Raw genomic sequence first — 43,015 nt, 5'->3', positions numbered from 1 at the left:
CGACGATCATGCGCTGCTCCTCGCCGTCCCAGGCGAGGGCCATGGTGCCGACCCTGAACTCCTCCTCGACGGGCACGTCGAGGGGGGCCGTGTCCGCGATCTCCGCGGGGGCGACGGCGGGCACGGGCGCGTTGCCCCCGGTGCGGCGGACGACCTCGTCGAGGAGTTCGTCGATGCGCTCGGCGAGGGCCGCGACCTGGGTCTTCTCCAGGGCGACGCTGGTGACCCGGCCGCCGGCGGAGGCCTGGAGGAAGAAGGTCCGGCGGCCAGGCAGCCCGACCGTGCCGGCCACGAAACGCTCCGGTGGGTCGTAGAGGAACACCTGACGGGACACGTTCCCGGCTCCCTTGAGTCTCGACAGTCGTACTACAACGGCGCGTCCACCCTACTGCGCGAGGGGATCACGGTGCGCCCGCACCGCCACCGACCTCCGCCGCCCCGTTGCCGCCGGGGTGCTCCCGGGGGGCGAACCCGGCGAAGTCCCCGGTGTCGCCGAGGCGGAGGAGGAAGGGACGCAGGCGCGTGTAGCGGATCGCGGTGACCGAGCAGGGGTCGACGTGGATGCGCTGGAAGAGGTCGAGGTGGAGCCCGAGGGCATCGGCGACGATCGCCTTCACGATGTCCCCGTGGGAGCACATGAGGTACGTGGCGTCCTCGCCGTGCTCGGCCTCGACGCGGGCGTTCCAGTCCCGTACGGCCTCGACGGCGCGGTCCTGCATGGCGCGCATGGACTCGCCGCCGGGGAAGGCGGCGGCGGAGGCGTGCCCCTGGACGACCTCCATCAGCGGCTCGTCGTTGAGCTCCGCCAGCTTGCGGCCGGACCAGTCGCCGTAGTCGCACTCGCTGATCCGGTCCTCGACGTGGAGCGGGAGGCCGGGGCGGGCGTCGAGGAGCGGCCTCAGGGTCTCCCGGCAGCGCTGGAGGGGGCTGGTGACGGCCGCGGCGAGCGGGACGTCCGCGAGGCGCCCGGGGAGGGCGGCGGCCTGGGCGGCCCCGCGCTCGTCGAGCGCGATCCCGGGCGTGCGCCCGGCGAGGACCCCGGAGGTGTTGGCGGTGGAGCGTCCGTGCCGGACGAGGATCAGCGTGGCCATGCGGGCCAGCCTAGGCGGTACGGGGGCGGCGGCGCGGGCGAGCGGGACGCCGCACGCGCGTGCGTGGCGGTCTCCGCCGGGACCGGTCGGCACACGCGGAAGCGGGCGGGAGCAGCACGACCGGTCGGCGGACACGGGCGCCGGGCGGCCTCCGCCGGGACCGGCTGCCGTCCGCGCATGCGTGACGGCGGCGTTCCGGGGCAGAATGCGCCGCGTGATCGTGGACTCTGCCATCTACCGGGACGGGCGCCGTACGGACGGACCCGCCGACCTCTCCGACGCCCTGGAGGAGGCGCGGGCGACGGGCGACGCGTTCCTGTGGGTGGGGCTGCACGAGCCGTCGGGGGCGGAGTTCGACCACGTCGCCTCGGAGTTCGCGCTGCACCCGCTGGCCGTCGAGGACGCCTTGAAGGCCCATCAGCGGCCCAAGCTGGAGGTCTACGACGACTCGCTCTTCGTGGTGCTCAAGCCGATCGTGTACGAGCCGGAGAGCGACCGGGTGTCCTCGGGCGAACTGATGGTGTTCATGGGCGACTCGTTCGTCGTGACCGTCCGGCACGGCGAGGGTGCGCCGCTCGCGGAGGTGCGCCGGCGCCTCGAGGCCGACCCGGAGGTCCTGAAGCACGGGCCGACGGCGGTGCTGTACGCGGTGAGCGACGCGATCGTGGACCACTACCTCGACGTGGCGGGCGAGCTCCAGGTCGACCTGGAGGAGCTGGAGGCGGACGTCTTCGCGCCCACCGGGGGCCATCCGGCCAACACGGCGGAGCGGATCTACACGGCGAAGCGGCAGGTCCTGGAGTTCCGGCGGGCGAGCGGTCCGCTGGCCGGGCCGATGGCCCGGCTGACGGCCGGCGTGGTGCCGTTCGTGAACGAGCGCTCGCAGCCCTTCTTCCGTGACGTCAACGACCATCTGCTGCGCTCCAACGAGCAGGTGGAGGGCCTCGACCGGCTCCTGTCGGACGTGCTGTCGGCCCATCTCGCGCAGATGGGGGTCCGGCAGAACGACGACATGCGGAAGATCTCGGCGTGGGCGGCCATGGCCGCGGTCCCCACGATGGTCGCGGGGATCTACGGGATGAACTTCGAGCACATGCCGGAGCTGCACTGGGTGGGCTCGTACCCGGCGGTGATCGTCCTGATGACGGGCATCGTCGTCGCGCTGTACCGGGTGTTCAAGCGACGCGGCTGGATGTGAGGCCCGCCCGCCCCGGGCGCGTTCAGAAGGCGGGGGCGGGCGTCGCGGGGCCGCCGAGGGCGTTCAGCCGCTCGGGCATCCGCAGGTCGACCATCTTGTGCCAGCCGGCGACGCGCTCGTACGCGTACATGGCGTGGATCCCGGCGGCGAGGACGGCCGCCTTGGGCTTCGGCCAGTTCAGGATGCGGCCCATGTGGCGCATCACGGCGAGGCTGACGTCGCGGTAGACCCGGATCTCGGCGAGGGCGGACTCGCGCAGGGTCCGCTGGATGAGCCGGCCGTGGCCCTGGCGGGCGAGCCGGAGCAGTTCCTCGTGGCAGTAGGCGAGGTGGTTCGCCTCGTCGTTGTCGATCATGTGGATGGCCTTGCCCAGTTCGGGGTGGTCCCCGAAGTGGGTGACGAGCATGTCCATCTGGTCGGCGGCGCGCTGCTCGGTGACCCGGCTGTGGGCGAGGTAGACGATGACGTCCTCCTCGGTCAGCGGCCGGTCGGCGCGGAGCTTGTCGTGCGCGAGGCCGATGCCGCGGCGTTCGAGCAGCATCGTGTAGTCGGTGTCGGGAGGCACGGGGACGGGTTCGAGGCCGCGCTTCTTCAGCAACGCGTTGAAGATCCGGCCGTGCTTGTCCTCGTCGGCGCCGTGCCGGGTGATCTTGGGCGCGAGGGAGCGCATGCCGGGCGCGACGAGGGCCGCGATCCGGGCGTTCTCCCAGCCTCCCTGGGACTCGCCGCTCGCGGCGATGGAACAGAAGAGCCGGAAGGACTCGTCGTTGTCGATGATTTCCTGGAACAGGCCCTTGGCCGTGAGCATCGCCGCCACCTCCGTGCGGACGCCCGCACTCCGGTACGTCCGGGAAGTACGAGTCAAGTCGGGTCCCGGTCGACGGGCAACAGGAGGGTGCGGCGACTCGGCCGAAAGAGTGAGACCCGAGGGCGTAACCGGGGGCCCGGTGGAGCGTTGTGCTGCATGACGGCCGTGGCGGGGAAGACCCCCGAGCCCCCACCACGGCCGCAGTGCTTCCCGGACAGGCCCCTAGGCCAGGCCCGCGCGCTCCATCGCCTCGACGCCCGCCCGCAGGGCCGCGAGGCGTTCGTCCAGGGTGAAGCCGGCCGGCGCGAGGGTGAGGGTGGTGACCCCGGCCTCCGCGTAGGCCGTCATCCGCTCGGCGATCCGCTCGACGGAGCCGAGCAGCGCGGTCTGGTCGATCAGGGAGTGGGGCACGGCGGCCGCGGCCCCGGTCTTGTCGCCGGCCAGGTACTTGTCCTGGATCTCGGCGGCCTCCTTCTCGTACCCCATGCGCTGGGCGAGCTGGTTGTAGAAGTTCTGCTTGCGGCTGCCCATGCCGCCGACGTACAGCGCGGTGTACGGGCGGAAGACGTCGGCGAGCGCGGTCACGTCGTCGCCGAGGGCGAGCGGCAGGGTGGGACAGACGTCGAAGCCGTCCATGGTCAGGCCGGCCTTCTCGCGGCCCGCGCGCAGGTGCCGCAGCGCGGTCTCCTCCAGGTGCTCGGCGGAGGGGAAGATCAGCAGGGCCCCGTCGGCGATCTCGCCGGTCTGCTCCAGGTTCTTCGGCCCGATGGCGGCGATGTAGAGCGGGATGTGCTCGCGCTGGGGGTGGACGGTGAGCTTGATCGGCTTGCCGGGGCCGCCGGGGAGCGGCAGGGTCCAGTGCTCGCCGTCGTAGCTGAGCCGCTCCCGGGTCATGGCCTTGCGGACGATCTCGACGTACTCGCGGGTCCGGGCGAGCGGCTTGTCGAACTTCACGCCGTACCAGCCCTCGGAGACCTGCGGGCCGGAGACGCCGAGGCCGAGGCGGAAGCGGCCGCCGGTGAGCGAGTCGAGGGTGGCCGCCGTCATCGCCGTCATGGCGGGCTGGCGGGCCGGGATCTGCATGATCGCGGAGCCGACGTCGATCCGCTCGGTCTTCGCCGCGACCCAGGCGAGGACGGTGGGGGCGTCGGAGCCGTAGGCCTCCGCGGCCCAGCAGACGTCGTAGCCGAGGCGGTCCGCCTCCTGGGCGACGGCGAGGTTGTCGCCGTCCATGCCGGCGCCCCAGTAGCCGAGGTTGATGCCGAGCCGCATTCCACGCACCCCTTACCCATCGGTAACGTCTCTTCGGCCGGACTCTAGCGCGGGGACGGGCCATCCGTCAGGACACGGTTGTCCACAGGCTCTCTCCGCGTGGTGCCCTGGCCAGTACTCTCGCGCCCATGGAGCAGAGGCATCTCGGACGTACCGGCCTGCGTGTGTCGCGCATCGGACTCGGCACCCTCACCTGGGGCCGGGACACCGACGAGCACGACGCCGCCGAGCAGTTGAAGGCGTTCTGGGAGGCGGGCGGCACGCTCGTGGACACCGCCGACGTGTACGGCGGGGGCGAGGCGGAGTATCTGCTCGGGCGCCTGATGGAACGCCTGGTGCCCCGGCAGGACCTCGTCCTGTCGACCAAGGCCGGCAGCGTCCCCGACCCCGACCGGCGCACGGACGGCTCTCGCGGGCACCTGCTCGCCGCGCTCGACGCCTCCCTGGCCCGCCTGGGCACGGACCACGTGGACCTGTGGCAGCTGCACGCCTTCGACCCGTACACGCCCCTGGAGGAGTCGCTCCAGGCCCTCGACATCGCCGTGCGCAGCGGGCGGGCGCGGTACGCGGGCGTGTCGAACTTCTGCGGCTGGCAGCTCGCCAAGGCGGGCACCTGGCAGCTGGGCGGCGACCGCACCCGGCTCGCCGGCGCGCAGCTGGAGTACTCGCTGCTCCAGCGGGGCGTCGAGCGGGAGGTGCTGCCCGCCGCGATGGACCTCGGCATAGGCCTGCTGCCCTCGTCCCCGCTGGGACGCGGGGTCCTGACGGGGAAGTACCGCAGCGGCACGCCGACGGACTCGCGCGGCGCCTCGGAGACGATGGCGCCCTTCGTGGAGCCGTACCTGGACGAGGCGGCGAGCCGGATCGTGGACGCGGTGGCGACGGCGGCCGACGGGCTCGCGACGACCCCGCTCCACGTGGCGCTCGCGTGGGTCCGCGATCGGCCCGGCGTGACCGCTCCGATCGTCGGGGCGCGCACGGCGCGGCAGCTCACGGCCGCTCTGTCAGTGGAGGCGCTTAGTCTTCCTGACGAGATCTGTCGGGCGCTGGACGATGTGTCGGCGCCCGTGCACCGCTATCCGGATCACGACTGGAGCACCTTGTGACCGAGCCTTCCGGGGAGACCGCGCCCGAGGCCGCGGAGCCCACCGAGGACCTGCGGGAGGAAGCCGCCGGGACCCCGGCCCCCGACACGTCCGGGGGACCGGATTCCGCCGAGGAGCCCGACGCCGGGCCGGCCGACGACGGGAAGGCGGAGGCCGCCGGGGACGCCGACGTGCCCGAGGTGAGCGAGGCGCAGGCCGAGCTCGCCGCGCAGCGCGAGCTGCGGGCCAGGATCGAGGCCCGGAAGGCCGGGAAGAGCGGCTCGGTGGCGAGCGGCGCCAAGCTGAGCGGCACCGCGGCCGACCTCCTCGCCGCCGTCCGGGCCGTCGAGGGCGGCACCGCCTCGGGCAGCGCGTTCTACGAGGCACCCGAGCCCGCGCCCCGCCGCCCCGCCGCCGGGCCGGCCCCGGCGACGGCCGTGCGGCCCCCCGCACCGGAGCGGCCGACGGCCCCGGCCCCCGGCACCACGGCCGCCGTCCGCGAGGTCCTCGCCGCGGGCGGCGCCCCGGAGGCGCTGGCCGGCCGGGTCGCCGCCGTCCTCGGCGAGGGCGCGGCCCCGGCGCTGCGCGAGGACCCGTGGCAGCTGCTCGCCGTGCCGGGGGTCCGGCCGGAGCAGGCCGACGGTTTCGCGCGGGCACTGCTCGGCCCCGCGTGCGGCCCCGGCGACCCGCGCCGCGCGGTCGCCCTGACCGTGTGGCTCCTGGAGCGGGCCGCCGTCCAGGGGCACACGGCGCTGGAGGTCGAGGCCGTGCGCGCCGGGCTCGCCGGTCACGCGGTGCCCGATCCGGAGCAGGCGGTCGAGACGGCGGTCTCCGAGGGTGCGGTCCTCCTCTTCCAGGAGGAGGAGACGGCGGAGGAGCCCGACGACGAGGACGTCGAGGAGGCGTCCGCGCCCGCCGCGGAGCGGGAGCCCGCCGCGCCCGTGCTGCTCGGACTCGACCGGTACGCGTTGGCGGAGGAGAGCCTCGCGGACGGTCTCGCCCGGCTGGTCAGGACGGCGACGGCCGAGGCCTGGGAGGGCGGCGAGCTGGAGCGCGCCGCCGGGGCGCACGGGCTCGTCCTGCACACGGGCGGGGAGGCCGCCCGCGCCGAGCCGGTGGCGCTCGCCGCGGCGGCCCGCGAGCGGGGGCTGCGCGCCCTGGTGGCCGTCCACACGGACGGCGGGCGCAGCGCGCTCGGCGCCGCCGGGGCCGAGGCGGTGACGGTCGCCGAGCTGCTGTCCGGCACGGCCGGTCCCGGCCGGGACGAGGACGGCGCCTTCGCCCTGGACCTGCTCGTGGTCCTCGACGCCCCGCAGCTGGACGTGGAGACGGGCGCGATGCTCGTGGAGTCGCTGCCGGACAGCTGCCGTCTGGTGCTGAGCGGCGATCCGGAGGTGCTCGGCGCGCCGGGCGCGGGCCGGGTCTTCGCGGACGTGCTCGCGTCCCGGGTGTGTCCGCGGATCGCCTCCCGCGTCCCCGACCCGGGACCGCTCGGCGAGCTGGTGTCGGGCATCGGCGTCGGCGAGCTGAACCGGGTCGAGGCCCCCGGCAAGGAGGTCGTGATCGTCCCGGTGCGGGACGCGGGCGAGGCCGTGCACCGCACGGTCCAGCTGGTGGCGGACTCGGTGCCCCGGGCGATCGGGGTGCCGTCCGAGCAGACGCAGGTCGTCACGGTCGGCCACGGCGGCTCCGCCGGCACGCGCGCGCTGAACGCCGCCCTGAAGCAGCGGCTCAACCCCGGGCCCGGCCGGTTCGGCGGCTACGACCCCGGGGACCGGGTGGCGTACGCGCCCGCGCCGGGACGCACGGTGACGGGGACGGTGCTCTCGGCCGACGCCGAGGGGCTGCGGCTGCGCTGCGGGCGCGACGAGCTCCTCGTACCGAAGGAGCGGGTGGAGCCGGAGCTGCGGCACGGCTGGGCGCTCACCGCACACCAGGCGGCCGGGACGCGCTGGCCCGCGGTGGTCGTGGTGCTGCCGGGGGACGCGGCGGCCGGCCTGAGCCGGCCGTGGGTGTACACGGCCTTCGGCCGGGCGGAGCGCCATCTGTCGGTCGTGCACGGCGCGGACCAGGCGCTGCCCCGCGCGGTGGCCGAGGGGGTGGCCCCGGAGCGTACGACGCGGCTGAGGCCGCTCCTGGAGGCGCTGCTGGCCGCCGACGGGGAGTAGACCCGGAACGACGGGAGGGCCGGGACACCATCCGCGGTGTCCCGGCCCTCCCGCGTTCCGTCAGGCGTCCGCGCCGCGGGCTCCCGCGTCCACGGGCTCGTCCTCGTCCTCCTCGTCGAAGACGGAGCTGACGTCGAAGCGGCAGACGATCCGCTCGGGGTCGGCGTGGTCGAAGGGGGCGGCCAGCCATTCCCCCGGTTCCGGGAGCTCCTCGGCGGCGGTGACCCAGAGCGTGGAGTCCCCCTCCTCCAGACCGAACTCCTTGTGCCGGGAGGCGATCTCGTCCGGCTCGTACTCGCCGAAGAGCACGCCGAGGGCGGCGAGCGGCGAGACGCCGGCCTTGGCGGCCGCGCGGGTGTCCGCGTCGTCGTCGAGCTCGGCGACGCGGCGGGCCTGGGCGAGCAGCCGCTGCGGTTCGGCGACGGCGTAGTCGCGGCGGATCAGAAGGCTGAGGGCGTGAGGTTCGTCAGGTCCGGCGTACGGCGGCAGGTTGCCGTCGGCGCCGGGGATCTCGAAGGGGGTGACCTCGTCGTAGCGGTCGTAGAGGAGTTCGTCGTACGTCTCGGCGGCCGCGGCGAGGGCGTTGAAGGCCTCGTAGACGGCCGTGTCGTCGTCTCCCGTGCGGCGTTCGACCGCCGCGAGGTGACGGTCCAGTGCGGTCTTGACCGCCTCGGCGGCGGCACGTACCTCGGCAGCGGTGGGCTGCGCAGCATCAGACATGGGACAGACGCTATCCGTACCGGGCCCGTGCCCGCACAATAGATGCGATGCCGGAATACGAATTTGTCGACGTGTACGTGCCGCGCGGCGTCTCCCGCAAGGAGGCCACGCGGCTGCTGACCGACCATGCCGAGTACGGACACTGGGAGTTGGACCGTCTGAGCCTGCACCGGGACGGGAGCCGCAGAGTGCGGCTGAAGCGGCGGATCATCCGCCAGGTCCGGGCGACCTGGTAGCCGGAACCGGACAACGAGAAGACAACGGGAAGGGGCCCCGCGGTGTGCGGGGCCCCTGTGCGTGGTGCGTGAGCGCGGCGGCTCAGGCGGCGCTGCGGGCGCGGCGGTAGATCAACGAGCCGGCGAGCAGCAGTCCGGCACCGGCGGGGACGATCACGCCGAGCGGACCGGAGCCGGTCTCGGCGAGCTCCTCGACGGCACGCGGCGGAGTGACCACGTGGGTACCGGGAGTGTTCGGCCCGCCCTCGTTGCCGGGGGTGCCGGGGGTGCCCGGGTGGCCGGGGGTGCCGGGGTTCCCAGGATTGCCCGGGTTGCCAGGGTTGCCCGGGTTCCCGGGGTTGCCAGGGTTGCCCGGGTTCCCGGGGTTGCCAGGGTTGCCCGGGTTCCCAGGGTTGCCAGGGTTGCCCGGGTTCCCAGGGTTGCCAGGGTTGCCCGGGTTCCCAGGGTTGCCCGGGTTCCCAGGATTGCCCGGCTCTTCCTCCCCGTAGCCCGTGTCCCCGCCGTTCGCGCAGTCGTTGCCCGTGACGGCGTTGCCCAGGCCGACGCCCGTGACGTTGTTGCCGCAGACGTTCACCGGGACGTCGACCGGCACCTCGACGGTGTTGCCGGAGCCCACACCGGGAGAGTTGGACGTGTGCCCACCGACGGAGGAGCCGCCGCCGGACGGGGAGGTGTTGGCGCACGTGTTGCCGAAGGCCGGATTGAGCAGCCCGATGACGTTGACGGTGTTCCCGCAGGCGTTCACCGGCGCGTGCACCGGGACCTGGACGGAGTTTCCGGACGCGACGCCCGGGGAATTCATGGCCGTACCGTTCGCACCGGAATCGGCGTGCGCATATCCGCCGCCGACGGCGGCGAAAACGCCTCCGGCGGCCGCGACGGTGATAAGGCCCTTGCGCGTGACCTGTCGCATAGCTTGTTCCCTGCCTGCTCGGCTTCGAAAGAGTGCCACCGGGCGGACGGCCCGGGGCGGAAATGGCCACCGGCCCCGGAGTGCATGGCACGCACTCCGGGGCCGGACCGGCTCACACCCTCACGGGGCGAGGCACGACGTCAGGCGTTGATGCAGGTGTTGCCGAAGGCGGGGTTCAGCAGGCCGATCACGGAGACCGTGTTGCCGCACACGTTCACGGGGATGTGAACCGGCACCTGGACGACGTTGCCCGAGAGCACGCCGGGGGAACCGATGGCGGCACCCTGGGCACCCGCGTCGGCAACGGCCATGCCCGCACCCGCGAGAACGAGACCGCCGGTGGCAGCCGCAGCAGCGACGACCTTCTTGATCATTATTCCTCCTAGTTGGCAATGCGGCCCCAGCCGCGGACCGCACCACCTGTAACGAGGGGGAATCATGAGGGCTACGAGCCCTTGAGTTCATTCACTCTTTCCGGTCACACGCAAACGCGTGGGCGAATTCAGCAGGCGTCGAGGAAACGGTCCAGGACGCGGACGCCGAACTTGAGGCCGTCCACCGGGACCCGCTCGTCCACGCCGTGGAACATGCCGGCGAAGTCGAGCTCCGGCGGCAGCTGGAGCGGGGCGAAGCCGAAGCAGCGGATGCCGAGGTCGTCGAAGGACTTGGCGTCGGTGCCGCCGGACAGCATGTACGGCACGGCGCGGGCGATCGGGTCCTCGGCGCGCAGCGCCAACTGCATGGCGTCCACCAGGGCGCCGTCGAAGCTGGTCTCCAGGGCCTTGTCGCCGTGCACGTCCTCGCGCTTCACACGGGGGCCGAGGATCCGGTCGAGGTCGGCCAGGAACTCCTGCTCGTAGCCGGGCAGGAAGCGGCCGTCGACGTGCGCCGTGGCCTGGCCGGGGATCACGTTCACCTTGTAGCCGGCGCCGAGCATCGTCGGGGCGGCCGAGTTGCGGAGGGTGGCGCCGACCATCTTGGCGATGCCGCCGAGCTTGGCGAGGGTGGCGTCCATGTCCTCCGGGTCGAGCGGGGTGCCGAGGGCGTCCGACAGCTCGTCGAGGAAGCTCCGTACGGTCTTGGTGACCCTCACCGGCCACTGGTGGCGGCCGAGGCGGCCCACGGCCTCGCAGAGCTCCGTGATGGCGTTGTCGTCGTTGGTCATGGAGCCGTGGCCGGCCGTGCCCTCGACGGTCAGCCGCATCCAGTGCATGCCCTTCTGGGCCGTCTCGACCAGGTAGAGCCGCAGGTTCTCGTTGACCGTGAAGGAGAAGCCGCCGACCTCGCCGATCGCCTCGGTGACGCCCTCGAAGAGGTCGCGGTGCTTGTCGACCAGGTGCCGGGCGCCGTAGGTGCCGCCGGCCTCCTCGTCGGCGAGGAAGGCGAGGACGACGTCGCGCGGGGGCCTGCGGCCGCTGCGCAGCCGGTCGCGGACGACCGCGAGGGTCATCGCGTCCATGTCCTTCATGTCGACGGCCCCGCGGCCCCAGACGCAGCCGTCGGCGACCTCGCCGGAGAAGGGGTGGTGGGTCCAGTCCTCGGCGTTGGCCGGGACGACGTCGGTGTGGCCGTGGATGAGCAGGGCCGGACGCGACGGGTCCTCGCCCTCGATCCGGGCGACGGTGGAGGCGCGCCCCTTGTGCGATTCGATGATCTTCGGCTCGAGTCCGACCTCCGCGAGCTTCTCGGCGACGTACTCGGCCGCCGCCCGCTCTCCCGGGCCGGAGTGGTCGCCGTAGTTGCTGGTGTCGATGCGGATGAGGTCGCGACAGAGGTCCACCACCTCGTCCTCGCCGCTGACGCTCCGGGCCGTGTTCGACTCGCTCACGCTGCTTCCTCCCACTACGTGCCCCACGTGATTGCTTGGTGGTCGCCTCCATCCTCCCGCGTGGCCCCCTCGGCGCCCAAGGGCGCCGGTCCCCCGACATGCGGCTGTCACATGACGGGGGCCGACCGGGGGTGGTGATCGACCACCCCGAATGTTTGCTATGGTTTTCCTCGTCGGAAGGGCCCAGCGGCCGGGAAGACAGACACCTTGTCCGGGTGGCGGAATGGCAGACGCGCTAGCTTGAGGTGCTAGTGCCCTTTATCGGGCGTGGGGGTTCAAGTCCCCCCTCGGACACCATGCGGAACGCGGGTCACGACACAGTCGTGACCCGCGTTCTGCGTTGCCCGGAAACGGTCCCGACCGACCCGGCACCCCGGCGTTGCCCCGCGGCAACGTCCCCTCTATGGTCACTCCCGCTTATTCGATCTTCACCGAATTCTCAGATTGTGAGCGAGGAAGAGTGACACCACGTAGGCATCGCCGCGGGGCGATGCGGGGGGCGACGGCGAGCGCCGTCGCGTTGCTGGCCGCCGGGAGCGTGCTGGGCGGGGCTCTCCTGGACGCCCAGGCGGCCACCGTGCCGGGGTCCTCCGCCGAGGCCCCCGAGAAGACGTCGAGCGTCCGCGCCGACGACGCCGCCCGGGGCAGGGCGTTCTGGCAGGACGACGAACTCCCGGAGCGGACCGCCGAACAGAAGGCCTCCGCCGAGGCCGTCGCCAAGGGGCGGCGGGTCGAGGTGGCGTCGCTGACGAGCGAGACCGACCGCGTCTTCGCCAACACCGACGGCACCTTCACGGTCGAGTCCTCGGCCGTGCCCGAGCGGGTCCGCAGGGGCGGGAGCTGGGTACCCGTCGACACCGCGCTGGTGGCGCGGGCCGACGGCCGGCTGGCGCCGCGCGCCGCGCAGGACGTGGTGCTCTCCGGCGGCGGCTCCGGCCCGCTGGCGACGATCAGCCGTGGCGGCAGGACGTACGAGCTCGGGTCGCCGTGGAAGCTGCCGACGCCGAGGGTGACCGGCTCCACCGCCGTGTACGGGTCGGTGCGCCCGGACGTCGACCTGGTGGTGCAGGTCCGTCCCGACGGCTTCACCCAGAACCTGGTCGTCCACTCGCGCAGGGCGGCGGCCGACCCGGCCCTGGCGGAGATACGTTTCCCCGTCCGCACGACCGGCCTCTCCGTCCGGACCTCGCAGGGCGACAGCGTGTCGCTGCTCGACGCCGGCGGGCGCCCGGTGTTCTCCAGCAGCGGCTCGCTCATGTGGGACTCGGCCGGCGCCGCGGCCTCCGGCACGGCGTCCGCCTCCACCGCGCGTTCCGCTCCGGCCGCCGCCGGGGCGGACCGTCCCGCCGGGCGCGGCGCCGAGCGGGCCGTGCTCCCCGAGCCGGGCTCCCGCACCTCCGTCGCGGACGTCTCCATGACCTCCGCGGCCCTGTCGCTGAGGCCGGACCGCGCCTTCCTGACCGCCGCCGACACCTCCTACCCCGTGGTCATCGACCCGCCGACGGTGAGCGCCTCGCTGACCGGCTGGACCACGATCTGGTCGAGCTCCGCGGGGACCTCGTTCTGGAAGACCTCGCACGCGCTGGGCGTCGGCTACGACGCCTACGTGGACATGAAGAAGGCGAAGTCGCTCTTCCAGTTCGACACCCGCAAGGTCGCGGGCAAGACCATCCTGAACGCGACGTTCACCGCGTTCGAGATCTGGTCGGCCAACTGCGAGAAGAGAGACGTCAACCTCTACCGCACCAACCCGATCTCCAGCTCCACGACGTGGAGCAACCCGCCGACCGGCTGGTCCTACGTCACCAAGGTGTCGGCGGCGAAGGGCTTCTCGTCCAGCTGCCCCGACGGTGACGTCGAGTTCAACGCCACCTCGGCGGTCGCCTACACGGCGAAGGCGAAGTCGACCACGACGACGCTCGGGCTGACGGCCAGCGACACCGATCCCATCGCGTGGAAGCAGTTCATGTCGCCCGCCGACGACCGGGCGACGAGCGACCGCAAGCCGCGGCTCTCCATCACCTACGTATCGCCGCCGACGGACGCCCCGTCGTCGGTGAAGCTGTCCGAGCCGAACGTGGCCTGCTCCGCGTCCACCGCCCCGGCGCTGATCCGCGACACCACGCCGCGCCTGACGGCCACCCCCACCTCGGTGGACGGTTCGAACGCCAGCCTGCGGCCGAACTTCGAGCTGTACGCGGGCTCCAGCACCACGCCGACGGCACTGAGCCCGAGCACCTGGACGGCGAGCGGGGTGGCCGGCTCGGTGCCGACCGCGACGCTGACGAGCGGCACCACGTACAAGTTCCGCGCGCGGACCCAGTACCGGTACACCTGGAACGGCGCCACCAGCTATCTGTACGGCCCGTGGTCGGGCTACTGCTACTTCAAGGTGGACGTCACCGCCCCGCCGCAGCCGACGGTCACCTCCGCCGAGTACCCGGAGTGCGCCGGGACGACGTGCGACGCGTCCCCGGAGACCGGGAGCGTCGGCCAGACCGGCACGTTCACGATCAACGCGGGCGCGACCGACGTCCGGCGCTACGACATCTGGCTCAACGGCGTCCTGCTGGAGAGCAAGACGTTCACCGCCGGCACCGCCTCCTACACGCGCAAGATCACGCCCACCAAGCGGCTGAGCAACACCCTGCGCGTGCAGACCTTCGACGCGGCGGGCAACCCCAGCGCGACCAAGGACTACCTGTTCAAGGTGGCCGCCGCCGCCAACCCGGTCGGCGAGTGGAAGCTCGACGCCACCGGTTACAACGCGGCCGGCACCGCGCACGCGCTGACCCTCGGCGGCGGAGCCTCCTGGACCACGCCGGCCCGCCTCGGCGGCGGCCTGCACCTCAACGGCACCGGCGCCTACGCGGCGACCCCGGGGCCGGTCGTCGACACCTCGAACAGCTTCTCCGTCTCCGGATGGGCGAAGCTGGACACCCGGGGCAAGATCAGCACGATCGCCAGCCAGGACGGCACCTCGATCGGCGGCTTCCAGCTGTACTACTCCGCCTCGTACGACCGCTGGATCTTCAACCGCTACACCTCCGACGGCGCCACCATCGTGCGCGCCGTGTCGTCGCGGCCCGGTGTGGTGGGCGCCTGGACGCACGTGCTCGGCGTCTACGACCGCGACGCGGCGCAGATCCGGCTGTACGTCAACGGCCGTCTGGAGGCGACGGCGGCGTTCACCACGCCGTGGTCGGCCACCGGCCCGTTCGAGATCGGCCGGTTCAAGGGCGCGAACGGCGCCATGGGCAGCTTCTTCCAGGGCGACGTGGACCAGGTCCAGGCGTGGAACCGGGTCGTCTTCCCCGACGAGCTGTGGTCCGAGGCCAACCTGGAGGACCCGGCGACGGGTCACCCGCAGGCGGGCCTGCTGGCGCACTGGACCATGGAGAACGCCTCGGGCACGACGGCCGCCGACCAGTCCGGCCACGGCAACACGCTCACCCTGGCCCCGGGCGCGGGCTTCGCCCTCGCGGACGAGTCGGCCCACGGCACGGTGCTGAACCTGCCGGCCGACCAGCAGGGTTCGGCGACCTCCCCGGTGGCGCTGGACGAGTCGGGCAGCTTCACGATCGCCGGCTGGGCCTATCTGGACCCGGCGCGACTGGAGAACAACACGTACGCCCAGTCCGCCACCGTGTTGGCGCACCCCGGTCTGCAGCGCAACGCCTTCCGGCTCTGGTACCGCCAGGAGATCGGCGAGACGGTCGGTGACTGGAACTTCGGCGTCTACGAGACCGACGTGATCGGCGGGCCGGCCGCGACCATGACGTCCGAGCAGGTCAACCCGCCGGGCAACTGGATCCACGTGGTCGCCGTGTTCGACTCGGCGAAGCAGTCCGCCAAGCTCTACCTGGCCGGCACGCGCGAGGGCGCCGAGGACGGCGTCTTCGTCAAGACCGTCTTCCAGTCCGACCAGCCCCTGATGGTCGCCGGCTCCCGGCGCCACGACAACGGCCAGTGGGGCAACAGCCTGGCCGGACAGCTCGACGACCTGCGGGTCTACGCGGGCGTGCTGTCCGAGTCGGAGATCACCCAGCTGGCGACGGTGGACGAGCCGCCCGTCGACATCGGCTGACCCGACCGACCCGGCGGAGCCTTCGGGGCCCGCCGGGCAGGAGCAACCGCTCCTTCCTTTCCTCGCGGTGGTGGGGCCGGACCGTCCGTCCGGGCCCCACCACCGCCCCCACGAACCCGGAGAGACCCCTTGACCGGCACAACACGCGTGCTGTCGTCATGGTCATGGCGGAAGGCGAGTCGCCGCCGCATAGCGGCGGTCGCCCTTCCGGTGACCACGGCCATCGTGACCACCCTGCTGGGAGCAGCCCCGGCACCGACGTTCGAACGCGACCACAGCGCCCTCGCGAAGCCCGACTACGGGCGGGCGAAGGCGTCCGGCCCCGGTCTCATGCGCCGGGCCGTTCCCGACCCGACGCGGCAGGCGTCGGCGAAGACCCGTGAGCGGGCCGAGAAGAAGATCGACTGGCCGAGCCCGGGCCGCGCGACCGTCACCGTACCGACCGGCGCGACCGGTGAGGTCCGGGCCGGTTCCCTGCCGGTCGCCCTGGGACGGCCGCAGCCCGCCTCGAAGGGCACGACGCGCCGGACCGCCGCCGCGTCCGCCCCGGCGGACACCGCGACCACCGCCCCGGCCAAGGCCGAGGTACGGATCCTCGACCGGACCGCGACGGCCCGGCTCGGCATCGACGGCGTCGTGCTCGCCGTGCGCCGGGCGGACGGCGCGACCGACCCGGCCGCGCTCTCGGTGGGCCTCGACTACAGCGGCTTCGCCGACGCCTACAGCGGCAACTGGTCCTCCCGGCTGCGCATGGTCCGGCTCCCCGACTGCGCGCTGACCACCCCGGAGAAGCCGGCCTGCCGCGCCACCACCCCCCTGCCGTCGTCGAACGACACGGCGGACCGGACGGTCACCGCGCAGGTGACCACTCCGCGGCAGGCCCCGCGGCGGACCACCTCGAAGCAGAGCGCGCCGGCGCCCACCGCGAGTGCCTTCACGGTGCTCGCCGCCTCGGCCGGCACCGCGTCCGACCAGGGCACCTACGAAGCCACCCCGCTGTCGCCGTCGGCGACGTGGAGCGGCGGCGGGTCCAACGGCGACTTCTCCTGGTCGTACCCGATGGACGTCGTCCCGGCTCCCGCGGGCCCCGCGCCGTCGGTGTCGATCGGCTACTCGGCGCAGAGCGTCGACGGCCGCACCTCCGCCACGAGTGCCCAGCCGTCCTGGGTCGGCGAGGGCTTCGACCTGCCGACCTCGTACATCGAGCGCTCGTACGGCTCGTGCGACGACGACGGCCAGGACGGCAAGTTCGACCAGTGCTGGAAGGAGGACAACGCCTCCATCGTCCTGAACGGCAAGTCCAGCACGCTCGTCCTCAAGGACAAGGCGACCGACACCTGGCGTCTCCAGGGTGACGACGGCGAGCGGGTCGTCCGCTCGACGGGCGCCGTCAACAGCGACGACAACGGCGAGTACTGGACCGTCACCACCACCGACGGCACCCAGTACGTCTTCGGCAAGAACCGCCTGCCCGGCTGGGCCACCGGCAAGCCGGAGACCAACTCGGTGTGGACGGTGCCGGTCTTCGGCGACGACTCGGGCGAGCCCGGCTACGACGCCGGCACCTCGTTCTCCGGCCGTGCCAAGACGCAGGCGTGGCGGTGGAACCTCGACTACGTGGTCGACCCGCACGGCAACGTCATGACGTACTGGTACGACAAGGAGCTGAACTCCTACGCCAAGAACGGCACCACGGGCAACGGCACCGAGTACGTCCGCGGCGGCTGGCTCAAGCGGATCGACTACGGCCAGCGCACCGACACCGTCTTCTCCACCACGCAGCCGGCCGCGGCCCGCGTGAAGTTCACCGTCGCCGAGCGCTGCGTCCCGGTCACGGGCGGCGAGACCTGCACCAGCCTCACCGCGAGCAACCGCACCGCGTGGCCGGACGTGCCGTACGACCAGATCTGCGCGAAGGACACCGTCTGCACCGACCAGCCGGGTCCCTCCTTCTTCACCCGCAAGCGCCTCACCGGCGTCACCACGCAGGTCTACAAGGGCACCGGCACCGGTGCCGACACCGATTACCGGGACGTCAACCACTGGGCGCTCGAACAGTCGTTCCCGGACCCGGGCGACGGCTCCAACGCCGGCCTGTGGCTCAAGTCCATCCAGCACACGGGCCGTTCGGGCAGCACCCCGATCACCCTGCCGGCGGTCACCTTCTCCGGCGTCCAGCTGCACAACCGGGTCGACAAGACCGGTGACGACGTGCCGCCGTTCATCAAGTGGCGCGTCCGCACCGTCACCTCGGAGACGGGCTCCGTCCTCACGGTGAACTACTCGGCGCCCGAGTGCGTCGCGGACACCAACGTCCCGGCCGCGCTCGACAGGAACACCAAGCGCTGCTACCCGGTCAAGTGGATCCCGCCGTCCAACCCCACCGGGGGAACGGACCCGCAGCCGCGCACCGACTGGTTCCACAAGTACGTGGTCACCCAGGTCACCGAGTCCGACCCGACCGGTGGCGCGCCGCTGAAGCAGACCGACTACACGTACCACGGCGGGGGTGCCTGGGCGTACGACGACCAGTCGCCGATCACCCCGGCCAAGTACCGCACCTGGGGCGTCTGGCGGGGCTTCCAGAAGGTCACCACGACGACCGGCGAGGCGGCCGGCGTCCGCTCGAAGTCGACCAGCCTCTACTACCGGGGCATGCACGGCGACAAGCAGCTCGACGGCACCACCCGCACCGAGACCGTCACCGACTCGCAGGGCACGGCGGTGAACGACGAGGAGCAGTACGCCGGCCAGCTGCGCGAGACCATCACGTACAACGGCACGGCCGGCGAGGAGGTCTCCGGCAGGATCGTCACGCCGTGGTCGCAGAACACCGCCACGGTCGCCCACTCCTACGGCACCGTGCGCGCCTACATGACGCGCACGGGCAAGGAGGTCACGCGGACGCCGGTCGCGGGCGCCGCGCCCATCACGTCCACCACCGTCTCGACGTACGACACGCAGAGCGGTCTGCCGCTCACCGTGGAGACCGAGGGCGGCGGCGTGAAGGACTGCACCCGCACCGAGTACGCGAAGAACACCACGGCGTGGCTGCTCACCGCGGTCAAGCGGGTGGAGAAGGTCTCCGTCGGGTGCGACGCCACGCCCGTCAGGACCGGTGACCCCGCCACCACGCAGGTCGTGTCGGACATGCGGACGTCGTACGACGGCCAGGCGTGGGGGGCGGCGCCGACGAAGGGCGACGTCACCGCGCAGGAGCGGGTCACGGGGTACGCGAACGGCGTCGCGCAGGTGCAGACCGTCAGCACGGCGAAGTACGACGCGCTCGGGCGCGTGACCGACGAGTGGGACACGGCGGGGAACCGCACCAACCACATCGACTACACGCCCGCCACCGGCGGACCGCTGACCGGGAAGAAGGAGACCAACGCCCTCAACCACGTGGTGACGACCGAGATCGCACCCGACTGGGGCTCCAACACGGTCAGCATCGACCCCAACGGCAAGCGCACCGAGAGCGCCTACGACGCGCTCGGCCGGCTCACCGACGTCTGGTTCGCCGACCGCGACCGGGCGACCCAGACGGCCAGCCGGAAGTTCGAGTACAAGATCCAGAAGACGGCCGCGTCCTGGGTGGCCACCAAGTCGCTCAACAACGACGGCACCACCTACCAGACGGCGTACGGCATCTACGACGCGCTGCTGAGGCCCCGCCAGACCCAGACGCCTGCGGCCGTCGGCACCGGCCGCGTCATCTCGGAGGCGACCTACGACACCCGCGGTCTCGAGGTCGAGTCCTCCGTGGACTACATCGACACGACCGCTCCGTCCGGCCAGCTCGCCACGCTGCTGACCGCGTCGCCCGCGGGCACGCGCAAGGTCTACGACGGCGCCGGCCGGGTCACCACCGAGATCGTCCTGACCCAGGGCCGGGAGCACTCCCGCACGACGACGACGTACGAGGGCAACGCGACCACGGTCGAACCGCCCGTCGGCGCGCCGGCGGTGCGCGAGGAGGTCGACAGCAGGGGACGGCTCGCGGAGAAGCGGGAGTACGAGGGGAACAGGGCGACCGGCGCCTACACCCGCCTGACCTACTCCTACGGCCGGGACGACGTCCTGACCAAGGTGCAGGACAGCGACGGCAACGCGTGGGAGTACGGCTACGACTTCCTCGGCCGCCAAACCGATGCCGTCGACCCCGACGCGGGGAGGACCCGGCGCGAGTACGACCGGTTCGACCGGGTCTCCGTCACGGAGGACGCCCGCGGCAACGTCCTCAGCCACACCTACGACGTGCTCGGGCGGCCGACCGGCCGGCTCTCCGGCCGCATCCCGCTGGTCAACGGGGTGCCGACGATCGACGACTCCAAGTACCTGGCGCGCTGGTCGTACGACACCATCGCCCTCGGCCAGCCCACCTCCTCGATCCGCTACGACGGCGGCAAGAACGGCAAGGTCTACGCGGTCACCAACGCCGCCTACGACCCGCTGTACCGGGTGCTGAAGGAGCAGTACACGATCAGCACCGGCGAGGGCCCGGTGGCCGGTACGGGCACGTACACGATCACCAACGCCTACAACCTGGACGGCACCCCGCAGAAGCGGACCCTGCCGGCCATGGGCGGGCTCGCCTCGGAGGTGCTGACCTACGGCTACAACGCGCAGCGCCTGCCGACCACGCTGGACGGTCTGACCGGCATCGTCCGGGGCACGGACTACCTGCCGGCGGGTGAGCGCACCAGGATCACGCTGGGCGTCTCCTCCACCGCCAAGTGGACCGAGATCAACAGCTCGTACGAGGACGGCACCAAGCGACTGGCCCGCCAGACCGTGGTGTCGGAGTCCAACAGCGGCACCGACGCGGACACGTACTACCGCTACGACCCCGCCGGCAACCCGGTCGAGATCGACGACCGCTCCACCGCCGCCGGTGACAAGCAGTGCTTCACCTACGACGGGCACCGACGTCTGAAGAGCGCGTGGACGGCGACGACCGACTGCGCGACGGCGCCGACCACGGCCGGCGTCGGAGGCGTCGCCCCGTACTGGCAGTCGTTCACGTACGACAGCGCCGGAAACCGCAAGACGGTGACCGACCACCTCGCGGCGGGCGGTCCGACGACCACCACGTACGCCTACGACCGCACCACGGCCGAGGGCACGGCGCGTCCGCACCTCCTGGGGTCGACCACGACCAGCCCGGCGAACGCGGCCAAGCCCGCCACCAGCTACACCTACGACGCGTCCGGCAACACCGAGACGCGGACCGTCGGGGGCAGGACCCAGAACCTCGCCTGGGGCCCGGAGAACGACCTCGCGAAGGTGACGGAGGCCGACGGCTCGGAGACGACGTTCCTGAACGACGCCGAGGGCAACCGGCTGATCCGCCGCGACGCCAAGGGCACCACGCTCTACCTCGGCGAGACGGAACTGCGCCACGACAAGGCGACCGGCAAGGTCGAGGCGACCCGTTACTACAGCCACGGCGGCGCGGTCGTCGCGGTGCGGACGCCGCAGTCGCTGACGTGGCTGAGCACCGACCACAACGGCACGGCGAACGTGCAGGTCGACGCGGCCACGCAGGCGGTCACACGCCGGCACTCGCAGCCGTTCGGCGAGTCCCGGGGCACCCAGCCCACCCGGTGGGTCGGCGACAAGGGATTCGTCGGCGGAACGCAGGACCCGACGGGGCTCACCCATCTCGGGGCGCGGGAGTACGACCCGGTGACGGGGCGCTTCATCAGCGCCGACCCGGTCACCGACCTGTCGGATCCGCAGCAGGTCAACGGCTACGCCTACAGCAACAACAACCCCGTCGCCTTCTCCGACCCGGACGGCCGGTTCTTCGGCTCGCTGATCCGGCTCATCCGGGCGGTCGTGCGGTACGTGGCGGCGATCGTGCACGCGTACGTCCGCTACCAGGCCAGCCAGCGCGCGTCCCGGACCGGGTCGCGGGCCGGTCTGTCCACCATGGGCAGCGCGAACTACGCGAGCGCGTCGGGCGACAGCTGCCCCGCGATCCAGCGCAACTACGGGATCTGCGACAACAAGGAGCCGTCGGATCCGAAGCCGCTGGGCGAGACGCTCAGGGACATGGCCGGCGGACTCGGCGACTTCGCCACCGGCACCCTGGACGCCATCGAGTACGCCACCGAGCCGTGGTGCTGGTTCGGCGCGGACTGCGGCGTGCAGGAGACCTACCGCGAGAAGGCCAAGGAAGCGGGCGTCGACGTCGGGTCCAAGGAGTACAAGGACACGGCCGAGGCGGCCGAGACGGTCTCGTGGCTGACCGGTATCGGCGGCCTGCTGAAGGGGATCGTCAAGAAGATCATCAAGGGCGGCACGAAGAAGGCGGACGTCCCCAAGACGGCACCCCCGCCGGTGCCGGGTCCGGCCCTCATCGGCGCCGAGGGCAAACAGCTCGGCAAGAAGTGGGGCAAGCACGCCGAGGACTACGGCAAGCACCCCGGTGACGCCGCGGCCCGCCAGTGGTACGAGCAGCGCATCAAGGACGTACGCTCGTCCCCCGACGAGGTGAAGCAGGGCCCGTACCGGCCCGGCCAGGGCGGCTCCGACGACTACTGGTTCTACAAGAAGGGCGACGACCTGGTGATCACCAAGAACAGCGGGGAGTTCGTCTCCATGTTCCCGCTGAGCGGCCCGAACAAGTGGTACGAGGGCGCCACCAAGAAGTACTGAGATGCACGGAGCGACGAGGAACAGGAGGTGCGGGCGTGGAGATCGACGACGTCCTCACCGGTAAGCGGGTGACGCGGATCACGGAGGTGCTCTTCGAGGACGGTGACGTCGTGGGTCTTCACCTCACGACGGCGTCCGGCGAGCACGTCGTGCTCACCGACTGGACGGATTGGACGCTCAGGGTCGACCGTCGTGCCGACGGCCGGCTGCCCGACTACTTCTGGCCGCCCGAGGACCACTCCGAGAAGGTGCTGTTCGAGGACGGGGACGGAGCGGAGGTGACGTCCGCCCGCAAGGACCTGGACGAGACGGGCGACCTCATCGGTCTCCGGTTCGCCCTCGACGGTTTCGGCCCCGTCGCCGTCCGCGCGGACGCCGACGGATTCTCCTGGCGCCGGGAGGACCGACCTCCGGCGTGATCCGGGCGGCCGCGGCCGCGCGTACGAAGGCTCCTCCCGCCCCTCGGGACGGGGGGAGCCTTTTCCGTGCCCGCGCGGTCTCCTCGTAGAGTGGGTCGTCGGCACCGGGGCACCGAACGGTCCGGCCCGGGCCGGGGACGACACGAAGGAAGCGGGCAGCACCGTGGGACGCGGAAGGAAGGCGCCCGAGGCGCCGCTCCCCCAGCGGGAGGGGATCGACCCGGTGCGGGTGCGGCTGCCCGAGGGGGTCTGGGGCACCGTCGGGGAGCATCTCGCCGAGCGGTACGCGGGGGCCGTGGGGGCCGGGCGGGTGCGGGCGATGCTGCGCGAGGGGCGGTTCGTGGGGGCCGACGGCAGGGCCGCGGCGGCGGACGAGCCGTACGCCGCGGGGCGGTACCTCTGGTTCCACCGGGACTTCCCCGCCGAGACGCCCGTGCCCTTCCCGATGGGGATCGTGCACCGCGACGAGCGGATCGTGGTCGTGGACAAGCCGCACTTCCTCGCGACGATGCCCCGGGGCCGGCACGTGACCGAGACCGCGCTCGCCCGGCTCCGGCGTGACCTGGGGCTTTCGCGCCTCCAGCCCGCGCACCGGCTGGACCGGCTGACGGCGGGACTCGTGCTGTTCGTCGTGCGGCCGGAGGACCGGGGGGCGTACCAGACGCTCTTCCGCGACCGGGCCGTGCGCAAGGCGTACGAGGCGGTGGCGCCGTACGACCCGGCGGTGGAGCTGCCGGTGACCGTGCGCAGCCGCATCGAGAAGGAGCGCGGCGTGATGGCCGCCCGGGAGGTGCCGGGCGAGCCGAACGCGGAGAGCCGGATCGAGCTCCTCGGGCACGCGGGAGGGCTCGGGCGCTACCGGCTGGTGCCCGTGACCGGGCGGACCCATCAACTGCGGGTGCACATGAACGGCCTGGGCCTGCCGATCCTCGACGATCCGGTCTACCCGGTGGTCCGCGAGGACGGGCCGGAGGACTTCACGCGTCCGCTGCGACTGCTCGCGCGGACGCTGGAGTTCACCGACCCGTTCACGGGCGACGAGGTGCTGTTCGAGAGCCGGCTGGCTCTCAGTGGCCCCTCTTGATCCACTCCTCCAGGTGCGGGGCCTCGGCCCCGATGGTGGTGGTGTCGCCGTGGCCGGTGCGGACGACCGTCTCCGGCGGCAGGGTGAGGAGCTTCCCGCGGATCGAGTCGACGATCGTCGGGAAGTCCGAGTAGGACCGGCCGGTGGCGCCGGGGCCGCCCTGGAAGAGGGTGTCGCCGCTGAAGACCGTGCCGAGCTCGGGGGCGTACAGGCAGACCGCTCCGGGGGCGTGGCCCGGGGTGTGGAGGACCGTGAGGTCCGTGCCGGCGATGGTGAGGACCTGGCCGTCGGCGAGCTCGCCGTCCGGGCTGTGGTCGGGATGGGTGAGCTTCCACAGCGGCTGGTCGGCCGGGTGGAGCAGGATCCGGGCGCCGGTGGCGGCCGCGAGGGCCGGGGCGGCGTCGATGTGGTCGTCGTGGGCGTGGGTGCAGACGATGGCGCGCAGGGTGCGGCCGTCGAGGGCCGCGAGGATCGCCCCGGCGTCGTGGGCGGCGTCGATGACGATGGCCTCGGAGTCGTCGCCGACGATCCAGACGTTGTTGTCGACGTCCCAGGTGCCGCCGTCGAGGCTGAAGGTGCCGGAGGTGACGAGGTGGTCGATGCGGGCGGCCATCAGAGGACCACCACCGAGCGCAGCACGTCGCCCTCGTGCATGCGGGCGAAGGCCTTCTCGACGTCGCCGAGGCCGATGGTCTCGGTGACGAAGGCGGCGAGGTCGATGCGGCCCTGCTGGTGCAGGTCGATGAGCATCGGGAAGTCGCGGGACGGCAGGCAGTCCCCGTACCAGGAGGACTTGAGGGAGCCGCCGCGGCCGAAGACGTCGAGGAGCGGGAGTTCGAGCTTCATCTCGGGGCTGGGGACGCCGACGAGGACGACGGTGCCGGCGAGGTCGCGGGCGTAGAAGGCCTGCTCGTACGTCTCGGGGCGGCCGACCGCCTCGATGACGACGTCGGCGCCGAAGCCGCCGGTGAGTTCGCGGATCGCCTCGACGGCGTCGGCGGTGCGGGAGTTGACCGTGTGGGTGGCGCCCATCTCGCGGGCCTTGTCCAGCTTCCGGTCGTCGATGTCGACGGCGATGATCCGCGCGGCTCCGGCGAGGCGGGAGCCGACGACCGCCGCGTCGCCGACGCCGCCGCAGCCGATGACGGCGACGGTGTCGCCGCGGCCGACGTTCCCGGTGTTGATCGCGGCGCCGATGCCGGCCATCACGCCGCAGCCGAGGAGGCCCGCGACCTCGGGGGCGACGGAGGGGTCGACCTTGGTGCACTGGCCGGCGGCGACGAGGGTCTTCTCGGCGAAGGCGCCGATGCCGAGGGCCGGGGAGAGCTCCGTGCCGTCGAGCAGGGTCATCTTCTGCTTCGCGTTGTGGGTGGCGAAGCAGTACCAGGGGCGGCCCCGCGTACAGGCGCGGCAGGTGCCGCAGACGGCGCGCCAGTTGAGGATCACGAAGTCGCCGGGGGTGACGTCGGTGACGCCCTCGCCGACGGACTCGACGATTCCGGCGGCCTCGTGGCCGAGCAGGAAGGGGAACTCGTCGTTGATCGCGCCCTGCTTGTAGTGGAGATCCGTGTGGCAGACGCCGCAGGCCTGGATCTTGACGACGGCCTCACCGGGGCCGGGGTCGGGGATCACGATGGTCTCGACGCGTACCGGTTCGTTCCTGCCGGGGGCGACGACCCCCTGGACGTGCTGCGGCATCGCGAACTTCCCTTCCTCCGACCGGATCTTGTAAGGCTCTTGCGTACCACTATCTCCTGACAAAAGGCGAGACCCCCGCAGGCCGTGCCTGCGGGGGTCTCGCCGCCTCCCGTGGGGGAGCCTCAGCCCTGCTGCGCCGAAGAGGTCGCGCGGACCCGGCGGCGGACCAGGAACCAGCCGCCGACGAGGGCCGCCGCGATGAGCGGCAGGCAGTTCACGGTGGTGCGGCTGATGCCGCCGTCCATCCACATGAGGACGAGGACGGAGGCGAGGAAGCCGATGGTCACGATCTGGGTGTACGGGGCCCAGGGCAGGTTGTAGCCGGGGCGGGTGAGCTTGCCCTCCTTGGCGCTGCGCCAGAAGAGCAGCGAGCAGACCATGATCATGGCCCAGGTGCCGATGATGCCGATGGAGGCGAAGTTGAGGACCAGCTCGAAGGCCTCGCCGGGCATGACGTAGTTGAGGGCGACGCCGAGGACGCCGAAGGCCGCGGTGAGGAGGATGCCGCCGTAGGGGACGCCGCCCTTGTTCATGACGCCGGTGAACTTGGGCGCGGAGCCGGAGAGCGACATGGAGCGCAGGATGCGGCCGGTGGAGTAGAGGCCCGAGTTGAGGCTGGAGAGGGCGGCGGTGAGGACGACGAGGTTCATCACGCCGGCGGCGCCGGGGATGCCCAGCTTGTCGAAGACGGTGACGAAGGGGCTCTGGTCGCCGGAGTACGCGGTGTACGGAAGGATCAGGGCGAGCAGGACCACGGAGCCGACGTAGAAGAGGCCGACGCGCCACATGATCGAGTTGATCGCCTTCGGCATGATCTTCTCGGGGTTCTCGGTCTCTCCGGCGGCGACGCCGCAGAGCTCGACGGAGGCGTAGGCGAAGACGACGCCCTGGATGAGCAGCAGCATCGGCATCATGCCGTTGGGGAAGATGCCGCCGTTCTCGGTGATGTTGGCGAGGCCCGGGGTGTGGCCGCCGACGTCGTGCGAGGTGACGACGAGGAAGATGCCGACGAGCATGAAGGCGACCAGGGCGGCGACCTTGATGATCGCGAACCAGAACTCCATCTCGCCGAAGTACTTCACGGAGATGAGGTTGGCGGTGAGGACGACCGCGAGGGCGATCAGGGCGAGGACCCACTGCGGGATGTCGCTGAACATGGCCCAGAAGTGGGCGTAGGTGGCGGCCGCGGTGATGTCGGCGACGGCGGTGGTCGACCAGTTGAGGAAGTACAGCCAGCCGGCCGTGTAGGCGCCCTTCTCGCCCATGAACTCACGGGCGTAGGAGACGAAGGCGCCGGAGGAGGGGCGGTAGAGCACCAGCTCGCCGAGGGCGCGGACCACGAAGAAGGCGAAGACGCCGCAGACGGCGTACGCGATGAAGAGGGACGGCCCCGCCTGGGACATGCGGCCGCCGGCGCCGAGGAAGAGGCCGGTGCCGATGGCGCCGCCGATGGCGATCATGTTGATGTGCCGGGACTTGAGGTCCTTGCGGTAGCCGGCGTCGCCTGCGTCGACGTGGGGGGCTGCGGCCGGGTTCGCCGGAGCGGCGGACAGCGGCTCGGCCGCGGTGACGCGGTCAGTCATGGAGTTGTTCGCCTTCGTGAGGGGGTCTGTGCGGTACCCGGCCGCACCTGAACGGGGGGTGTCCCCGGCACGGCCAGCGCACATCCTCACGGCAACGACGCCCGGCTGACTGTGGCGCATATCACTGAACGCCCATATTTGAGCTAGTTCAGAGCTTTACGGGCGGGTAACAGCCGGTGGACTACGGAGCGAGGACGTCCAACTCCCGGAGGGCGCCGACCGCGATCTGACGGGTGAGCTCCTCGGCCCGGGCCGCGTCCCGCTCCCGCACGGCCTCGGCGACCTGGACGTGGAGGGTGACGGCGGCCGGATCGGGGTCCTCGAACATCACGTGGTGGTGGGTGCGGCCGGTGAGCACCTCGGCGACGACGTCGCCGAGGCGGGCGAACATCTCGTTGCCCGAGGCGTTGAGCACGACCCGGTGGAAGGCGATGTCGTGGACGAGGTACTCCTCCAGGCGCCGGCCGCGTGAGGTGGCGACCATGCCGAGGGCCTGCTCGGTGAGCTCGCGGCACTGCTCGGGGGTGGCGTTCAGCGCGGCCAGACCGGCGGCGACGGGTTCGACGGCCGAGCGGAGCACGGTGAGCGAGCGGAGCTGGCGGGGGCGGTCGGCGCCGGCGAGCCGCCAGCGGATGACCTGGGGGTCGTACACGTTCCAGCTGGCCGTGGGGAGCACGGTCACGCCGACGCGTCGGCGGGACTCGACGAGGTGCATGGACTCCAGGACCCGCACGACCTCGCGGACGACGGTCCGGGAGACGTCGAAGCGCTGGGCGAGCTCGTCGGTGCGCAGCACGATGCCCGGCGGGTACTCCCCGGCGGTGATCGCGAGGCCCAGGGTGGCCAGGACGTGTGAGTGGAGCCCCTGGGCCGGTGTCGTCATGGTGATCAGCCTATGCGCGCGGGTCCGTGTGATCACACCCGGGAATTAAAAGTACGACTTTTATGTCACAGCCTCTTGAATACGTCGTACCCAATGGGTTTCATGAGCGCGACGGATTCACCGAATCGATGTCGACGAAGACAGCGAGGCACCCCCCATGAGCACCACCCCCCTCACCGCTCCCCCGGTCGTCGTCGTGATGGGCGTCGCCGGGACCGGCAAGACCACCATCGGTCCGCTGGTCGCGGAGGCGCTCGGCCTGCCGTACGCCGAGGGCGACGACTTCCACCCGGCGGCCAACGTCGCCAAGATGTCGGCCGGCATCCCGCTGGACGACGACGACCGGGGGCCGTGGCTCGACGCCATCGGGGAGTGGGCGCACGGCCGGGCCGGGCTCGGCGGGGTCGTGAGCAGCTCCGCGCTCAAGCGGGCCTACCGGGACCGGCTGCGTGCCGCCGCGCCCGGAGTCGTCTTCCTGCATCTGACCGGTGACCGGGAGCTGATCGAGGGGCGGATGGCCGCACGCAAGGGCCATTTCATGCCCACCGCGCTCCTCGACTCCCAGTTCGCCACCCTGCAACCCCTGCAGGACGACGAGGCCGGCGTCGCCGTCGACGTCTCCGGCACCCCGGAGGAGATCACCGCCCGCGCGGTCGCCGCCCTGCGCGGCCTGACCGGCTGACCCTCCCCCGCCCCGCCCCCACCCTGCCCGTACGAAGGACACCACCGTGACCAGTCTCAGCGTCGAGATCCTGGCAGCGGACGCCGCCGAACCGATCACCTCGGCAGGCAACGCCCAGCTCGGGATCGCCGTGCTCGCCGGCATCGCCGTCATCGTCCTGCTCATCACCAAGTTCAAGCTGCACGCGTTCCTCGCGCTGACCATCGGCTCGCTGGCGCTCGGCGCGTTCGCCGGTGCCCCGCTCGCGGACACCATCAAGTCCTTCAGCACCGGACTCGGCAACACCGTGGCCGGCGTGGGCGTGCTCATCGCGCTCGGCGCGATCCTCGGCAAGCTGCTCGCCGACTCCGGCGGCGCCGACCAGATCGTGGACACGATCCTGGCGAAGACCGGCAAGCGGGCCATGCCCTGGGCGATGGTCCTGATCGCCTCCGTGATCGGCCTGCCGCTCTTCTTCGAGGTCGGCATCGTGCTGCTGATCCCGGTGGTGCTCATGGTCGCCAAGCGCGGCAACTACTCGCTGATGCGGATCGGCATCCCGGCCCTGGCCGGCCTGTCCGTGATGCACGGCCTCATCCCGCCGCACCCCGGCCCGCTCGTCGCGATCGACGCGGTCGGCGCCAACCTGGGCGTGACCCTCGCGCTCGGCCTGGTCGTCGCCGTCCCGACCGTGATCATCGCCGGTCCGGTCTTCTCCAAGTACGCCGCCCGCTGGGTGGACATCCAGGCCCCAGAGAAGATGATCCCGACCCGGCCCTCCGAGGACCTGGAGAAGCGCCCCGGCTTCGGCGCCACCGTCGCGACCATCCTGCTGCCCGTCGTCCTGATGCTGGTCAAGGCGCTCGTCGACATCGTGGTCGACGATCCCGAGAACGGCGTGCAGAAGGTCACCGACGTCATCGGCTCGCCGCTGATCGCGCTGCTCGCGGCCGTCATAGTCGGCATGTTCACCCTGGGCCGCGCGGCCGGCTTCACCAAGGAGCGGCTGAACTCGACCGTCGAGAAGTCCCTCGCCCCCATCGCCGGCATCCTGCTGATCGTCGGCGCGGGCGGCGGCTTCAAGCAGACCCTGATCGACATCGGCGTCGGCCAGATGATCCTCGACTTCTCGAAGGACTGGTCGATCCCGGCCCTGCTGCTCGCCTGGCTGATCGCGGTCGCCATCCGGCTCGCGACCGGCTCGGCCACCGTGGCGACGATCTCGGCGGCCGGCCTGGTGGCCCCGCTCGCCGAGGGCATGTCGACCGGTGAGGTCTCGCTGCTCGTCCTCGCGATCGGTGCCGGTTCGCTCTTCTTCAGCCACGTCAACGACGCCGGATTCTGGCTGGTGAAGGAGTACTTCGGCATGAACGTCGGCCAGACGATCAAGACCTGGTCGGTGATGGAGACGATCATCTCGGTCGTCGGCATCGTGTTCGTCCTGCTGCTGTCGCTGGTGTTGTAAGGCCCCCCGGGCCCACGCCGGAGCCCCGGACGTCCTGCGGGACGTCCGGGGCTCCCGTGCGTTCAGCCGCGCAGCAGCGAGAGGACCTCCACGCCGAGCTCCAGGGCCTCGCCCGGCTCGTCCACGCACTGCTGGAGGTCGACGAAGCAGCCCTCGGCGCCGGTCTCGCGGACGCCCGCGAGGACGGCGGCGACGGACTCCGCCGTGGCGCCCGGTGCCGGGTTGTGGCGGATCTCGCGGCGCAGGGCGTCCGGGTCGCGGCCGGCGTCCTCGGCGGCGCGACGGGCCTCGTCCCACAGGTGCCCGGCCACGTCGGGCGGCAGCACGGCGCCGACCCAGCCGGCGGCCCGGCGGCCGACCCGGCGCAGGGCGGCGGGGCTGAAGCCGCCCAGGTAGACGGGCGGACCGGCGGGGCGGACGGGGCGCAGGCCGACGTACGAGGCGGGGATGGTCCACCGCGGCCCCTCGTGGCCGAACTCCTCCTCGGTCCAGGTGCCGTGGAGGACGTCGAGGAGTTCGTCGAGGAGGGCTCCGCGGCGGTGGAAGTCGGCACCGACGGCGGTGTACTCGTCCCGCAGCCAGCCGATTCCGAGACCGACGTCGAGGCGCCCGCCGCTCACCCGGTCGAGCGAGGTCAGCGAGCGCGCCAGCAGGACCGGCGGGTACCAGGGGCCGTTGAGGGTGCTGGTGCCGAGCCGGGCGCGGCCGGTCGCGGCGGCGGCGACGGTGAGGACGGTGAGCGGATCGAGGAAGGTCTTGTACTGGTGGGGGTACGGGTTCTCGGGGGTGTGTCCCGGATAGAGGTCGCTGGGGACGACCGGGGTGAGGGCGCGGTCGCCGACCCAGAGCGAGTCGAATCCGGCCTCCTCGGCGTCACGCGCGAAGGCGGCGACGAGGTCGGCGCGGGCATGGGTGCCGTACTGGGGCAGTGCGATGCCTGTCTCCATGGCCTCATCCTGGGCAGCGGGGCGGCCCGCGACACGAAGGGCCCGGGGCGTGACCCGCACCACATGCCGGGCGGGGCCCCGTCGGCCGCCTCCTGGCCGCGCCCCCGCCGTCAGCCGACGGCTCTCGCCGCCGCTCGGCCCGCCGCCCGGCCCGAGAAGACGCAGCCGCCGAGGAAGGTGCCTTCGAGGGAGCGGTAGCCGTGGACTCCGCCGCCGCCGAAGCCGGCCGCCTCCCCCGCCGCGTACAAGCCGTCCAGGGGCTCGCCGCCCTCCGTCAGGACGCGGGAGTCGAGGTCGGTCTCCAGGCCGCCGAGGGACTTGCGGGTGAGGATGCCCAGGCGTACGGCGACGAGCGGGCCGGCCTTGGGGTCGAGGATGCGGTGCGGCGCCGCCGTACGGATCAGTTTGTCGCCCAGGTACTTGCGGGCGCCCCGGATCGCCGTGACCTGGAGGTCCTTGGTGAAGGGGTTGGCGATCTCGCGGTCGCGGGCGGTGATCTCGCGGCGCAGGGCGGCCTCGTCGATGAGCGGCTCCTCGGTGAGCGCGTTCATGCCGCGGACGAGGGCGGAGAGGTCGTTCTCGACGACGAAGTCGACGCCGCGGTCCATGAAGGCCTGGACGGGTGCCGGTACGTCGGCGCGGGCGCGGCCGAGGACGTCGCGGACGGACTTGCCGGTGAGATCGGGGTTCTGTTCGGAGCCGGAGAGCGCGAACTCCTTGCCGATGATGCGCTTGTCGAGGACGAACCAGGTGTGGTCGTGGCCGGTCCGCATGATGTGTTCGAGGGTGCCGAGCGTGTCGAAGCCGGGGAAGAGCGGGACGGGCAGCCGCTTGCCGGTGGCGTCGAGCCAGAGGCTGGAGGGCCCGGGCAGGATGCGGATGCCGTGCCGGGCCCAGATCGGGTTCCAGTTCTCGATGCCCTCGGTGTAGTGCCACATCCGGTCGCGGTTGATGTGGCGGGCGCCGGCCTTCTCGGCGATTCCGAGCATCAGTCCGTCGACGTGGGCGGGAACGCCGGAGAGCAGTCGGGCCGGCGGGGTGCCGAGCCGGGCGGGCCACTGCGCGCGGACGAGGTCGTGGTTGCCGCCGATGCCGCCGGAGGTGACGATCACGGCCTGGGCGCGGAGCTCGAAGGCGCCGGTGACCTCGCGGCTGCTGGCGGTGCCACGGGCGGCGGCGGAGGGGGCGAGGACCTCGCCGGAGACGGTGTCGACGGCTCCGGCCGTGCGGCCGAGGCCGGTGACGCGGTGGCGGAAGCGGAGGTCGACGAGGCCTCGGGCGGCGCCTTCGCGGACCCTGCGCTCGAAGGGGGCGACGAGGCCGGGTCCGGTGCCCCAGGTGATGTGGAAGCGGGGCACGGAGTTGCCGTGGCCGTTCGCGTCGTAGCCGCCGCGCTCGGCCCAGCCGACCACGGGGAAGAAGCGCACCCCGCGCGCGTGGAGCCAGGCGCGCTTCTCGCCGGCGGCGAAGTCGACGTACGCCTCGGCCCACTTCCGCGGCCAGTGGTCCTCGGTGCGGTCGAAGCCCGCCGTGCCGAACCAGTCCTGCAGGGCCAGGGCGTGGCTGTCCTTGACGCGCATCCTGCGCTGTTCGGGCGAGTCGACGAGGAACAGGCCGCCGAAGGACCAGTGGGCCTGGCCGCCGATGGACTGTTCGGGTTCCTGGTCGAGGAGGATCACGGAGCGGCCGGCGTCGACCAGCTCGGCGGTGGCGACGAGGCCGGCGAGGCCCGCCCCGATCACGATCACGTCAGCGTCGTAGGACATGGACCGCATCTTGGATACACGGATGTATCGAGTCAACCGTCCGGCCTTCCCGTTTTCTAATGTCGAGCATTAACATGAGGGCATGGCAAGGACGTCAGGACCCGAGACCCGGGAGAAACTGATCCGCGCGGCGGAGGAGCTCTTCGCCGCGCAGGGCGTCGACGGCGCACAGCTGCGGGACGTCGTGGCACTCGCCGGACAGGCCAATCCCTCCGCGGTGCAGTACCACTTCGGCTCGCGCGCCGGGCTGCTCGACTCGGTCATGGCCGGCCGCCAGACCCGTACGGAACAGGTGCTCGCCCCCCTCCTCGGCGACGCGGGCGACGACCTGGCGCAGCTGGTCGGCGTGCTCGTCACCGCCGAGGCCAGCGAGCTGCGCACCGACCGGGGCCGCCGCTGTCTGCGGATCTCCGCACAGCTCAGCCACGAGAGCGGCGTCCGCACCCGCACCCCCCATCCCACGCTCGCCGGCACCGCCTACTGGCGCCTGATCGAGCGGATGGCGGAGCGTCTGGCCGCCGACGGACTGCCCGAGCCGCTGCTGCTGGAGCGCCTCGACCTGGCGCTGACCGTGGTGGGCGCGGCGATGGCGGACCGGGCCCGGCAGTACCTCGACGGCACCGAGCCCCTCACGGACGAGCCGCTCTTCCTCGCCGACCTCGTCGAGACCACCACCGCGCTTCTCCGGGCCGCGCAGCCCCGGAGCGTCTGAAGACCCCAAGCCCCCAAGCCCCCAAGCCCCCAAGCCTGAAGATCCCGAAGGGACCTCTCATGAACGACCTCTCCGGCAAGACCGTGCTCATCACCGGCGGCGCCCGCGGCCTGGGCGCCGAGGCCGCCCGGCAGGCCGTGGCCGCCGGGGCGAACGTCGTCGTCACCGACGTGCTCGACGAGGACGGCAAGGCCACCGCCGAGGCGCTCGGAGAGCGGGCCCGGTTCCTCCACCACGACGTGACCTCCGAGGAGGAGTGGGCGGCGGCCGTCGCCTTCGCGGTGGCGGAGTTCGGCGGGCTGCACGGTCTGGTGAACAACGCCGGCATCTCGACCGGCGCGTTCCTGGAGAGCGAGTCCGTCGAGCACTTCCGCAAGGTCCTCGACATCAACCTGACCGGTGTCTTCATCGGCATGAAGGCCGCGATCCCGGCGATGAAGGAGGCCGGCGGCGGCTCGATCGTCAACATCTCCTCGGCCGCGGGCCTGATGGGCCTGGCCCTGACCGCCGGATACGGCGCCTCCAAGTGGGGCGTGCGCGGCCTGACGAAGATCGGCGCGGTGGAGCTCGGCACGGCGGGGATCCGCGTCAACTCCGTCCACCCCGGCATGACCTACACCCCGATGACGGCCTCCGTCGGCATCGAGCGCGGCGAGGGCAAGTACCCGAACACGCCCATGGGCCGGGTCGGCGAGGCCGACGAGATCGCGGGCGCGGTCGTCTTCCTGCTCTCGGACGCCGCCTCGTACGTGACGGGCGCGGAGCTCGCCGTGGACGGCGGCTGGACCACCGGCCCGACGGTCAAGTACGTCATGGGGCAGTGACGGTTTCCCGCACGGTGATTTGATGGGCGCATGAGCGCCTCCGAAGAGATCCTCGACGTCGTCGACGAGCAGGACCGGGTGATCGGGCAGGCTCCGCGCGGCGAGGTGTACGCGCGGGGCCTGATCCACCGCTGCGTCTTCATCCGGGTCCGGGACGCCGAGGGCAGGGTCTTCGTCCACCGCAGGACGCCGACGAAGCTGGTCTTCCCCTCCCTGTACGACATGTTCGTCGGCGGGGTCGTCGGCGCCGGCGAGTCCTACGACGAGGCCGCGCTGCGGGAGGCCGAGGAGGAGCTCGGCGTGTCCGGGCTGCCCCGCCCCGAACCGGTGACGCGGTTCCTGTACGACTCCGGGGGCGTGGCCGGGAAGTGGTGGTCGGCCGTCTACGAGGTCCGCTGCGAACTGCCGGTCAGCCCGCAGGTGGAGGAGGTCGCCTGGCACGGCTTCCTCACCGACGAGGAGCTGGCCGCACGGCTGCCCGGAACGGCGGGCGCCTGGGAGTGGGTGCCGGACGGCCTCGCCGCGTACGAGCTGCTGCGGGCGGGCTGAGGGCCTGCGTAGAGCGGGCCCGGAAGCCGGTGCCGGGCGGGCCGATCATCCGGCCGTTAGGGTGCACACGTGAGCGATTTCGTGCAGAGCCTGCGGCTGTGGTTCGCGCCGCAGCGGATCCGGGACGAGGGCGAGACGCCCGACTACCGCTTCTCCCTCGCCAACGAACGGACCTTCCTGGCCTGGATCCGGACCGCGCTCGCCCTGGTCGGCGGCGGTTTCGCCGTCGACCAGTTCCTGCCGGACCTGCGCTGGGGCGTGCGCGTCGGGCTCGCGCTCGCGCTGCTCGCCGCCGGTGTGCTGTGCGCCCTGCGGGCGGTGAACCACTGGATGCGCTGCGAACGGGCGATGCGACGCAACGAGGACCTGCCGGTGTCCCGGTTCCCTGCGCTGCTCAGCCTCTCGGTGGCCGCCGTGGCCCTCGCGATGGTGGCGCTCGTCGTCTTCGGCTGGGCCGGGCGGTGAGTTCGGCCGACGAGGCCCGGGATCCCGGGCTCCAGCCGGAGCGGACCCGACTCGCGTGGCGGCGTACGACCCTGTCGTGCACGGTCGTCACGGTGCTCGCCGTGAAGCTCGTGGTCAGCGACGAGGTCACGGCGCGGGAGCTGACCGGCCTCGCGCTCTCGGCCCTGGTGTGGGTCGCGTTCCTGGCCGTGGCGCACCGCCGGATCCGCTCCCTGGGCGCGGCGCGGCCGCTCCCGCTCTCCCACCGGGGCGCGCTGCTCGCGACGGTGTGCACGATCGCACTCGCCGTCCTCGGGGCGACGGTGATCTGGTGAGACCGCGCCAGGGTGGCCGGCCGTGATCCGCCGGACGGGCCGGACACGACGGGAACGGTCGGACAGGCCCTAGGGGACGGTCACCACGACCTTGCCGTTCAGCCCGCCCGCCGCGTTGGCGCGCTGGGCCTCGGCCGCCTGCTCCAGCGGGAACGCCCTGGCCACCCGTACGGTGAGGACGCCCGCGTCGGCCAGGTCGGCGAGGACCGCGAGGTCGGCGGCGTCGGGGCGGACCCAGAAGTAGCGGCCGCCGAGGGCGAGGACCTCGCCGTCGGCGATCGAGGCCAGGCGGCCCCCCGGCGCGAGGAGCCCGGCGGAGAGCTTCAGGAACGGGCCTCCGATGGTGTCGAGGACGGCGTCCACGCCCTGCGGGGCGAGGGCGCGGACCTGGTCGGCGAAGGTCTCCTCGTCGTAGCGGACGGGCTCGGCGCCGAGCTCCGCGACCCGCTCCAGGCCCGCCTCCCGGGCCGCGCCGATCACCCGGCAGCCGAGGTGACGGGCGATCTGCACGGCCATCGAGCCGACCCCGCCGGCCGCCGCGTGCACGAGGACCGTGTCGCCGGGGCGCGCCGCGAGGGCCTGGGGCCGTTGGAGCACCTGGTACGCGGTGAGGCCGACGAGCGGGAGGGCCGCGGCCTCCTCGAACCCGAAGGTGCGGGGCTTGCGGGCGAGGGTGCGGACCGGGGCGGCGACGTACTCGGCGAAGGTGCCGTGCGCGAGGACGTCCTCGCGGACGTACCCCATGACCTCGTCCCCGACGGCGTACTCGGGGACGGAGACGCCGAGCCGGACCACGACGCCGGAGACGTCCCACCCCGGGACGACCGGGAAGACGGCGTCGAGCATGCCGTCGAGATACCCGGCCTGCGCCTTCCAGTCGACGGGATTGACGGCGGCCGCCCGCACCTTGACCAGGACCTCGTCGGGGCCGACCTTCGGGTCGGGCAGCTCGCCGTACTCCAGCACCTCGGGACCGCCGTACCGGCTGTAACTGATCGCCTTCATACCCCCGACCTTCGACGCGACCCGGCCGGCCCGCAAGCCGGGGCGTCAGCCGCCGAGCGCCGCCGGCGGCGGGAGCATGGCGCGCGGGTCGCGGCCCGAGGTCCAGAGACCGATGAGGAACGCGGTGGTCGCCTCCAGGAGGTCCGCGTGGGCCGGCGGGCCGGCGACTAAGGGGGCGCAGCCCAGGTCGGCGGCGAGGGCGGAGACGAGCGCGAGGGCCTCCTCGTCGTCCCCGCACAGGGGGACGGCGACCGGTCCGTCCGCGAAGACGGGCGGGGTGCGGCTCCACACCGCCGGCGTGACGTGGTTGAAGGCCTTCACCACCCGGGCGCCCGTCGCGGCGGTGAAGGTACGGGCGGCCCCGGGGCCCCCGCCGGTGGTGAGGACGGGGCCCGGACCGACGGCGTTGGTGCAGTCGATCAGGACCCGGCCGCCGAACGAGCCGACGGGGCCCGCCGTCTCGAGCGCCGGCAGGACCGCGTCGTACGGCAGGGCCAGAAGGGTCGCCGCGCCGAAGCGGGCGGCCTCGGCGAGGGTGCCCGGCCGGGGAGCGGCTCCTCCTGACCGCCCCTCGGCCGGGGGGCGGTCCGTTCCGGCTTCCCCTCGGCCGGGGAGTGCCCCGTGTCGCTTCCCCTCGCCCGGGAACAACCCGTTCCGGCTTCTCCCGGCCCTGGAGTGGTCCGTTCCGGCTTCCCCTGGCCCGGGAGTGGTCCGCTCCGGCTTCCCCCGGGCCTGGACCGACTGGCAGTCTTCCCCTGTCCAGTCGGGCTCTCATCCGGGGGAATCCCTTTGTCTGCCACCGATCCCTATGTCGTCACGCTCGCTCCGCACGTGCACGCCTTCGTCCAGCCCGACGGCGGCTGGTGCCTGAACAACGCCGGGTTCATCGGCGACGCGGACGAATCGCTGCTCGTCGACACCGCCGCCACCGAACGGCGCGCGAAGCTGCTGCGCGAGGCGGTGCTCGCCGAAGGGCTGCCGCTGCCCCGCACCATCGTCTCCACCCACCACCACGGCGACCACACCTACGGCAACGGGGTGTTCCGCCCCGAGGCGCGGATCGTGGGGCACGAGAACTGCCGGTCCGAGCAGCTCGCGGCCGGACACCAGCTCCATCTGCTGTGGCCGCAGACCGACTTCGGGCGGGTCGACATCCTGCCGCCCTCCGTGACGTACAGCGAGCGGCTCACCCTGTACGTCGGCGGGATCGAGGTGCGACTGCTCCACCCCGGTGCCGCGCACACCACCGGCGACTCGATCGTCCATCTCCCTGAGCAGGGCGTCGTCTTCACCGGTGACCTGGTCTTCCACGGCGGGACGCCGTTCCTGCCGATGGGTTCGCTCGCCGGGTCCCTGCGCGCCCTCGACCTGCTGCGCTCCCTCGACGCGGCGACGGTGGTGCCGGGGCACGGACGGGTGACCGACCCCACTGCCTACGACACCACGGAGCGGTACCTGCTCTGGGTGCGGGAGCTCGCCGTCGAGGGGTACGCGAAGGGGGCGACGCCGCTGGAGACGGCGCGGCGGGCGGAACTCGGCGAGTTCGCCGCGTGGCGCGAGAGCGAGCGGCTCGTGGCGAACCTGCACCGGGCGTACGCGGAACTGGAGGGGCTGCCGGAGGGGTCCCCGCTCGATCCGGTGGCGGTCTTCGGGGACATGGCGGCGATGAACGGCGGGGTGCCGGTGGCCTGCCACGCGTAGCCGACGCGCCCTTCTGGGCGGTGCCACCCTGTGCCCCGTCGTGGGCGGTCGTTCCGCCGGGGCAAGGGGGTCCCCCCCTGCTCGAGCGGAGCCGAGAGCTCGGGGGAGGGTGGGCACGACGGAACGGCGCCCTTGCCGGCGCCCGAGGCTTCTGCGCCTGGACCCGCACCGGATGCGCATTGCACACGTGGTGCGGGTCCAGGCGCGGGACGCGGAGGCGCCGCTATGGGCGCCGTCCCGTGTGCCCACCCGTCCCGCCCCGCGGGACGATTGCCCACACGGCGGGTGGGCCGGGGCACCGCCCCGCCGGGCGGAGGCGCGTCACCAGTCGCGTGGGGTCCAGTCCGGGTGCGCCGCCCGCATCGCCGCCCCGTCGTCCCGGTTCCGGAACGTGCCGTCGTCGCCGAGCCAGCGGTCGTGGAGGACCGCGAGCGCCTCGCGGTCCAGGTCGACGCCGAGTCCGGGTGCGTCGGAGACCGTGAGCCGGCCAGCCCGGAAGACGGGCCGGCCGGTGACGACGTCCTCGGTCTGCCACGGGTAGTGGGTGTCGCAGGCGTGGTGGAGGCCGGGCAGCGTGGCGGCGACCTGGGTCATGGCGGCGAGGCTGATGCCCAGGTGGGTGTTGGAGTGCATGGAGAGCCCGACGCCGTAGGTCCGGCAGAGCGCGGCCAGTTCGCGGGTGCGGTGGAGTCCGCCCCAGTAGTGGTGGTCGCAGAGGACGATCCGTACCGCGCCGGCGGCGAAGGCCTCCGGGACCTCCTCGAAGGTCGTCACGCACATGTTGGTGGCGAGCGGGACGTCCGTGCGGGCGGCGATCTCGGCCATGGCCGCGGTGCCGCTCGCCGGGTCCTCCAGGTACTCCAGGACGTCCTTCAGTTCGCGGGCGACGGCGAGCGAGGTCTCCACGGACCAGGCGCCGTTGGGGTCGAGGCGGAGCGGGCGGCCGGGGAAGGCCTCGGCGAGCGCCCGGATCGCGGCGATCTCCCGCTCGGGCTCGAACACCCCGCCCTTGAGCTTGAAGGAGCGGAAGCCGTACTCGCGGTCGAAGCGGCGGGCCTGGGCGACGATGCCGGCGGGGTCGAGGGCCGCGCCCCAGTCGTCCGTGCCGGCCCACTTGTGGAAGAGGTACGCGCTGTACTCGACCTCGTCGCGGACCTTGCCGCCGAGGAGGGCGTGGACGGGCAGGCCGAGGGTCCTGCCGAGGGCGTCGAGGCAGGCGGTCTCGAAGGCGGAGACGACGGAGAGGCGGAGCTTCTCGGCGGTGCGCACTCCGCGCAGGCCGCTCGCGTCGACCCCGGTGTCCGTCCCAGAGCTCGGGACGTCCCCCGTCTCCTCCGCCAGCGCGAACAGGCTGTTCACATCCGTGACCGATCGGCCCGGCAGCGACTCGGCCAGCGGCCGGGCGATGTCCAGGTAGACGCCGTCGCCGTAGGTCTCCCCGAGCCCGCCCACCCCTCCCCTGGTGACCACTTCGACCACGAGCCGTGGCGTGTAGGGCTGGTGGACGCCCTGGGTGTTGAGGAGGGGCGGGTCAGAGATGAGGATCGGGGTGAGCCGGACTTCGTCGACGATCAACTTCGCATCCATATGTGAACCCTATTCATGCATACGACCAGCCGCCAGAGTGCGTCACACGCTTTCCCGCCACCCCCTGGACTGCATACCGACTGGTCGGTCATCATGAACGCCGACGAAGCCGATCCGGAGGTACGCACCCATGAGTTCCGCCCCGCCGCCAGGACTCGACCCCGAGCAGCTGCGCCGGTTCCTCGACCGCGAGCGGCCCGGGCTGCTCTCCGGGCCGCTGGAGGCCCGGCTGATCGAGGGCGGCCGGTCGAACCTGACCTACGTCGTGAGCGACGGCACCGGCCGCTGGGTGGTCCGCCGTCCCCCGCTCGGCCACGTCCTCGCCACCGCCCACGACATGCGGCGCGAGCACCGCGTCATCAGCGCCCTGGGGGCGACGGGGGTGCCCGTCCCCGGGACGGTCCTGTTCTGCGAGGACGAGTCGGTGCTCGGCGCGCCGTTCTACGTCATGGACTTCGTCGACGGGACGCCGTACCGCTCGGCCCACGAGCTGGCCGCGCTCGGCCCCGAGCGCACCCGCGCCACCGTCCTCGGCCTGGTCGACACCCTCGTCGACCTGCACGCCGTCGATCCGGAGGCCGTGGGACTCGGCGACTTCGGCCGCCCGGACGGCTTCCTCGACCGGCAGCTGCGCCGCTGGGGCAAGCAGCTCGACGCCTCGCGCGGCCGCGAGCTCCCCGGGATCGACGAGCTGCACGCCGCCCTCGGGCGCGCGCTGCCCGCCTCGCCGCCACCGACCGTGATCCACGGCGACTACCGGCTCGACAACGTCCTCGTCGGCGAGGACGGCCGGATCCGGGCCGTCCTCGACTGGGAGATGTCCACGCTCGGCGACCCGCTCACCGACCTCGGCCTCCTCGTCATGTACAGCACCCCGCTCGACCTGCCGGGCTCCCCCATCTCCACGACCGCCACCGCCCCCGGGCACCCGAGCGCGGCCGAACTGGTCGAGCGCTACGCGGCCCGCTCGGGCCGCGACACCTCCGGCCTCGCCTGGTACACGGCCTTCGCCTGGTTCAAACTCGCCGTGATCCTGGAGGGCATCCACTACCGGTGGACCCTCGGGCAGACGGTCGGCGCCGGCTTCGACCGCATCGGCGAACTCGTCCCCGTCTTCATCGAGCACGGCCTCACCACCCTTCAGGAAGGCTGATCCGCCATGGACTTCGCGTACGACGCCCGCACCGAGGAACTGCGGGCGAAACTCCTCGCCTTCATGGACGAGCACGTCTACCCGGCCGAGGCCGTCGCCGAGGAGCAGCGCGCCCGGCTCGCCTCCCCCTGGGACACCCCGCCGGTCGTCGAGGAGCTCAAGGCGGAGGCGAAGCGGCAGGGCCTGTGGAACCTCTTCCTCCCCGACGCGGAGTACGGTGCCGGGCTCACCAACCTCCAGTACGCGCCGCTCGCCGAGATCACCGGCCGCAGCCCGCACCTGGCCCCGACGGCCCTCAACTGCGCCGCGCCGGACACCGGCAACATGGAGGTGCTCGCCCAGTTCGGCGACGAGGCGCAGAAGAAGCAGTGGCTGGAGCCGCTCCTCGCCGGCGAGATCCGCTCGGCCTTCGCGATGACCGAGCCCGAGGTCGCCTCCTCCGACGCGACCAACATCGAGACCCGGATCCGGCGGGACGGGGACTCGTACGTCGTCGACGGGCGCAAGTGGTACATCTCCGGGGCGATGAACCCGGACTGCAGGATCTTCATCGTCATGGGCAAGACCGACCCCGACGGCCCCGACCTCCGCCGCCAGCAGTCGATGATCCTCGTGCCGCGCGGCACCCCGGGCGTGGAGGTCCGGCGCGCGATGCAGGTGTACGGGTACGAGGACCACTCCCACGGCGGCCACGCCGAGGTGGTCTTCGACGGGGTCCGGGTCCCGGCCGCGAACATCGTCGGCGAGGAGGGCGGCGGCTTCGCCATCGCCCAGGCCCGGCTCGGCCCAGGCCGCATCCACCACTGCATGCGGCTCATCGGCATGGCGGAGCGGGCGGTCGAGCTGATGTGCCGGCGCGCCGTCTCCCGCACGGCCTTCGGCAAGACGCTCGCCCAGCAGGGCGTCGTGCAGAACTGGATCGCCGACGCCCGGGTCACCATCGAGCAGCTGCGGCTCCTCGTCCTCAAGACGGCCTGGCTGATGGACACCGTCGGCAACCGGGGCGCGCACACCGAGATCCAGGCCATCAAGATCGCGACCCCGCGCGCCGTCGTCGACATCATCGACAAGGCCGTGCAGGCGCACGGGGCGGGCGGTGTCTCGCAGGACTTCCCGTTGGCAGAACTGTGGGCGGCGGCCCGGACGCTGAAGCTGGCGGACGGTCCGGACGAGGTGCACCAGCGGTCGCTGGCGCGCCGGGAGCTGAAGAAGTACCTGTAGGGGACGGCTCAGGGACGGAGGGCCCGCAGGAGGAGGTCGGCGAGGTGGGCGGCGACCTCCTCGGGGGTGAGCGGGCCGTCCGGGCGGTACCACGTGGAGAGGTGGTGCACGGAGCCGAAGTGGTAGTCGACGACGAGGTCGGCGGGCGTGGCGGAGGAGAAGACGCCCGTCCGCTGGCCTTCCTCGATCAGGGCCCGGAAGCGCTCGTGGTAGCGGCGCCGCTCGGCCCGCACCTGCTTGTGCTTCTCCGGGCTCAGGTGGTGCATGGAGCGGAAGAAGATGGACGCGTCGTCGAGGTTCTCGATGGTGGTGACGACGACGTCCGCCGCGGCGTCGCGCAGCCGGTCCTCGACGGGCGCGTCGGCGTCCGCGTAGGCGTCGAGCCGCTCCTGCTGGAGGCGCAGCACACGGGAGTAGACCTCCTGGAGGAGGTCCTCCTTGGAGCCGAAGTAGTGGTAGAGCGCGCCCTTGGTGACCCCGGCGGCCTCGACGATCTCCTGGACGGAGGTGCGGTCGTAGCCCCGCTCGGCGAAGAGCCGGGTGGCGGCGGCGAGGAGTCTCTGGGGAACGGGGGCGCCGCTCCCGTCCGTCGTCCTGGCCATGCTCCGCCGCCTTCCTTGGTGATCGTTTTCGGTCACGGGAACGCGTTCCCGCCGCTAGATCTTCCCATCTGCCGGGACTACGGACGACGGGTGCCCGTCTCCCAGGCCTGCTGGACGTTGTTCATCGTGCCGAGCCACCGCTCGGGGTCGGTGGCGCGGTTGCGGTAGTAGCCGGCGACCTCGGGGTGGGGCAGGACGAGGAAGCGGTCGGCGGCGATGGCGTCGAGGAGGGCGTCGGCGACGTCCTCGGGCTCGATGGCGGTGGGGGCGAGGACGAGCTCGCCGGCGGATCCGGCGGCGGTGAGCA

The 43,015-nt window shown here is 72.4% G+C and carries 36 protein-coding genes, 1 tRNA gene and 1 pseudogene; 19 read left to right on the top strand and 19 right to left on the bottom strand.

The window, feature by feature from the left end:
• On the bottom strand, positions 1-334 hold a 334-nt coding region (locus K7G60_RS28540; protein WP_225803836.1), incomplete at its 3' end, for a DUF3090 family protein.
• A gap of 67 nt (positions 335-401) precedes the next feature.
• Positions 402-1,091 carry a histidine phosphatase family protein gene (locus K7G60_RS28535; protein ID WP_225803835.1) on the bottom strand — a complete coding sequence of 230 codons (690 nt, stop codon included), beginning with the start codon at positions 1,089-1,091 and terminating at the stop codon, positions 402-404.
• Between the two features lie 205 nt (positions 1,092-1,296).
• Between K7G60_RS28535 and K7G60_RS28530 the strand changes: the two genes are divergently transcribed.
• Positions 1,297-2,289: a magnesium and cobalt transport protein CorA gene (locus K7G60_RS28530; RefSeq protein WP_225803834.1), complete on the top strand. Its 993-nt coding sequence runs from the start codon at positions 1,297-1,299 to the stop codon at positions 2,287-2,289.
• Positions 2,290-2,311: 22 nt separating this feature from the next.
• On the opposite strand, the gene K7G60_RS28525 is transcribed toward K7G60_RS28530, so the two are convergent.
• Positions 2,312-3,097 (bottom strand): ferritin-like domain-containing protein, encoded by a 786-nt coding sequence (locus K7G60_RS28525; protein ID WP_225803833.1) that lies wholly within the window; start codon positions 3,095-3,097, stop codon positions 2,312-2,314.
• 222 nt (positions 3,098-3,319) lie between these two features.
• On the bottom strand, positions 3,320-4,369 hold the full coding sequence (locus K7G60_RS28520; protein WP_225803832.1) for an LLM class F420-dependent oxidoreductase: 1,050 nt from the start codon (positions 4,367-4,369) through the stop codon (positions 3,320-3,322).
• Between the two features lie 128 nt (positions 4,370-4,497).
• On the opposite strand from K7G60_RS28520, the gene K7G60_RS28515 reads away from it, so the two are divergent.
• Positions 4,498-5,475 carry an aldo/keto reductase gene (locus K7G60_RS28515; RefSeq protein WP_225803831.1) on the top strand — a complete coding sequence of 326 codons (978 nt, stop codon included), beginning with the start codon at positions 4,498-4,500 and terminating at the stop codon, positions 5,473-5,475.
• The gene (locus K7G60_RS28510) at positions 5,472-7,622 is read left to right on the top strand and encodes a helix-hairpin-helix domain-containing protein (RefSeq protein WP_225803830.1); all 2,151 of its coding nucleotides are present in this window, start codon (positions 5,472-5,474) and stop codon (positions 7,620-7,622) included. The genes K7G60_RS28515 and K7G60_RS28510 overlap by 4 nt, the downstream gene beginning before the upstream one ends.
• Before the next feature lie 60 nt (positions 7,623-7,682).
• Here the strand turns inward: K7G60_RS28510 and K7G60_RS28505 are convergent, their stop codons facing one another.
• A complete protein-coding gene (locus K7G60_RS28505) occupies positions 7,683-8,342 on the bottom strand; it encodes a hypothetical protein (RefSeq protein WP_225803829.1) in 660 nt (219 codons plus the stop codon).
• Between the two features lie 47 nt (positions 8,343-8,389).
• Between K7G60_RS28505 and K7G60_RS28500 the strand changes: the two genes are divergently transcribed.
• Positions 8,390-8,578: a DUF5703 family protein gene (locus K7G60_RS28500; RefSeq protein WP_015032473.1), complete on the top strand. Its 189-nt coding sequence runs from the start codon at positions 8,390-8,392 to the stop codon at positions 8,576-8,578.
• A gap of 82 nt (positions 8,579-8,660) precedes the next feature.
• On the opposite strand, the gene K7G60_RS39270 is transcribed toward K7G60_RS28500, so the two are convergent.
• The 3 genes from K7G60_RS39270 to K7G60_RS28485 all read right to left on the bottom strand — a co-directional run bounded on the left by K7G60_RS39270 (position 8,661) and on the right by K7G60_RS28485 (position 11,319).
• The gene (locus tag K7G60_RS39270; protein WP_225803828.1) at positions 8,661-9,491 is read right to left on the bottom strand and encodes a chaplin; all 831 of its coding nucleotides are present in this window, start codon (positions 9,489-9,491) and stop codon (positions 8,661-8,663) included.
• 140 nt (positions 9,492-9,631) lie between these two features.
• Positions 9,632-9,865: a chaplin ChpH gene (gene chpH / locus K7G60_RS28490; RefSeq protein ID WP_225803827.1), complete on the bottom strand. Its 234-nt coding sequence runs from the start codon at positions 9,863-9,865 to the stop codon at positions 9,632-9,634.
• Between the two features lie 128 nt (positions 9,866-9,993).
• Positions 9,994-11,319 (bottom strand): M20/M25/M40 family metallo-hydrolase, encoded by a 1,326-nt coding sequence (locus K7G60_RS28485; protein WP_225803826.1) that lies wholly within the window; start codon positions 11,317-11,319, stop codon positions 9,994-9,996.
• Between the two features lie 209 nt (positions 11,320-11,528).
• Between K7G60_RS28485 and K7G60_RS28480 the strand changes: the two genes are divergently transcribed.
• The 5 genes from K7G60_RS28480 (at position 11,529) to K7G60_RS28460 (ending at position 23,572) form a co-directional block, all read left to right on the top strand.
• Positions 11,529-11,616: transfer RNA gene (locus K7G60_RS28480), tRNA-Leu, on the top strand.
• A 163-nt stretch (positions 11,617-11,779) separates the two neighbouring features.
• Entirely contained in the window at positions 11,780-15,406 is a 3,627-nt protein-coding gene (locus tag K7G60_RS28475; protein WP_225803825.1) for a LamG-like jellyroll fold domain-containing protein, read from the top strand.
• Positions 15,407-15,631: 225 nt separating this feature from the next.
• Positions 15,632-22,069, top strand: a complete 6,438-nt coding sequence (locus K7G60_RS28470) for an RHS repeat-associated core domain-containing protein (protein ID WP_225803824.1) — start codon at positions 15,632-15,634, stop codon at positions 22,067-22,069.
• Between the two features lie 35 nt (positions 22,070-22,104).
• Positions 22,105-22,488: a hypothetical protein gene (locus K7G60_RS28465; protein WP_225803823.1), complete on the top strand. Its 384-nt coding sequence runs from the start codon at positions 22,105-22,107 to the stop codon at positions 22,486-22,488.
• Positions 22,489-22,651: 163 nt separating this feature from the next.
• Complete coding sequence (locus K7G60_RS28460; protein ID WP_225803822.1) at positions 22,652-23,572, top strand: pseudouridine synthase; 921 nt, start codon at positions 22,652-22,654, stop codon at positions 23,570-23,572.
• Here K7G60_RS28460 and K7G60_RS28455 read toward each other — a convergent pair.
• The 4 genes from K7G60_RS28455 to K7G60_RS28440 all read right to left on the bottom strand — a co-directional run bounded on the left by K7G60_RS28455 (position 23,556) and on the right by K7G60_RS28440 (position 27,736).
• Complete coding sequence (locus K7G60_RS28455) at positions 23,556-24,185, bottom strand: MBL fold metallo-hydrolase (protein ID WP_225803821.1); 630 nt, start codon at positions 24,183-24,185, stop codon at positions 23,556-23,558. The genes K7G60_RS28460 and K7G60_RS28455 overlap by 17 nt on opposite strands.
• On the bottom strand, positions 24,185-25,270 hold the full coding sequence (locus K7G60_RS28450; RefSeq protein WP_225803820.1) for an S-(hydroxymethyl)mycothiol dehydrogenase: 1,086 nt from the start codon (positions 25,268-25,270) through the stop codon (positions 24,185-24,187). Before K7G60_RS28450 ends, K7G60_RS28455 begins: the two co-directional genes overlap by 1 nt.
• A 122-nt stretch (positions 25,271-25,392) precedes the next feature.
• Positions 25,393-26,853 (bottom strand): amino acid permease, encoded by a 1,461-nt coding sequence (locus K7G60_RS28445; RefSeq protein WP_225803819.1) that lies wholly within the window; start codon positions 26,851-26,853, stop codon positions 25,393-25,395.
• A gap of 181 nt (positions 26,854-27,034) precedes the next feature.
• Positions 27,035-27,736, bottom strand: a complete 702-nt coding sequence (locus K7G60_RS28440; RefSeq protein ID WP_225803818.1) for a FadR/GntR family transcriptional regulator — start codon at positions 27,734-27,736, stop codon at positions 27,035-27,037.
• Between the two features lie 157 nt (positions 27,737-27,893).
• Between K7G60_RS28440 and K7G60_RS28435 the strand changes: the two genes are divergently transcribed.
• On the top strand, positions 27,894-28,418 hold the full coding sequence (locus tag K7G60_RS28435; protein ID WP_225803817.1) for a gluconokinase: 525 nt from the start codon (positions 27,894-27,896) through the stop codon (positions 28,416-28,418).
• Between the two features lie 46 nt (positions 28,419-28,464).
• On the top strand, positions 28,465-29,862 hold the full coding sequence (locus tag K7G60_RS28430) for a GntP family permease (RefSeq protein ID WP_225803816.1): 1,398 nt from the start codon (positions 28,465-28,467) through the stop codon (positions 29,860-29,862).
• A gap of 62 nt (positions 29,863-29,924) precedes the next feature.
• Here K7G60_RS28430 and K7G60_RS28425 read toward each other — a convergent pair whose 3' ends face one another.
• Both K7G60_RS28425 and K7G60_RS28420 read right to left on the bottom strand, forming a co-directional pair.
• The gene (locus tag K7G60_RS28425; RefSeq protein WP_225803815.1) at positions 29,925-30,809 is read right to left on the bottom strand and encodes a TIGR03619 family F420-dependent LLM class oxidoreductase; all 885 of its coding nucleotides are present in this window, start codon (positions 30,807-30,809) and stop codon (positions 29,925-29,927) included.
• 110 nt (positions 30,810-30,919) lie between these two features.
• Positions 30,920-32,575 carry an FAD-binding dehydrogenase gene (locus K7G60_RS28420; RefSeq protein WP_225803814.1) on the bottom strand — a complete coding sequence of 552 codons (1,656 nt, stop codon included), beginning with the start codon at positions 32,573-32,575 and terminating at the stop codon, positions 30,920-30,922.
• Between the two features lie 82 nt (positions 32,576-32,657).
• Between K7G60_RS28420 and K7G60_RS28415 the strand changes: the two genes are divergently transcribed.
• The 5 genes from K7G60_RS28415 (at position 32,658) to K7G60_RS28395 (ending at position 35,439) form a co-directional block, all read left to right on the top strand.
• Entirely contained in the window at positions 32,658-33,287 is a 630-nt protein-coding gene (locus tag K7G60_RS28415; RefSeq protein ID WP_225803813.1) for a TetR/AcrR family transcriptional regulator, read from the top strand.
• A gap of 59 nt (positions 33,288-33,346) precedes the next feature.
• On the top strand, positions 33,347-34,111 hold the full coding sequence (locus K7G60_RS28410; protein ID WP_225803812.1) for a glucose 1-dehydrogenase: 765 nt from the start codon (positions 33,347-33,349) through the stop codon (positions 34,109-34,111).
• Positions 34,112-34,141: 30 nt separating this feature from the next.
• Positions 34,142-34,660 (top strand): NUDIX domain-containing protein, encoded by a 519-nt coding sequence (locus K7G60_RS28405; protein ID WP_225803811.1) that lies wholly within the window; start codon positions 34,142-34,144, stop codon positions 34,658-34,660.
• A gap of 69 nt (positions 34,661-34,729) precedes the next feature.
• Positions 34,730-35,125 carry a DUF202 domain-containing protein gene (locus K7G60_RS28400; RefSeq protein WP_225803810.1) on the top strand — a complete coding sequence of 132 codons (396 nt, stop codon included), beginning with the start codon at positions 34,730-34,732 and terminating at the stop codon, positions 35,123-35,125.
• Positions 35,122-35,439: a DUF202 domain-containing protein gene (locus tag K7G60_RS28395; RefSeq protein ID WP_225803809.1), complete on the top strand. Its 318-nt coding sequence runs from the start codon at positions 35,122-35,124 to the stop codon at positions 35,437-35,439. Before K7G60_RS28400 ends, K7G60_RS28395 begins: the two co-directional genes overlap by 4 nt.
• A gap of 69 nt (positions 35,440-35,508) precedes the next feature.
• Here K7G60_RS28395 and K7G60_RS28390 read toward each other — a convergent pair whose 3' ends face one another.
• Together K7G60_RS28390 and K7G60_RS28385 are read right to left on the bottom strand one after the other, a co-directional pair.
• Positions 35,509-36,444 carry an NADP-dependent oxidoreductase gene (locus K7G60_RS28390; protein ID WP_225803808.1) on the bottom strand — a complete coding sequence of 312 codons (936 nt, stop codon included), beginning with the start codon at positions 36,442-36,444 and terminating at the stop codon, positions 35,509-35,511.
• A 45-nt stretch (positions 36,445-36,489) separates the two neighbouring features.
• Complete coding sequence (locus K7G60_RS28385; RefSeq protein ID WP_225803807.1) at positions 36,490-37,092, bottom strand: NADPH-dependent F420 reductase; 603 nt, start codon at positions 37,090-37,092, stop codon at positions 36,490-36,492.
• 141 nt (positions 37,093-37,233) lie between these two features.
• Here K7G60_RS28385 and K7G60_RS28380 point away from each other — a divergent pair, with 141 nt between their 5' ends.
• Entirely contained in the window at positions 37,234-38,145 is a 912-nt protein-coding gene (locus K7G60_RS28380; protein WP_225803806.1) for an MBL fold metallo-hydrolase, read from the top strand.
• Positions 38,146-38,466: 321 nt separating this feature from the next.
• Here K7G60_RS28380 and K7G60_RS28375 read toward each other — a convergent pair whose 3' ends face one another.
• Entirely contained in the window at positions 38,467-39,732 is a 1,266-nt protein-coding gene (locus tag K7G60_RS28375) for an enolase C-terminal domain-like protein (RefSeq protein ID WP_225803805.1), read from the bottom strand.
• Between the two features lie 130 nt (positions 39,733-39,862).
• Between K7G60_RS28375 and K7G60_RS28370 the strand changes: the two genes are divergently transcribed.
• Together K7G60_RS28370 and K7G60_RS28365 are read left to right on the top strand one after the other, a co-directional pair.
• The gene (locus K7G60_RS28370) at positions 39,863-40,885 is read left to right on the top strand and encodes a phosphotransferase (RefSeq protein WP_225803804.1); all 1,023 of its coding nucleotides are present in this window, start codon (positions 39,863-39,865) and stop codon (positions 40,883-40,885) included.
• A gap of 6 nt (positions 40,886-40,891) precedes the next feature.
• Complete coding sequence (locus K7G60_RS28365) at positions 40,892-42,106, top strand: acyl-CoA dehydrogenase family protein (protein WP_225803803.1); 1,215 nt, start codon at positions 40,892-40,894, stop codon at positions 42,104-42,106.
• A gap of 8 nt (positions 42,107-42,114) precedes the next feature.
• Here K7G60_RS28365 and K7G60_RS28360 read toward each other — a convergent pair whose 3' ends face one another.
• On the bottom strand, positions 42,115-42,708 hold the full coding sequence (locus K7G60_RS28360; protein WP_225803802.1) for a TetR/AcrR family transcriptional regulator: 594 nt from the start codon (positions 42,706-42,708) through the stop codon (positions 42,115-42,117).
• Between the two features lie 77 nt (positions 42,709-42,785).
• Positions 42,786-43,015: pseudogene (locus K7G60_RS28355) on the bottom strand (dehydrogenase); the annotation flags it as partial.

The sequence above is a fragment of the Streptomyces sp. NK15101 genome, from assembly GCF_020400725.1.
Lineage (GTDB): Bacteria > Actinomycetota > Actinomycetes > Streptomycetales > Streptomycetaceae > Streptomyces.
Note: the sequence above shows the minus strand (reverse complement) of the source record. Positions and strands in the feature narration are given on the sequence as shown.

Bases quoted from the DNA above. Each gene is read 5' to 3' on its own strand.
- K7G60_RS28535 (WP_225803835.1), bottom strand. From the start codon at position 1,091: ATGGCCACGCTGATCCTCGTCCGGCACGGACGCTCCACCGCCAACACC.
- K7G60_RS28530 (WP_225803834.1), top strand. From the start codon at position 1,297: ATGCGCCGCGTGATCGTGGACTCTGCCATCTACCGGGACGGGCGCCGT.
- K7G60_RS28525 (WP_225803833.1), bottom strand. From the start codon at position 3,097: ATGCTCACGGCCAAGGGCCTGTTCCAGGAAATCATCGACAACGACGAG.
- K7G60_RS28520 (WP_225803832.1), bottom strand. From the start codon at position 4,369: ATGCGGCTCGGCATCAACCTCGGCTACTGGGGCGCCGGCATGGACGGC.
- K7G60_RS28515 (WP_225803831.1), top strand. From the start codon at position 4,498: ATGGAGCAGAGGCATCTCGGACGTACCGGCCTGCGTGTGTCGCGCATC.
- K7G60_RS28505 (WP_225803829.1), bottom strand. From the start codon at position 8,342: ATGTCTGATGCTGCGCAGCCCACCGCTGCCGAGGTACGTGCCGCCGCC.
- K7G60_RS28500 (WP_015032473.1), top strand. From the start codon at position 8,390: ATGCCGGAATACGAATTTGTCGACGTGTACGTGCCGCGCGGCGTCTCC.
- K7G60_RS39270 (WP_225803828.1), bottom strand. From the start codon at position 9,491: ATGCGACAGGTCACGCGCAAGGGCCTTATCACCGTCGCGGCCGCCGGA.
- chpH (WP_225803827.1), bottom strand. From the start codon at position 9,865: ATGATCAAGAAGGTCGTCGCTGCTGCGGCTGCCACCGGCGGTCTCGTT.
- K7G60_RS28455 (WP_225803821.1), bottom strand. From the start codon at position 24,185: ATGGCCGCCCGCATCGACCACCTCGTCACCTCCGGCACCTTCAGCCTC.
- K7G60_RS28450 (WP_225803820.1), bottom strand. From the start codon at position 25,270: ATGCCGCAGCACGTCCAGGGGGTCGTCGCCCCCGGCAGGAACGAACCG.
- K7G60_RS28445 (WP_225803819.1), bottom strand. From the start codon at position 26,853: ATGACTGACCGCGTCACCGCGGCCGAGCCGCTGTCCGCCGCTCCGGCG.
- K7G60_RS28440 (WP_225803818.1), bottom strand. From the start codon at position 27,736: ATGACGACACCGGCCCAGGGGCTCCACTCACACGTCCTGGCCACCCTG.
- K7G60_RS28435 (WP_225803817.1), top strand. From the start codon at position 27,894: ATGAGCACCACCCCCCTCACCGCTCCCCCGGTCGTCGTCGTGATGGGC.
- K7G60_RS28425 (WP_225803815.1), bottom strand. From the start codon at position 30,809: ATGGAGACAGGCATCGCACTGCCCCAGTACGGCACCCATGCCCGCGCC.
- K7G60_RS28420 (WP_225803814.1), bottom strand. From the start codon at position 32,575: ATGTCCTACGACGCTGACGTGATCGTGATCGGGGCGGGCCTCGCCGGC.
- K7G60_RS28415 (WP_225803813.1), top strand. From the start codon at position 32,658: ATGGCAAGGACGTCAGGACCCGAGACCCGGGAGAAACTGATCCGCGCG.
- K7G60_RS28410 (WP_225803812.1), top strand. From the start codon at position 33,347: ATGAACGACCTCTCCGGCAAGACCGTGCTCATCACCGGCGGCGCCCGC.
- K7G60_RS28405 (WP_225803811.1), top strand. From the start codon at position 34,142: ATGAGCGCCTCCGAAGAGATCCTCGACGTCGTCGACGAGCAGGACCGG.
- K7G60_RS28390 (WP_225803808.1), bottom strand. From the start codon at position 36,444: ATGAAGGCGATCAGTTACAGCCGGTACGGCGGTCCCGAGGTGCTGGAG.
- K7G60_RS28375 (WP_225803805.1), bottom strand. From the start codon at position 39,732: ATGGATGCGAAGTTGATCGTCGACGAAGTCCGGCTCACCCCGATCCTC.
- K7G60_RS28370 (WP_225803804.1), top strand. From the start codon at position 39,863: ATGAGTTCCGCCCCGCCGCCAGGACTCGACCCCGAGCAGCTGCGCCGG.
- K7G60_RS28365 (WP_225803803.1), top strand. From the start codon at position 40,892: ATGGACTTCGCGTACGACGCCCGCACCGAGGAACTGCGGGCGAAACTC.
- K7G60_RS28360 (WP_225803802.1), bottom strand. From the start codon at position 42,708: ATGGCCAGGACGACGGACGGGAGCGGCGCCCCCGTTCCCCAGAGACTC.